This window comes from Bradyrhizobium sp. 154 (assembly GCF_023073875.1).
Classification (GTDB): domain Bacteria; phylum Pseudomonadota; class Alphaproteobacteria; order Rhizobiales; family Xanthobacteraceae; genus Bradyrhizobium.
This window is the reverse complement of the sequence record NZ_JADPKG010000050.1, coordinates 57672-113777: the sequence shown is the minus strand read 5'-3', so window position 1 is coordinate 113777 and position 56106 is coordinate 57672. Positions and strand designations below refer to the sequence as shown.

Here is a 56106-nt window from a genome sequence, read left to right as displayed (position 1 = left end):
CGAGGCCTACGATCGCGGCGGACCCGCGCTCAACGCCGTGCGCGCGCTCAATCCCGACGCGCTCGCGATCGCGGGCAAGCTCGACACCAGCAGACCGTCGGCCAGGCGGCCGCTGGCGGGCATCCCGATCCTGGTGAAGGACAACATCGCGACCGGAGACAAACAGCCGACGACGGCGGGCTCGCTGGCGCTGGAAGGCGCGCGCGCCCGGGACGATGCCACGATCGTCAAGCTGCTGCGGGACGCGGGCGCAGTGATCCTCGGCAAGGCGAACCTGACCGAGTTCTCCAACATGCTCGCGGTCGACATGCCCGGCGGCTACTCGTCGCTGGGTGGTCAAGTGAAGAATCCTTATGGGCCGGCGCTGATGGGCGAGCATGGCATCCCGATCCTGACTCCCGGAGGCTCGAGCGCGGGTTCGGCGGTGGCGGTGGCGGCAGGCCTGTGCGCAGCTTCGATCGGCACCGAGACCTCGGGCTCGCTGCTGTTCCCCGCCAGCCTGAACGGCCTCGTCACCGTCAAGCCGACCGTCGGGCTGATCAGCCGTGCCGGTATCGTGCCGATCGCGCACAGCCAGGACACTGCAGGGCCGATGACGCGCACCGTGCGCGACGCGGCGATGCTGCTGAACGTGCTGGCGGCCAAGGACCCGCTCGACCCGGCCACGCAAAAGCAGCGGCGGCCTGCCGATTATACTGCGGGCCTCGCGCGGGATACGATGAACGGTGCGCGCATTGGCGTGCCGAGCGACCCGGCCGACCCGCTGAACGATTGCTTCTACGGCAAGCTGCTGCCCGACAGGATCAAGGTCATGACCGAGACGATCAAGGTGCTGGAGGATCTTGGCGCCGTCATCGTGCGCGCCAATATGCCGACGCTCGGCTGGATCGGCGGACCGGGCACCACCATGGCCGTGCTCAACCGCAATCCGTTGAGCGAGCAAAAAGGTACTGTCGCAAGGCCGCCGGTCGTCTTCCTCTATGAGCTGAAGCACGACCTCAATCTCTATTTGAACACATGGGCCACAAACACGGACATCAAGAGCATCGCCGACATCGTGGCCTTCAACGAAGCGAACGCGGAGAGGGCGCTGCGTTTCGGCCAAGATCATTTCCTCGCCGCCGACATGACCAGGGGCGATCTCAGCGAGCGCGAGTACAAATCCGCGCGCGCCATGGATCTGCTCTCGGCCAAGACGCGCGGCATGGATGCCTACATGAACGAGCACAAGCTCGATGCGGTGCTGTTCGCAGGCGCCACCGGCGCCGCGATCGCCGCGAGGGCAGGCTATCCCAGCGTCATGGTGCCCGGAGGCTTCATCTCGGGAACGATCGACGGCAAGGACACGCCAGACTATCCGCTCGGCGTCACCTTCGCAGGCCGTGCCTGGAGCGAGCACAAGCTGCTGCGTCTGGCCTACGCCTATGAGCAGGCCTCCAACAAGCGCAAGCCGCCGCCCGGCTTGCTGGCGCCTTGGACCTCACCGGCAGACACCCGATCAGCCTTGCATTGATGAATTGGATCGCTGCTTTCGATCGTAACGCGGACACCCGGGCCCGTCCGCTGGTGCCGCCTTTGTGACCCAACTGAGACATTGGCGCAGAGCTTCTGTCTCGCATCTTGCGTTTAGGAGCACGGCGGCTCTTCGCTCGCCCCGGCTGCCTCATCGTGGATGGCGACACCCTCCAAAATCGTCCGCCTATCGGTGCAGACCGGAAGTGACTAGCGGGCAGCCAGAACAACGCTTTTGACCCGATGCAGACAGGACCGTCTCGCTGCGAGCCTATCCTTCCGGCACACCTGCCAAGCTTAGGCCCTCGTAAATGCGCTCGCGCTGGGCCAGGAAGGTCGGGTTTTCACTGCGCCGCTCGTTGCGAAATCTAGCGACGGTAAAGTTCGGGTCCAACCGAAGCCCGGCATTCCGCGCCTCCCGCGCCTCCGTAGCGCGACCGCTGAGCGCTGAGGCCGCGGCCAGGAAAAAATGCGGCATGGCAACATTAGGATTTATTTCGACTGATCTGCGCAGCCGGTCTAGGGCTGAATCGAGCCGGCCGAGGAAGAGGTCGGCGATCCCAAGCAGGGCAAGCCAGCGATCCAGTCCGGGATCGCGGGGGCTCAGCCGGATTGCGTTCATGAGATCGGCTTCTGCCTCTTCCGCGCGTCCGAGTAGCACCTTCATGAAGCCTGCGTCGGCATGGGCCCAGGCCAGATTGCGATCCAGCGCGATTGCGAACTCAAGCTCGCGCAGCGACCGCTCCGTCGCGCCCGAGACATGCAGGACATTGGCGTGTACGAAATGGGCCAGCGCGTTGCCCGGAGCAAGCGTCAATGCCTGAGTGATCGCGGTATGGGCGATACGTAGCTGTTCCTCGCGATTGGTCGAGGCAAAGGTGCGAAGTTCGTTGCCATGATAGAAGGCGAGACCGACCAACGCCTCGACATTGCGAGGGTCCAACCTGAGCGCCGCGTCGAACAGGTCGCACGCCGCGCGGTCGCGGCGCAGCGACAAGGGTTGGTTGAGGATTGCCCAGCCGCGCATCGCCAAGTCTACGGCATCCATGTTGTTCGGCCGTTCGCGCTCGGCCCGGCGGCCTTCCGCGGCAACGAGCTGGATGCCCACGGTCCGGGCGAGGCGCGTGGTGATCTCATCTTGCATGTCGAAGATATCGGCGCGCGGCTTGTCGAAGCGTTCGGCCCAAAGGTGCGCGCCGGTTTCGGTGTCGATGAGCTGCGCGTTGACGCGTACGCGGTCGCCGCCGCCCTGCACGCTGCCTTCCATCACGTAGCGCACACCAAGCTCGCGGCCGATTACGCGGACGTCGACTGGCTTGCTTTTGAAGGTGAAGGCGGTGTTGCGAGCTATGACGAAGGCTCCAGGAATGCGCGACAGGTCGGTTGTGAGACTTTCAGTGATACCGTCGACGAAGTAGTCCTGCTCGCTGTTGCCATCGAGGTTGACGAAGGGCAGGACCACGATGGAGAGCCGCGGTGCGATGGCCGTGTGCGGCGCCGTTGCTGCGGCGCGCATCGGTGAAAGCGAATAGACCTGCACCGGCTCGGCGATGTTCTTCAGTTGCTGCTGGCCGCGATCTTGTGCGGCGATGTCCATTTTGCCACGTACTTGGTGATAGGCCGCACTAGACAGGCAGATACCACCAGGCTCGGCAATCTGCTCCAATCGCGCCGCCACATTGACCCCATCGCCCATGAGGTCGCCATCGTCCTCCACGACCACGTCGCCAAGGTTGATGCCAATGCGGAACTCGATACGCCTATCCGGTGCTAAGCCGGCGTTGCTCTCGACCATAGCCCGTTGCACATCGACCGCCGAGCGAACTGCATCCACCACCGAGGCGAACTCGGCCAGCAAGCCATCTCCGGTGGTCTTGACGATGCGTCCGCGATGGGCCGCGATAACAGGATCGATCAAGCTCTTGCGGATGACTCGGAGGCGATCGAGCGTACCTTCCTCGTCAGTTGCCACCAGCCGACTATAGCCGACTGCATCGGCCGCGAGGATCGTGGTCAACCGTCGGTTTGGCCGCTCGATCGCCAAGTTTCCCTCCTGGATCGATCGAGGCCAGTCTACGCATTTAGTTGCAGGTGCCAAGGGATTTGACATGAGGGAGCGGTCGAGGTGTCTGATCCTGCTCCATAGCGTCGCCGGGCTGGTTCGCTAGCGTCGGCTCATGAAGACGGACCGGATTCAGCCGGCCAAGCGGCTAAACGGCGCGGATGACTCGAAGCAGACAGGCGGGCCCCTTAGGTGAGTGATTGCCGCGGCCGACGCGATCCTTCGCCTCCGTCAGCCGTCGCGCAATTCCGATGCTCTGCAAGCGCTAAATAGAGGGGCCGCGCCGACGCCGACTCCGCTTTCGGGCAAAGCCTTATGTCCGGTTGTGGCCAGGAAGCGGACGTAAGGTCACCCATCGCTAGGCTGCTGTGGATAGTGGTTGGCGCGTGAGTCGATTCATTTGGAAGAATAACCTTTTTCGCAACTACCAAAGCGTGTGTGGCAAAGTGAGGGAGTAACCGGGAAGCCGAACTGTCCAGAGTGAGGCCCGCGACGAGGGAGCTGCGCCGCAAGGGCATTGAACGTTTGGAACCCTCATGCGTTAGCCGCACGGATGAAGGCCGGATGGACCATCCGGCATGACGACGCGGCCACGGAGTTCGGTTCTTGCTTAAGCTTTACAGGTGGCCGTCGGACGACTGGCACGGCATCGGTGCGGAAATGCCCTCGGAGATCATCTGGGCCGATCTCTTGAACGCGAGTGACGAGGAAAAGCAGTTCGTCGAACGACTGCTCGGGATCCGCATTCCCTCGGAAGAGTCCCTCAGCGAGATCGAGGCGTCGAGCCGCCTGATCCTCGACCACGGGGCGCTCTATCTCAGCTCGCCCGCGCTCCGGCCCAGCGAAAACAAGGAGGCCGAGATCACGCCGGTGGGGTTCGTCATTGGCCCGCATGTTCTGGTGACGGTGCGCTTTGCGGAGCTGCCGATCTTCGACGACGTCGGCAAGCGCATCGGCTCCGACGACAGCCTGGAGAACGGCATGTGCGTGTTCACCAGCCTGCTCGAGGCCATGGTTGACCGTGGCGCCGATGTCCTGGAGCATCTCGGCGCCAAGGTGGACCGGCTCTCGCGGGGCGTCTTTAGGGGCGGGCTGGTTCGCACCCAACGTCCGGTGCGCTCCAGCCGCAGGATGCGCGAGGCGCTGGAGAATATCGGCGAGCTGGCCGACCGGCTGGCCAAGGCGCGCGATGTCCTGCTCGGGGTCGGCCGCGTTGCCTCGTTTGCCGGCGATGTCGGCAGTGAATGGATCAGGGCCGCGTCGAAGAAACGTCTCGAGGCGGTGTCGAAGGACGTCGTTTCACTCAGCGACTACGAGACACGACTGTCCGACAAGATCCAGCTGCTGCTCGATGCGGTGCTCGGCTTCGTCAACATCCAGCAGAACGAGCTGTTCAAGATCCTGACGATCGTCTCCGTTGTCGGCGTGCCGCCGACCATCCTGGTCGGCATCTGGGGCATGAACTTCAAGCACATACCAGAGCTGGACTGGACCTTCGGCTATCCGTTGGCCTGGCTTGCGGTGATTGCCAGCGGCGTGCTTCCGCTGATCTGGTTCAAGCGGCGCGGCTGGTTCGATTGAAGCGGCGGCGCACCGTTCGAAAGCGATGCGCCGCTGCTTTGATCATGCTGCCCTGGCGTCGACATTGCCGATCCAGTCGCGGGCCAGCGTGACGTCGGCTTGCGACAATGGGTGCCCTGCCGGCAGGACCCTGTGGGTGACGCTCGCGCCTGCTTGCGAGAGCAGAGCCGTGAGGTGGGCTGAATTGCCAGCCGGCACGATCGGGTCGCCTTGCCCGGACAACAGCAGGACTGGCTTGCCTGCAAGATCGGTTTTTGGCGGATCCGACAGCGGTACCATGGCGCGCAACAGGATCGCGCCTGCAAGCACGTCCGGCTCCAGCAGCAACAGCGCGGCAGCGATGTTGGCACCGTTAGAGAAGCCGACCGCGACCGGCGCGGCGAGGCCGTAACGTTGTCGCGCCTCCGTGACGAAGTCGGCGAGTTCGTGTGCGCGCCGGCGCAAATCGTCCTCGTCGAACACGCCTTCGGCCAGGCGGCGGAAGAAGCGCGGCTTGCCGTGCTCGAGCACGCGGCCGCGCGGCGAGAGCAGGGCGGCGCCGGGCGATATCATTCGGCCGAGGCCGAGCAGGTCGTTCTCGTCACCGCCGGTGCCGTGCAGCAGCAGGAGTGGGGCCGAGCCCGCGTTGGCCGCGGGCTCGAAACGATGGATGAATGAACTCTCGGTCATGACACACTCTCTTCAAGGTTCGGCAACACTTCCTCGATCTGCTTGCGGTGCGCTTCGAGGAAGCCGGGCAGCTTCAGGTCGCGGCCCAGGGTCGCGACGGGTTCGTCGACGGCGAAGCCGGGGATGTCGGTCGCGATCTCGAACAGCACGCCGCCGGGTTCGCGGAAGTAGATCGAGCGGAAGTAGTTGCGATCCCTCTGCTCGGTCGGGTGCAGGCCGTGATTGCTCACGAGCTTTTGCGCCATCTGGCCCTGCTCGGCGTCGTCGGCCGCGCGGAAGGCAATGTGATGCACCGAGCCGCCGCCCTGATGTCCCCGCAAGAAGCCCTGGGCTTCGTAGATGTCGACGACGCTGCCTTCGGCATCGCCCGCTGCCTTGAAGCGGATCACCGAGCCTTCGCGCGCGGTCTCCTTGAAGCCGAACACGTCGGTGAGGACGGCCGCCGTCTTCACTGCGCTGTCGAGCAGCAGGGTCACGCCGTGCAAGCCGCGGATCGCATGCTCGGCCGGCACGTCGCCATTGCTCCAGCCCGGCTCGTTCTCGGCGCCGGGAATGCCGACCAGCGCGAGCGCCATCCCGTCGGGGTTGCTGAACGGCAGCACGGACTCACCGAAGCGCTTCTCCAGCGCCTCGTGAGCAATGCCCTTCTCGATGAAGCGCTGCGTCCAGTAGGCGAGCGAGCGCTGCGGCACGCGGAAGGCGGTCTGATGGGTTTCGCCGACACCGCGGCGGCCGGCCGAAACGCCCGCCCACGGGAAGAAGGTCAGGATGGTGCCGGGGCGGCCGGTCTCGTCGCCGTAATAAAAGTGATAGGTGGCAGGGTCGTCGAAATTGACCGTCTTCTTGACGAAGCGCAGGCCGAGGTCCCGGGTGTAAAAGCCGAAGTTCCTCATGGGATCGCCCGCGATCGCGGTGACATGGTGCAGTCCAGACATTGTCGTCCTCCAAAATTCGGGGAGCATCGTGCTCTGGTTGGAAATATCGTTCCGCTTTGGATTGGAGACAATCCATGCAAATATGACGGCTATGTCTATGAATTGGAAACAATAGGCGCGCCCGATTGGACAAGGTGGCCAGCCTCCGGGCTTTCGTAAAAGTGGTCGAAAGCGGCAGCTTTGCGGAAGCCGGCCGCCAGCTGCGGCTGTCGCGCTCGGCGATCAGCAAATACATCGCGGACCTCGAGGAGAGTCTCGGCGTCCAACTCCTGAACCGCACCACGCGGCACGCGAGCCCGACCGAGAACGGCCAGCGCTATTTCGAGCGTGCGGTGGTGATCCTCTTGGAGATCGAGGCTGCGGACCAGGCGGTGACGCAGGCCCAGTCGGCGCCGCGGGGCCTGTTGCGCGTCAACGCGCCGATGTCGTTCGGCACGATGCGGCTGGGGCCGGTGCTCGCCGATTTCATGGCACGCTATCCCGAGTTGCAGTTCCAGATCGTGCTCAGCGACGATTTGCTCGATCCGGTCCAGGACGGATTTGACGTGACGTTGCGGATCGCGGAGCTGGAATCCTCCAGCCTGATCGCGCGCAAGATCATGCCGGTGGCGCGCATGATCTGCGCTTCGCCGGATTATCTGGCGCGTCACGGCACCCCAAATCATCCGCAGGATCTGCGCGAGCACGCCGCGCTGACCTACGGCTTCCTACTCACCGGCAATCAGTGGAAGCTGACCGGCACTGATGGCGATCACTGGATCCAGCCGGCCTGGTCGCTCTGCGTCAACAACGCCGAGGTGCTGCGCGACGTCGCGATCAACGGCAGGGGGCTGGCGCTGCTGCCCGAGTTCATCGCCGCGGATGCGTTGAAGAAGGGCGAGCTGCGGACGGTGCTGAACGACTATTTCGCGCCGCCGCTCGCGCTTTATGCGGTGTATCCGCCGACGCGGCATTTGTCGGTCAAGGTGCGTCTGTTCATCGACTTCCTGGTCGAGCGTTTTGGCCGCGAGCGGGACGAAGCCGGCGGACGCAGACGTGCGGAGGCTAGGGATACTATTATACCGTAACGGAGACTGAACTTTCTTCCGATCGCTCAGGACTCATACTTGCGTCCCGACTTCGCGCTTAGGACCAGAGAGCTTCAGCCGCTGCCGGGGCGTCGCCGAGGGCTCTCTTTCGTGCCGCTGCGAAAAGCGGCGGCGTGATGTGTGGCTCGCCGACACTTCTCGACTTGATTCCAACAAGCGCAGGAGGAGCCTATGCGGAAGTCTCTCAGCTTTTTCCTTTCTGGCGTAGCATTGATCGTCGCGGCGTCAACCGCTGTAGCGGGCGAGCGGGTGCTTGAGTTCAAGCTGGTTACAAAGCCGATCGATCTCAAGGTCATCGAGGCCGCAAACGTCGAAGGACAGACGGTTGTGTCAGGCAAATTCTTTGGAGTCGCCGTTTTCAACGACGGCCGTATCGGAGTGAAAGAGTTCGTCAATACTTCGGACTTGCTCAAAGGGTCGGGCCCGTTCTTCGGCTACAGCACTTACACGTTCGAGGAAGGCTCGATTACGGCGCGCTACACCGGTTCGGCCAAAGACGGCAAATCAACGGGCGAATACACGATCCTATCGGGCACAGGTGCCTATGCGAACGCCACGGGTACGGGCACAATCGAAAGCGCGCCGAACCCATTCAAGGGCGTCAACCTGCTAAACATAAAGCTCGTCGTTAAAACGTCCGGTTCATGACAGCGCAATGTTCACAGGTCCCACACCAAGGAAGTTGATCCCTTGTGTGGCGTGTTGGCCGGCCGGCGGCACATTGCCGGCCGGGCGACCTGCTGAAGAACCGGGCGGGCGCGGTCGCCCCACTGGTCTTGATCGTAGGCCTGCAGGATGCGGACAAAATCGGCCATGCTGGATTGATCTCGGTTTTCGGCCATAGCCTCAACCTGAGTATCGGATGCGGGCTGGCTCGCTTGCCAAAACCGCCCGAGGACATCGGCGATGTTTCTCATGACGTACTCTCTGCAGCCAACTGTGACAGTAGACACCAAGTACTGGAGCGGCATCGCACCGTTCGCTAGGAGAAAAGCCGGCGGACGCTACACGGCCGGACTTGTCCTGCAACTGCCGGCTCGCGCGGCCGGTTCCGTTGCTTTTCACTCCGCGTTCATAGTTAGCACTGAGCACTTGGTTGTCGCCATTGTGCGCGGGTATGGCGAGACCATACTGAGGTAGGCTCAGATTGATGAATCGGGAAAAGTTCGATTCGCTCTGCCGCGAATTTCACACGCCGCGAAGAGTCGCGATTTCGGGCCTGGTCTTCACCTTCAGGCATCGAGGGCGTTTCGATACGCTGGTCTCCGCTAGCGCCTCAGCGTGAACTCGTCCGCACTGCGCCGGTGCTCCCATTTCGCCTGCTCCAGTTCGGGCCGGTCGCATTGGACTTCCGGATAGCCGATGCAGAGATAGGCGATGAACTTCCATGATTCCGGCACGTCGAGAATGGCGTGAATGCGCGCAGGATTCAGGATCGAGATCCAGCCGAGCCCGATGCCTTCCGCGCGCGCGGCGAGCCACATCGCGGTGATCGCCGCGACGACCGAATATTCCGTCGTCTCCGGCATGGTGGCACGGCCGAGGCCGTGACCGATGTCGCTGGCCTTGTCGGCAAACACGGCGAGGTGGCCAGGAGCCTGTTCGAGACCCGACAGTTTCAGCGTGGCATAGCGGGTCGCGCGCTCGCCGGTATAGGCGTTCAACGCATCGGCATTGCACGATTTGAAGTCGTCGATCACGGCTTGGCGCCGTGCGGCGTCGTCGACCGTGACGAAGCGCCAGGGCTGGCTGAGACCGACCGATGGCGAGAGACAGGCGGTCTCGATCAGGCGCTCCACCGCGCCGCGTGGTAACGGATCGCCGCGAAAACGCCGCACGTCCCGGCGCCATACGAACAGCTCGCGTAATTGTCGGCGGAAGGCGTCATCGAACTCGACCATGGGTCAGCGTCCGACCTGGAAGGCCGCGGCAACCAGCAGGATCATGATCTCGCCTGTCTGCTCGAACGCGCCGAGGATGTCGCCGGTCTGCCCGCCGATCTGGCGGATGGCGAGCCGCGCCAGCATGAACCCGGCGAGCGACAGCAGGATCAGGGCGACCAGCGCCTTGCCCGGCCCGAGCGCGAGGACGAGAGCGAGCGTCCCAAGTGCGAAGGCGATGGCGACACTGCGGCCCGGCGGCGGCCCCGCGCTCGCCGAAAGCCCATCCGGCCGCGCCAGCGGGACAAGCGACATGAAGGCCGGCACGCCTGCGCGGGCTGCGATGTGCGCCGCGCACAGCGCCAGCGTGACCGTCCATGGATTGGCGATCGCCGCGAGCGCACTCCAGCGCAGGCCGAACGACAGGATCAGCGCGCAGACGCCATAGGTCCCAATCCGGCTGTCGCGCATGATCTCGAGCTTGCGCTCGCGCGTTCGGCCGCCGCCGAGGCCATCGACGGTGTCGGCAAGCCCATCCTCGTGTAGCGCGCCGGTGATGAGGGCGGTAGCGGCCAGCGCGAGCAGGGCGGCAAGGTTCGGCGTCAGTCCGAACCGGCTGCACATCTTATAGACCAGCGCGCCGGCAAGTCCGACCAGCAGTCCCGCGACGGGCAGCGCCCAGGTTGCACGCGCGATGGCGCCGTCGCCTGCGGGCTTCGACGATGCCACCGGCAGAATCGTGACGAACGATGCCGCCATCCTGAGATCGGCGATGACGTCTCGCAGAAATTCGGCGCGCGGCATCATTTCAATTTCATCGGCAGGCCGGCGACGACGAACTCGACCTCGTCGGCAGCCGCCGCGATAGTCTGATTCATGAGGCCGGCGGCGTCGCGAAAGCTGCGTGCCAGGGCGTTGTCAGGAACGATGCCGAGACCGACCTCGTTAGTGACGAGAACAACTGGGCTTTTCAGCCGGGGCAGGGCGCCGGCAAGATCTTTCACCTCGCTCTCCCAGTCGCGTTCCGCATGCATCAGATTCGAGAGCCACAGCGTCAGGCAATCCACCAGCCTTGCGCCGCCGCCATCGGTTGCGACCAGCACCTGCACGAGATCAAGCGGCACCTCGCGCTCGATCCAGTCGGTTTCGCGCCGCGCGCGATGCGTGGCGATGCGCGCCTCCATTTCGGCATCGAGCGCCTCGGCCGTCGCGACATAGACGGGCTGCCCGGGAAAGGCCTTCGCTCGCGCTTCCGCACGCGTGCTCTTGCCCGATCGCGCTCCGCCCGTGATCAAGATGACGGCCATGAAGGTCTCCTATCAGCCCTGACTAATCACCAAACACGGCCAAAGACAAAGCCGAAATCGGGCCTGTAGGGGCTTGCGCTCTGCCTTCGCTTTGCGCAACAGGGGCGGAACAGGAGGCGCGTGTGGGCTTTGCGGCGGGGATGGTGGTGGCGATGGCGGCGGATGCCCTGCTGGGCTGGCCGTCGTGGCTGTTCGCGCGGATCGGCCATCCCGTGACCTGGCTCGGCCGCCTGATCGCGACTATCGACACCGCCTGGAATCGCGCGTCTGACCCGCCGGCGTTTCGCCGCGCCGCCGGCGTTGCCGGAGCGCTCGCGGTGATCGCGGTCTCAATCGCGCTCGGCTGGATGCTTCAGTCCGTGCTTCCCTGGGGCTGGATTCAGATCGCGCTGGTCGGCGTCCTGGCCTGGCCCCTGGTCGCGCTGCGCTCGCTGCATGACCATGTCGCGGCTGTCGCGACGCCCTTGCAGGCCGGCGACATCGCCGCCGCGCGCGACGCGGTCTCGCGGATCGTCGGCCGCGATCCCGCGGCGCTCGATGAGGCCGGTATCGCGCGCGCGGCAATCGAGAGCCTCGCCGAGAACGCCTCCGACGCCGTCGTGGCGCCGGTGTTCTGGGGCGCGCTGTTCGGCCTGCCCGGCATCTTCGGCTACAAGGCGATCAACACACTCGACTCCATGATCGGACATCGCAGCGAGCGGCACGAAGCGTTCGGCTGGGCCGCAGCGCGCATCGACGATGTCGCCAATTTCGTTCCGGCGCGCGTGACCGGCTTCCTCTTCGTGCTGCTGGCGTCGCGGCGATCGGAGGCGCTGTCGTGCATGACCCGCGATGCCCGCCGCCACCGCTCGCCTAACGCTGGCTGGCCGGAAGCGGCCATGGCTGGCGCGCTCGGTGTGCGGCTCAGCGGCCCACGCATCTATCACGGTAGCGTCACGAACGAGCCCTGGCTCAACGAGGGCGCGCGCGATCCGCTCGCTGCGGACATCAATCATGGATTGACGGTCTATCGCAGGTCCATGCTGCTTCTCGCCGCGGTGCTTGCGGTCCTGGCCTTCGCGTGAAAGAACGGGGCATGCGCGAGCACGGTGGAAATCTCGATCTGGCACAGCAGCGTTTTGGCGGACGCGCAGAGGATTGGATCGACCTCTCGACAGGGATCAACCGGCTGCCTTATCCGGTAGGCGAGGTGAGCGCGCGCGCCTGGAGCGCGTTGCCGTCGCGCGCCGAAATCGATGCCTTGCATCAAGCCGCGCAGCACGCCTATCGCACGAGCGCACCTGTTGTTGCGATGGGCGGTGCACAGGCCGCCATTCAACTGCTGCCGCAGCTCGCGGCGCCTGGCCGCGCGCGCATCCTCGCGCCGACCTACAATGAATATGCCGGGGTCCTGTCGGCCGCGGGCTGGGATGTCCTGGAGGTCGGCGAATTTGACGCGTTGGCCGGCGCAGACCTCGCGATCGTCGTCAATCCCAACAATCCCGATGGCCGCCGCCATTCGCCCAAGGACTTGCTGGCACTGCTGCCGCGCGTCGGCCATCTCGTGATCGACGAGAGCTTTGCCGACGCCGTCCCGCAGCTGTCGCTTGCTTCGGAAGTCGATCGGCCGCGGCTGTTGATCCTGCGCTCGTTCGGAAAGTTTTATGGCCTTGCCGGCCTTCGGCTTGGCTTCGCAATTGGCAATGCGGCGGATATCGGCAAGCTTGCGTCGATGTCGGGTCCATGGCCGGTCTCGGGAGCGGCGATCGCGATCGGTTGCCGCGCCTTGCGCGACGATGCCTGGGCTGAGGCTACCTCAGCGCGGCTCGCACGCGACTGTGTTCGGCTCGACGCCATGGCGCAGTCGCAAGGCTGGACGCTTATCGGCGGCACGCCGTTGTTTCGTCTTTACCAGACACCTAACGCGCTGGCCGCGCAGGAAAAGCTCGCGCGCGCCCAGATCTGGTCGCGCGTTTTCGCGCGAGAGCCGGCATGGCTGCGCCTCGGGCTTCCCGGCAGCGAATCCGAATGGACGCGCCTTGCCGAGGTGCTAGCGGGCTAACGCGAGCAGGCCTTCGACGTCGAGATGCCTTTCGATGTGATCGGCGAGGGCATCGAGCGCGCTCTCGATCCTGGCATGATAGGGCTCGTTACCCGCGGGAATATCGAGCTTTGCCAGATATGCCTTGCGGAAATCATCCGACGTGAACAGGCCGTGCAGATAGCTGCCCTGGACGCGGCCATCGCGCGAGATCGCGCCTTCCGGCTTGCCGTTCAGTTTCGCAAATGGCCGCGCGCGATCGGGCCCGTCGGTGTGGCCGATGTGGATCTCGTAGGCCTCGATCGCCTGGTCGGTGGCGGCGTGCAAGGCGGAGACGCGTGTCAGCGTCTTCTGCGGCCTCATCACCGTTGTCACGTCGAGCAGCCCGAGACCCGGCGTGTCGCCCGCAGGTCCCTCGATGCCGTCAGGGTCGGCAACGCTGTGTCCGAGCATCTGATAGCCGCCGCAGAGCCCGAGCACATGGCCGCCCCGGCGGTGATGCGCCACGAGATCAATGTCCCAGCCCTGTGCTCGCAGGAAGGCGAGATCGCCACGAGTGGATTTTGAACCGGGGATGATGACCAGCCTCACATCGCCGGGGATTGCTTCGCCCGGACGCACCATGACGAGATCGACGCCGGGTTCGAGCTTGAGCGGATCGAGATCGTCGAAATTGGCGATCCGCGACAGGGCGAGGCAGGCGATCTTGCATTGGCCCGGCTTGCGCGCGTCGCGCAGGCCCAGCGCGTCCTCGGCCGGCAGCTCGCCGGCGCGCGCGAACCAGGGCAGCACGCCAAAGCCGCGCCATGCGGTTTTCGCTTCGATCAGCCGGTAGCCGTCATCGAACAGCGTGGGGTCGCCGCGGAACTTGTTGATGACGAAGCCCTGGATCATCGCGGCATCGTCAGGGTCGATGACCGTCCTGATGCCGACAAGCTGGGCGATGACGCCGCCGCGGTCGATGTCGCCGACCAGCACGACCGGCACGTTGGCCTTGCGCGCAAAGCCCATATTGGCGATGTCGGCCTTTCGCAAATTCACCTCGGCCGGGCTGCCCGCGCCTTCGACCAGCACCAGATCGGCGCGCGTCTTCAAGCGCGCGAAACTCTCCAGCACGGCGCCCATCAGCGAGGGCTTCATCGCCGCATAATCGCGCGCACGCACCGTTGCGATGCGCTTGCCATGGACGATGACCTGCGCGCCGACATCGGTCTCCGGCTTGAGCAGCACCGGGTTCATGTCGGTGTGCGGCTCGACGCGAGCGGCGAGCGCCTGAAGCGCCTGGGCGCGGCCGATCTCGCCGCCGTCGACGGTGACGGCGGCATTGTTCGACATGTTCTGCGGCTTAAAAGGGAGCACGCGCAGGCCGCGCCGCATGAAGGCGCGCGCAAGGCCCGCGACGATGAGCGACTTGCCCACGTCCGAGCCGGCCCCCTGGATCATCAGCGCGCGCGCCATGGCGAGATCGTATCAGAACTCGACGCCGGCTTGCGCCTTGATGCCGGACCGGAAGGGATGCTTGACCAGCGTCATCTCGGTAACGAGATCGGCGATCTCGATCAATTCGTCCTTTGCGTTGCGCCCGGTGAGCACGACATGCGTCATCGGCGGCTTTTGCGTCGTCAGGAATTCGACCACCTCGGCGATGTCGAGATAGTCATAGCGCAGCGCGATGTTGATCTCGTCGAGCACGACCATGCGCAAGGCAGGATCGCGAATCAGCTCCTTGGCCTTGTCCCAGCCGGCGCGCGCGGCGGCGATGTCGCGGGCGCGGTCCTGCGTCTCCCAGGTGAAACCTTCGCCCATGGCGTGGAATTGGCAGAGGTCGCCGAAATGGCCAGTGAGCAGGCGGCGCTCGCCGGTGTCCCAGGCGCCCTTGATGAACTGCACCACCGCGCAGGGCAAGCCATGGGCGACGCAGCGGACGATCATGCCGAAGGCCGAGGACGACTTGCCTTTGCCGGCGCCGGTGTGGACGATAACGAGGCCTTTTTCGCCGCTCTTGGTCGCCATGATCTCGTCGCGGGCGGCCTTCTTCTTTGCCATTTTCGCGGCGTGGCGGGCGTCGGTTTCCTCGCCCGTTTGGATATCCGGTTCAGGCGTCATCGTATCCGGTCCTTCGGCTTGACAAGTGGCGGCCACCGGCAAATGGTGGGTCTGCGCTGGTTCCTGTCCTATGACAGGCGAAGAGGGAATGCGATAGGGTCCGAATTGGCAAGATTTGGGTCCAAAATGCAGCCGCCCCCGCGACCGTGACCGGAGAGATGCCCGAAGCCACTGACCCCTAACGGGATCGGGAAGGCGGGGATCGAAGGGCAAAAGCCCTGCTCCGCAAGCCGGGAGACCTGCCAGCGCGGACGATTTTGGACCGGCGGACGGGGTGTTCCGCGACGGGGAAACGGGCCTCTCACAATGGTCCGTGCGCCTCTTCGCCTCCCGCTGTTATTCTGGAAGAGGCGATGACGGTCACACTTCACGTCTGCATTACCTGCCGTGCCGGCGAGACGCTTGGCGAAGGCGACGTCACGCCGGGCAAGCGGTTGCATGGCGCGATCCTGGACGCCGGCGTGCCCGACGGCGTCAATGTGGTTCCGGTCGAATGCCTCTCTGCCTGTAGCCAGGGCTGCTCGGTCGCGCTGAGTGCGCCGGGTCGCTGGTCCTATGTCTATGGCCGCCTGTCGGAGACGAATGCGCGCGACGTGGTCGCGGGCGCTGCGGCGTATGCGGCCGCGCCCGACGGCCTCGTGCCCTGGCGCAGCCGTCCCGAAATCTTCCGCAAGCAGTCGCTTGCCCGCATTCCCCCCCTTGCCGTCGTGCCGGAGGCCGCCGAATGAATTCGCTCGCAAAAGTCCCGGTCACTGTGATCACCGGTTTTCTCGGCTCCGGCAAGACGACGCTGATCCAGCATCTGCTCGCCAATGCCGGCGGCAAGAAGCTCGCCGTGCTCGTCAACGAGTTCGGCAGCGAGGGCGTCGACGGCGAGATTTTGAAGTCGTGCGCTGCTGCCAATTGCCCGGAGGAGAACATCATCGAGCTCGCCAATGGCTGCATCTGCTGCACCGTCGCTGACGATTTCATTCCGGCCATGGAGCAATTGCTGGCACGCCCCGTGAAGCCCGATCACATCCTGATCGAGACCTCGGGCCTGGCGTTGCCAAAACCGCTGCTGAAGGCCTTTGACTGGCCGGAGATCCGCTCGCGCATCACTGTCGATGGCGTGATTGCGCTGGCCGATGCAGAGGCTGTCGCTGCTGGCCGCTTCGCGCCGGACCCGATTGCAGTCGAAGCGCAGCGCGCGGCGGACGACAATCTCGACCACGAGACGCCGCTGTCGGAAGTGTTCGAGGACCAGATCGCCTGCGCCGACATCGTGCTGCTGACCAAGGCCGATCTTGCCGGCAGCTCAGGGATAGAAGCCGCCAAGGCGGCGATCACCGCCGAGATGCCGCGCCGCGTGCCGATGCTTCCCATCACCGACGGCGCGATCGATGCGCGCGTCATCCTCGGTCTCGGCGCCGCCGCCGAGAGCGATCTTGCCGCGCGTCCCTCGCATCACGACGGCGAGGAGGAGCATGAGCATGACGATTTTGCCTCCGTCGTGATCGACCTGCCGGAAGTTGCCGATATCGATGCGCTGGTCGCCTCCGTTCAGCGCCTAGCGCGCGAGCAGAACGTGCTGCGCGTCAAAGGCTATATCGCAATCGCGGGCAAGCCGATGCGCCTCTTGCTGCAGGCGGTCGGCGAGCGTGTGCGCCACCAGTTCGACAAGCCCTGGGGCGCAGGTGTCAGGCAATCGAAACTCGTCGTGATTGGCGAGCACGGCGATATTGACGAGGCCGCGATCAGGTCAGGGCTAGCAACCTGATGCACGTCGTTTTCCGCGAGAGCCGCGGTCTTGAGGAGACCGCGACGCCAAGGGACATCGGCCAGGACCCGGCCGATCTCGTGGTGCTCTCATATTCGGATTCCGATCTTGCCGCGTTTGCGGCCGGCTGGCGGCGCGGCCGTACCAGCCTGCCGTCGCTGCGGCTCGCAAATCTTGCGGAACTGCGTCATCCGCTCTCGGTCGACACCTATATCGAGCGCACGCTCTCCCATGCGCGTGGCATTCTGGTACGTCTGATCGGCGGTGAATCCTATTGGCCGTATGGTCTCGCGACGCTCCAGCAACTTGCTAAGGACCGCAACATCGTGCTGGCCGTGCTGCCGGCCGACGGCCGTGACGATACGCGGCTCGACGCGTATTCGACCTTGCCGGTCTCGACCCTGCGCCGGCTCAAGGTGCTCTGTGACACGGGCGGCCCGGTCGCGGCCCAAGCCGCGATCGCGCAGCTCGCGCTGGCCTCGGGCCTCTATGCCGGGCCAGTCGTCGGCGAAATGAATGTGCCCGAGACGGGATTTTATGATCCCGCGCGCGGCGTCATTGCTGCGCCGACGGGCGGCGAGGGGAAGCCGCACGCGCTGGTGACGTTCTATCGCTCCTATCTCACCGCTGCGGACACCGGGCCGGTCGATGCCTTGATCGCCGCGCTGCGCGAGAAGGGTTTTGGTGCCTATGGTGTCTTCGTCACCTCGCTGAAAGCCGCGGCCGTCGCCGATTGGCTGCGCGCGCATCTCGCGCGAGATCCTCCTACGGCGATCGTCAATGCGACGGCGTTCTCGGCCGTAGGCGACGATGGCACGACGCCGTTTGACGTAGCCCCGTGTCCGGTGTTCCAGGTTGCGCTCTCGACGGCACGGCGCGAGGATTGGGCTACCTCGCTGCGCGGCCTCTCGCCGGGCGACCTCGCGATGCATGTGGTGCTGCCCGAGGTCGATGGCCGCTTGTTCGCGGGCGTGGTGAGCTTCAAATCCGCTGCGGAGCGCGATCCCGATCTGCAGTTCTCCCATCTTGCGCATCGCGCTGACGAGGAGCGGGTGAAGGCCGTCGCCGCACGGGTTGCGGCCTGGCGGCGGCTCGCCGAGACGCCGGCCGCCAAGAAGCGTCTGGCGATCGTGCTTTCGAACTACCCGGGCCGTCCACACCAGATCGCGCATGCGGTTGGCCTCGATGCGCTGGCGTCCGTCGAGGTCTTGCTGTCCGACCTCGCGGAGACGGGCTTCGATGCCGCGCCAGTTCATGCGCTCGGCGAAACGCTGCTGAGGCAGCAGCTGACCTGGAGCGTCGCTGAGTACCGCACGGCGCTCTCGCGTCTGCCGCAAGCATTGCAGGATGATCTCGCACAAGCTTGGGGTGCGCCGGAGGATGATCCGAGCTGTCGCGACGGTGCGCTCCACTTCGCCGCGATTCGGTGCGGCCAGTCGATCATCGCGGTTCAGCCCGAGCGTGGCGATGCAACCACGCGCGATGTCGACTATCACGATCTCGCCCGCACGCCGCGCCATGCCTATGTTGCGTTCTATCTGTGGCTTCGAGAGCAGGGCTGTGACGCCGTCGTGCATATGGGCGCGCACGGCACGCTGGAATGGCTGCCCGGCAAATCCTTGGCGCTGTCATCGAGCTGTTGGCCGGAAGCCCTGATCGGCGATCTGCCGGTCATCTATCCCTTCATCGTCAATGATCCTGGCGAGGCCGCGCAGGCCAAGCGGCGCATCGGCGCCGTCACGATCGGCCATCTGCCGCCGCCCCTTGCCGCATCCGTCGTCCCGGAGGGCTTGCGCCGGCTCGAACGGCTTCTGGACGAATATTCCACTGCCGATGGTCTTGACCCCGCCCGCCGCCAGCGGTTGATCGCGGCGATCCGCGACGAAGCCCGTGCCGCGGGCCTCGAAGACGATCTTGGCCTCGATGCATCGGCCGCACCAGCCGAAGCGATTCCACGGATCGATCGTTTCGTCTGCGACATCAAGGAAAGCCAGTTCGGTGACGGCCTGCACGTGTTCGGCCGCGGCGCCTGCGGCGACGCGGAGCGGGACGCCCTGCGCGCCGCGCTTGCGGGGCAGCGCATTGCGCCGGGGCCATCGGGCTCGCCCTATCGCGGGCGCCAGGACGTGCTGCCGACCGGGCGCAATCTCTTCGCCGTCGATCCACGCGCGGTGCCGACGCCGTCGGCGCATGCGCAAGGCATCAAGCTCGCGGAAGAGCTGCTGCGCCGTCACTTGCAGGATCATGGCGACTGGCCGAAGGGGCTCGTGGTCGATCTCTGGGGCTCGGCGACGATGCGCACCGCAGGCGAGGAGTTCGCGATGGCGCTGCATCTGGCCGGTCTTGCGCCGCACTGGGACCACGCCTCCGGGCGCGTCACCGGCTACGACATCATCGCGCCGGCCGAGCTCGGCCGCCCCCGCATCGACGTGACGCTGCGCGTATCGGGCCTGTTCCGCGACGTCTTTTCGGGTCTGGCGCAATTGTTCGAGGCTGCGTCCGAGGCGCTCGCAAACCGCGACGAAGAGGGTGAGGAGAATCCCTATCGCCACCGTGCGCCACGCGTCTTTGCGCCGCGGCCCGGACAATACGGCGTCGGCTTGTCAGCGATCCCTGATACCTTCACGCCCGAGACGCGTGATGCCGCCGGGGAAGCGTGGCTGTCGGCATCGTCCTGGGCGTTCTCGGCGGATGGCGCGATCAAGCCTGATCGCGCCGGCATCGAGGCGCGGCTTGCGTCCGCCGATGCCTTCGTCCATGTCCAGGATCTGCCAGAGACCGATCTTCTGCTCGCCGCGGACTATGCTGCGCATGAAGCGGGGGTCGCCGCAGCTGCGGCACATCTCGGCGCGGCAGGACCATCGCTCTATCACATTGACACGACGCGTCCCGAGCAACCGCACGCGCGCTCGCTGGCCGAGGAAATCTCCCGGGTCGTCCGTGCGCGCGCGGCCAATCCCGCCTGGATCGACGGCATGATGCGCCACGGTTTTCGCGGCGCGGCCGAGATCGCCGCGACGCTCGAGCACATGGCCGCCTTCGCGCATCTTGCCGGCGCCGTGCCGCCGCATCTGTTCGATCTCTATTATGACGCGACGCTTGGCAACGCCGACGTCCGCGCTTTCATGGCGCGCGAAAATCCGGCGGCGGTCGCAGCAATGGAGACGTGCTTCACGCGATTGCATGACGCCTCGCTCTGGCGGACGCGCCGCAATTCGATCGCCGCTGCGTTGAAGGAGGCCTCATGAGCGCTTCCGCGGTCAAGGGCTGGTGTCCCGGCGCGCTGCGGCCGATGCAATCGGGCGACGGGCTCGTGGTCCGCGTGCGCCCGTTCGGCGGTCGCCTTGAAGCGGCACAGGCTTCCGGCCTTGCTGATCTGGCCGAACGCTTCGGCAATGGTCTCCTCGACGTGACGAGCCGCGCCAACCTCCAGATCAGAGGTGTCAGGGACGAAGGCCACGGTCCGCTGCTCGACGGCCTTGCGCGACTGGCGCTGCTCGATCCCGATGCCGATATCGAATCCCGGCGCAACATCCTGGTGACGCCGTTCTGGAACGAGGGCGACGACACGCAGGCGCTCGCCGCCGAGCTCGAAGAGGCGCTTGCCGACAGCGCGCTCAAATTGCCCACAAAATTCGGCTTCGCCATCGATGACGGGACCTCGCGCGTGCTCGCCGGCGACTCCGCCGACGTGCGCATCGAGCGCGATCGTGCGGGCCGGCTTCTCGTGCGCGCCGATGGTGCGAGCTTCGGTCGTTCCGTCGGACGCGGAGACGTCGTGAGCACGGCGCTCGCGCTCGCAGACTGGTTCATTACCTCCGGCGGGGTCCGCAGCGGGCGAGGGCGCATGGCGGCCCACATCGCTTCCGGTGCGGCATTGCCGGGGACCTTGCGCGGCGAGACCGAACCTGCCTCCGTGATGGCTGCGCTGCAGCCCGGACATTATCCGCAGGGCGCCATGGTCGGGGTCGCATTCGGGCAGATGCTGCATACGACGCTGCATGAATTCGCCGGTTGCGGACATGCTCTGCGCATGACGCCATGGCGGATGGTCTTGAGCGAGGGCAAGCGTGCGATGCCGAACGGGGCGGGTCTCATCACCGAACCCTACGATCCCGCGCTGCGCGTCATCGCCTGCAGCGGCGCCCCACGCTGCCGCGAGGCGCATGCCGACACCCGCGCGCTCGCCGCCGCGCTCGCGCCGCGCATTGCACCCGATACGCGGCTTCATGTCTCTGGCTGCGCCAAGGGCTGTGCGCATTCCGGCGCCACCGCGGTGACGCTGGTTGCGACCGGTGCCGGATTCGATCTCGTGCGCGGTGGATCGGCCCGCGATGAGCCCGCTCTGCGCGGCCTGAACCGCGATGACATCGTCAGCGATCCCTCCATTCTGGTGGGAGGGCACTGATGCCGCACAGTTACGAGACCGACGGCGCGGCGATCTACCGGCAGTCCTTTGCGACCATCCGCGCCGAGGCTGATCTTGCGCGCTTCTCGCCGGACGAGGAGCAGGTCGTGGTGCGGATGATCCACGCCGCCGGCATGGTCGGCCTTGAGGCGCATATCCGCTTCACGCCCGGCATGGTGGCCGCTGCGCGCGCGGCCTTGCAGAATGGCGCGTCGATCCTGTGCGACGCGCGCATGGTCTCGGAAGGAATCACGCGCGCAAGACTTCCTGCGGCCAACCCGATCATCTGCACACTCGGTGATGCCACCGTGCCGGCGCTGGCGCAGTCCATGCGCAACACGCGCTCGGCTGCGGCGCTGGAGCTGTGGAGGCCACATCTGGGCGGCGCGATCATCGCGATCGGCAATGCGCCGACTGCGTTGTTTCATCTCCTCAACATGCTGGAGGACCGCGACTGCCCGCGGCCCGCGGCGATCATCGGCTGTCCGGTCGGCTTCGTCGGTGCCGCCGAATCCAAGGCCGCGCTGATGGCCGATCCGCCGGCACCTGCGCTGACGGTCGAAGGCCGCCTCGGCGGTTCCGCGATCACGGTTGCCGCCGTGAACGCGCTGGCGAGCGGGAGCGAATAGTCATGGGACGCATCATCTGCTGCGGTCTCGGCCCCGGCGATCCCGATTTGATGAGCGTGCGCGCCGACCGCATGGTGCGCGGTGCCAGGCACGTCGCCTATTTCCGCAAGAAGGGAAGGCCGGGTCAGGCGCGCCGCATCGTCGAGGGCATGCTTGCTGCCGACATCACCGAATACCCCATGGAATATCCCGTTACGACCGAGATCGCCTTCGACAGCCCCGGCTATGTCCATCTGCTCGCCGGCTTCTATGACGAATGGGCCGAGCGCCTGGCGCGGCTTTCGCGCGCGGTCGACGTCGTCGTGCTCTGCGAGGGTGATCCCTACTTCTACGGCTCTTTCATGCATCTGCATACGCGCCTGCAAGGCCGCGTCGAGATCGAGGTGATCGCGGGCATTCCCGGCATGGTCGGCTGCTGGAACGGCGTGGGACAGCCGATTGCGCTCGGCGACGATGTGACGACGGTGCTGATGGGGACGCTTGGCGAAGACGAACTCGAGCGGCGCATGCGCAATTCCGATGCACTCATCATCATGAAGACCGGCCGCAATCTTGCAAAGGTGCGCCGCGCGCTTGCATCCGCCGGACGGCTGGACGATGCCTGGCTGGTCGAGCGCGGCACCATGCCCGGCGAGCGCATCGCGCGGCTCGCCGAGGTCGATGCCGCCGATTGTCCCTATTTCGCGATCGTGCTGGTGCACGGCAAGGGCCGGCACCTGGACGCCGCCGAATGACGGGCACGCTGACTATCGCAGGGCTCGGCCCTGGCAGCGACGCGCTGGTGACGCCGGAAGTCTCCGCCGCGCTCGCGGCCGCGACCGACATTCTCGGCTATGCGCCTTATGTCGCCCGCGTCCCGCCGCGACCGGGGCTTGCACTGCACCCGTCGGACAATCGCGAAGAGCTGCAGCGCGCAAGCGAAGCCTTGCGGCTTGCCTCGGAAGGCGGCCAGGTGGTCGTCGTCTCCTCCGGTGATCCCGGTGTGTTCGCGATGGCCTCTGCCGTGTTCGAGGCGCTCGAGCAGGCACCGCAATGGCGGGAGCTGCCTATTCGCGTGCTGCCCGGCATCACCGCCATGCTGGCGGCGGCTGCCCGCGCCGGCGCGCCGCTCGGCCATGATTTCTGTGCGATCAATCTCTCCGACAATCTGAAGCCCTGGGCGGTGATCGAGAAGCGCCTGCGGCTTGCGGCGGAGGCCGATTTTGTCATTGCGATGTACAATCCGCGTTCGGCGAGCCGCGCGGAGGGATTTGGCCGCGCGCTTGCGGTGCTGAAGGAGTCCGGTTGCGGCGAGCGCCTGATGATCTTTGCCCGCTCGATCAGCGCGCCCGATGAAAAGATCGAGACCGTCGCTCTGAACGAAGCGACACCCGAGATGGCCGACATGCGCACGCTGGTGATCGTGGGCAATTCGCAGACCCGCCGCGTCGGCCGCTGGGTCTATGCGCCGAGGCAGGTCCGATGACCGAGCCACTGCATGACCTCGGAAACGCTCTCCACCCGCAACCGCTCGGGCAGGTTTGGTCGCGAGATCATGATCACGGGCAGGCCGAGCATGCGGGCCGCATCGATCTTGGCGCGCGCACCGTCTCCGCCGGAATTACGGGCAACGATCCAAGTGATCCCGCGCTCCCGCATCATCTCCAGCTCGCTATGAAGCGTGAACGGCCCGCGCGACACGATCACGTGGGCCGGAAAGGGCAGGGTTGTTTCGGGGGGATCGACGAAACGCAGCGTGTAGCGATGCTGCGGCGTCATCGTAAATGGCGCGATGTGTTGGCGGCCGATGGCGAGGAACACTTTGGCCGGCCTTTCGGGCAGCGTTGCGACGGCGGCGTTGACGTCGACGACCTCGATCCAGTTGTCGCCAGGCGCTTTGGTCCAGGGCGCTCGCTCCAGCGCAATCAATGGCGTGCCCGTCTCCGCGCAGGCTTCGACCGCATTGCGGCTCATCTCCGCCGCGAATGGGTGGGTCGCGTCGACCACATGCGTGATGCCTTCATGACGAAGGTATTCGGCAAGCCTGCCCACGCCGCCGAAGCCGCCGATGCGGGTCGGCAGCGGCTGATCGGCAGGCGCGCGGGTGCGACCGCCATAGGAATAGACGGCCTTGATGCCCGCGCGCGCGATCGCCGCAGCCAGCAGGCTCGCATCGGCTGTTCCGCCCAGAACGAGGGCGCGCATCATGGCTGATCCCTGGCTGACCATCATCGGTATCGGCGAAGATGGCCTTGCCGGGCTGTCCGAAGCAAGCCGAAAGGCGCTTGCCAAGGCAGAAACCGTCTTCGGCGGCGAGCGCCATCTCGCGCTTGCGCAAGTTGGCAGCCGCGGCCGTCCGTGGCCGGTGCCGTTCGATGCAGATATCGTGCTGAGCTGCCGCGGCCGGCCGACGGTGGTGCTCGCCTCAGGCGATCCGTTCTGGCATGGCGCCGGCGCAAGTCTTGCCGACAAGCTGCAGGCTGGCGAGTGGATTGCGCACTCCGCGCCGTCGACGTTCTCGCTCGTCGCTGCGCGGCTCGGCTGGCGTCTGGAATCCGTGATCTGTCTTGGACTTCACGCTGCGCCATTCGAACGTCTCGTGCAGCATCTGGCGCGCGGGGCGCGGATCATCTGTCTCGTGCGTAATGGCAAAGCGGCCGGCGATCTCGCGAACTGGCTGACCGAGCGCGGCTGGGGCCCTTCCGCATTCTGGACTCTCGCCGCGCTTGGCGGGCCGAATGAAAGCGTCAGAGAGTATCGCGCTGAGAGCTTTACGCGCGCTTCGTCCGGAAATCTCACTGCGGTTGCGCTGGAGACGAAGGGAGGGCAGGGGCTGTCTCGCGGTTCGGGCCTGCCGGACGATCTCTTCGCTCACGACGGCCAGATCACCAAGCGGCCGATGCGCGCCTTTGCGCTCTCGGCGCTGGCGCCGTGTCCCGGCAGGACGCTGTGGGACATCGGCGCCGGTTCGGGCTCGATCTCGATCGAGTGGGCGCTGTGCGGCGGAACGGCGGTGGCCATTGAGGCGCGTGATGATCGGGCTGCCAACATCCGCAGCAACGCGGCCGCGTTCGGACTGGAGCATCGGATCAAGGTCATCGCGGGCGAAGCACCCGATGCTGTGACAGCGCTGGACGCGCCGGACGCTGTCTTCGTCGGCGGCGGCCTCGATGGCGCGATGTTTGACGCCATCTGGTCGCGGCTGGCGCCTGGGGCGCGGCTCGTCGCGCATGCGGTGACGCTGGAGACAGAGGCGCTGCTCGGCGAGCTGCATCAGCGCCACGGCGGCGAGCTGATGCGCGTCGAGATCGCGCATGCAAGTCCACTCGGTCGCTACCGCTCCTGGGAAGCGGCGCGGCCGGTGGTGCAATGGAGTGTGGTCCGATGAAAGTTGCCGGGCTCGGATTCAAGAACGACGTGACGCTGGCTTCACTGCGCGAGGCGCTGCTGGCGGCCGGCGGTCCCGAAGGCCTTGCGGCAGTGGCGACCGTCAGCGACAAGGCCGAGGCCGAAGCGCTGAAGCAGCTCGCGCGTGAATGCGGCGTGCCGATCAAGGCGGTTCCGGTGCACATGCTCGCGGGCATCGACACGCCGACGCAATCGGAGTTCATCGCGGAAAAGTTCGGCACGGGATCGGTTGCCGAAGCCGCGGCGCTCGCAGTGGCCGGCCCTCGCGCGCGGCTGATTGCGACACGCGTTGTCTCGCAGGATCGCACCGCGACCGCCGCGATTGCGGAAGGAGACGGCTTATGACCGTGCATTTCATCGGGGCCGGCCCGGGCGCGCCCGATTTGCTGACGTTGCGCGGCCGCGACCTGATCGCCGCCTCTCCGCTGTGTCTCTATGCCGGCTCGCTTGTGCCGGAGGGTGTGCTGGCGCATTGCCCGCCGGGCGCGCGGATCGTCAACACCGCGCCGCTGTCGCTCGACGAGATCATCGCCGAGATCGCCGCCGCGCATGCGGGCGGCAAAGACGTCGCCCGTCTGCATTCCGGCGATCTCTCGATCTGGTCGGCGATGGGCGAGCAGCTCCGCCGCCTGCGCGCGCTCGGCATCCCCTATTCGGTCACGCCGGGCGTGCCGTCCTTCTCGGCTGCTGCCGCTGCGCTGGAGGCCGAGCTGACGCTACCGGGCCTTGCCCAGACCGTGGTGCTGACGCGCACGCCGGGCCGGGCCAGCGCCATGCCCGAGGGCGAGAAGCTTGCCGCATTCGCCGCGACCGGCGCGGTGCTCGCGATCCACCTGTCGATCCACCTGCTCGACAAGCTCATCGCCGAGCTGACGCCGCATTACGGCGCAGACTGCCCGGTCGCGATCGTCTGGCGCGCGAGCTGGCCGGACCAGCGCATCGTGCGCGCCACACTGGCAACGCTCGATGCGGCTGTAGGCAGCGAGATGGAGCGCACCGGGCTGGTCCTGGTCGGCAGGACGCTGAATGCCACGGATTTTGACGAGAGCCGCCTCTATGCCGCCGACTATGATCGCCGCTATCGGCCGGTTGGCGCCGAGCCCCGCTTCCCGGAGGCGCCCTGATGGCGGCAGGTCTCGTCATCTCCGCACCGGCCTCAGGCGTCGGCAAGACCACGCTGACGCTGGCGCTCGCCCGCGCTTGGCGCAATCGCGGCTTGAACGTGCAGTGCTTCAAGAGCGGGCCCGACTATATCGATCCCGCCTTTCACGCTGCGGCGACGGGACGGGCCTCCGTCAATATCGATAGCTGGGCAATGGATCGCGGGGCGATCGCGCATCTCGTCAGCCGCGGCGCGGATGCCGACGTCGTGCTCGCGGAGGGCTCGATGGGCCTGTTCGACGGCGTCGCCGCGCGCGGCGTCTCCGGCACCGGCGCCACCGCAGACATCGCCGAGATGCTGGGCTGGCCCGTGCTGCTGGTGATCGATCCCTCTGGCCAAGCGCAGACCGCGGCAGCGATTGCCGCGGGCCTTCGCGACTACCGCCCTGGCGTGCGCCTTGCCGGCGTCGTGCTCAATCGTGTCGCCAGCCCACGCCACGAAGATCTCGTGCGTCGCGCGCTGAGAGACGCCGGCATCGCCGTGTTCGGCGTATTGCCACGCCATGCCGAGATTAGCCTGCCAAAGCGGCATCTCGGCCTGGTGCAGGCCGAGGAGCAGACCGGGATCGGCAAGCTGATCGACGAGGCCGCGCGCTTCGTTGCCGAGCATGTCGATCTCGATGCGGTGCTGCGGGCGGCCGCCAATTGGTCGCCGCAGGCAGCGAGCAATGATTTGAACGTCACGCCGCCCGGGCAGCGCATTGCGCTCGCCCGCGATGCGGCGTTCTCCTTCGTCTATCCGCACATGCTGGAGGCCTGGCGCGCGGCCGGCGCCGAGATCGTGCCGTTCTCGCCGCTGGCCGACGAATCGCCCGACGCGAGCGCCGATGTCTGCTGGCTGCCCGGCGGCTATCCCGAGCTTCATGCCGGCAAGATCGCGGCCAACGCACGCTTTCGCAGCGGCGTGCGGTCCTTCGCCGAGACACGGCCGGTCCACGGCGAATGCGGAGGCTATATGGTGCTAGGAACTGCTTTGACCGATGCCGATGGCGTGCGCCATGAGATGGCGGGGCTGCTCGGCCTGGAGACCAGCTTTGCCAAGCGCCGCATGCATCTGGGCTATCGTCTCGCCGAACTGGACACGCCGATGCCGGGGCACCGGGCAGGCGCACGCCTGCGCGGCCACGAGTTCCATTATTCGACGATCATCGCCCAGCCCGACACGCCGCTGGCCGTGGTCCACGATGCAACCGGCGCGGTCATTGCCGAGACCGGCTCGCGGCGGGGCCAAGCCACCGGCACGTTCTTCCATCTGATTGCGGAGGACCGGTGAGCGGTTTTGTCAGTTTCGTCTCCGCCGGCCCCGGCGACCCAGAACTCCTCACGGTGAAGGGGACTGCACGGCTGCGCGAGGCCGACGTCGTGCTCTATGATGATCTTGCCTCCGGCGCGATCCTCGATCTCGCCCGTCCCGGCGCCAATCTCGTCGCGGTGGGCAAACGGGCAGGGCGGCCCTCCACCAAGCAGCACCACGTCAACCGCCTTTTGGTTGACTACGCCGCAACTGGCGCGCGCGTGGTGCGGCTGAAGTCTGGCGACGCCGGCATTTTCGGCCGGCTCGAGGAGGAGCTCGAGACGCTGCGCGAGGCCGGCATCGGCTACGAGATCATTCCCGGCGTCACATCCGCCTGCGTCGCCGCCGCGCAAGCCGGCATCCCCCTGACCCGGCGCCACACCTCGCGGCGGGTGCAGTTCGTGACCGGGGCTGACGTCACCGGCGAACTGCCGCAAAACCTGAATTGGGTGGCGCTGGCAGATCCGGAGGCAACCACCGTGGTTTATATGGGCCGGCGCACCTTTCCGGCCCTTGCCGCAAAATTGATCGAGCATGGCCTGGCCGCAAATACGCCGGCGCTGTTTGCGGAATCTCTTGGCCGTTCCGACGAGCGGCTGGTCCGCACCACCATTGTCGAGCTTGCCGAGCAGCTTGCGCGCGGCGGCGCCGCTTCCACCGCCGCCGTCATCCTGTTCGGGGCGCTGGCAGGAGACGATCTGTCATGATGGCCGCGGCCGCCGTTCGCCCCTTGACGCCCGGCTCGCGAAAGGGGCACACAGGAGAGGCATGGTGCTCGACGCGGCGCAAAGCGCCGGAGCATAATCGGGAATGGGGGCGGGCGGACCCAGTTGCGGCGCCCAAATCCCCAGCCGCCCCCGCGACTGTAAGCGGTGAGGGGCTCCGATCAGCCACTGGGCCGCAAGGCTCGGGAAGGCCGGAGAACCCCAGTGAACCGCGAGCCAGGAGACCGGCCCTGCACGTTTTGAGGCCAAGGCCGTCGGGTGTGACGGCAGGAAGGATCTGAGCCATGCATATCGAACCCGGAATCGTGACGGGCGCCAAGCTCGTGTTGAGTTACGCAACCGGCATCGCCGCAGGCGGCGTTGCCTTGAAGCTCGCGGTCGACACCGTGCGCGAGCAGGGCATCGGCTCGTTCGCGACGCGCACGCTCGCCACCACCGGCCTCGTCTTCAGCTTCTTCCAGGTGCTGCCGCACTTCCCCGTCGGCGTCTCCGAGGTGCACTTCATCCTCGGCTCGACGCTGTTCCTGCTGTTCGGTGCTGCGCCCGCCGCCTTCGGCCTTGCGTTCGGCCTGCTGCTCCAGGGCGTCTTCTTCGTGCCGACCGACCTGCCGCAATACGGCATGAACATCACCACGCTCCTGGTGCCGCTGTTCGCGATTCAGGCGTTGGCCACGCGGATCATTCCGCGCAACACGGCTTACGTCGATCTGCAATACCGTCAGGCGCTGGCGCTCTCGACCGCCTATCAGTCCGGCATCGTCGCCTGGGTGGCGTTCTGGGCGCTCTATGGCTCCGGCTTCGGCGCGACCAACCTCGCCAACATCGCGGCGTTTGCGGCATCCTATGCGCTGGTCATCGTGATCGAACCGCTCGCCGATCTCGCGGTGCTGGCGCTGGCGAAGTCGCTGCGCGGTGTCACTGCGCCCGGCCTCGTCACGCCGCGCCTGCATAACGGCGCTTGAGAGACAAGCGAAGGGCGGCCGGTGCGGCCGCCCTTCGCGCTCGCGATGCTCACGCTTTCCCTGATAGGCATCGGTTGCGGCGATCCCGGGCAGCTCACGCGCGCCGCGGCCCGTGCCATCAACGCTGCCGACATCGTCCTGATCCCGCGCAAGGGGCCGGCGAAATCCGATCTGGCGGATCTCAGGCGGACGATCTGCGCGGACGTGCTCACCAGCGCGAGCACGCGCATCGCCGAGTTCGACTTGCCAGTGCGGGACACGACTGAGGCGGACTACCAAAAGGGCGTGGACGATTGGCACGATGCGGTGGCGGCAACCTGGTCGCAAACCATCGCAAATCATCTCGACGGCGAGGGCAAGGTCGCGCTGCTGATCTGGGGCGATCCTTCGCTGTACGATTCCTCGCTCCGCATTGCGCGGCGGCTCGATCCGTTACCGACGATCGAGGTCGTGCCCGGCATTACTTCGATCCAGGCGCTGTGCGCCGCGCATGCGCTGCCGCTCAACGACATCGGTGAGCCATTCCTGGTCACGACGGGGCGGCGCTTGCGCGAAGGCGGCTGGCCACAAGGAGTCGATACCATCGCGGTGATGCTCGACGGCGGCACGGCGTTCGAGTCGCTCGCTCCGGAAAGTCTGCAGATCTGGTGGGGTGCCTATCTCGGCATGCCCAACCAGATCGTCATGTCCGGCGCGTTGGCCGAAGTCGGCCCGCGCATCGTCGCACTTCGGCAGGAAGCGCGCGAGCGGCATGGCTGGATCATGGACAGCTACATTCTCAAGCGCACGCGTTAAGCGAGGCTGCATGCTCCCCGAATGGGTCTACCAAGAGTGTCCCGAAATCTCCGCGATGCACCGCGAGGCAGCGATCGCGCGGCAGACGCAGTTGACAAAACCGACCGGCGCGCTCGGCCGGCTTGAGCAACTGGCGATCGAGCTTGCGGGCCTGCAAGCGACGGAATCTCCTCGCGCCGCGCGCGTGCCGATCATCGTCTTCGCCGGCGATCACGGCATCGTTGCGCAGGGTGTGTCGGCCTATCCTCAAGCTGTGACCATCGCAATGATGGCGAATTTTGCGTCCGGTGGCGCCGCGATCTCAGTGCTGGCGCGTGAGCTTGGCTCCAGCCTGGAGGTGGTCGACGCCGGCACGCTGGCGCAGGAACAGATGGCGGGCGTCGTCACCGACAAGCCGCGGAGCGGCACGCGCGATTTCAGCGAGGAAGCTGCACTTGAGCCGGCGGAACTGGCATTCGCCTTCGCGGCCGGCCAGCGCGCGGTTGCGCGCGCGGAAGTCGGCCGGCCTGATCTGGTGATCTTCGGCGAGATGGGCATTGGCAACACCACGGTCTCGGCGGCCATTGCGGCGAGTCTGCTCGGCATCAGCGCCGAGGAAATCGCGGGCAGCGGCACCGGAATCGACGCGGCCGGCCGCGCGCACAAGGCGCGGGTGATCGATGCCGCGATTGCGCGCCACGGTATTGCGGGGGCTTCGCCCGAACACATCTTGTGTGCCGTCGGCGGTCTCGAGATCGCGGCGATCTGCGGCGCTATCATCGCGGCGGCGCAACGCCGCCTTCCCGTATTGATCGACGGATTCATCGTGTCGGTCGCGGCGCTGGTGGCGGTGCAGATCAACCCATCGTGCCGGCCGTTCCTGCTGCCGTCGCATCAATCGGCGGAGCAGGGGCATCGGCTGGTGCTGCGTGCGCTGAACGTGCAGCCGCTGATCAGCCTCGATCTCCGGCTCGGTGAGGGCTCCGGCGCTGCGATCGCGTTGCCGCTGGTGCGGTCGGCTTGCGCGCTCCACAACGGGATGGCGACTTTTGCGCAAGCCAATGTGCCGGATCGCCCGGCCTGATCGGGCTCAGGCCATCCGCTGATTGACGGAGACGACGCGCCACCCAGTGGCGAGCCGGTCGATCCGGGTGAGCGACAGCGGATCGATCACGAAGCGCAAGGCGGCGTGCGGCGTCAGATCCAGCGCGATGCACAGCGCGGCGCGGATCGTGCCGGAATGCACGACGAGCGTTGCGGAGCCCGCGCCGATCCGCGAGAGCCCAAGCCGGACGCGCGCGACCTGATCCGCAAAGCTCTCGCCGCCCGGCGGACGTCCGCGCGCCGGATCGCTCCAGAATTGCGCATAGGCCTCGTCCCCGGCCGCGCCGATCTCGTCATGCCGACGGCCGGTCCATGCGCCGAAATCCTGTTCCCCGAATTCGGGGATCAGCTCGGGCGCGAGTCCCAGCGCATGCGCGGTCTCGATCGTGCGCCGCGCTGGGCTCGCATGGCTCGCCGCGCCTCTCGGCAGAGACTGCCGCAGTGCCTCTAGCTGCGCGCGATCGCGAAGATCGGCCGGGGCATCGGCGGCATGGATCGTCCCTGTGACGCCATCGACCGGCGCATGCCGTATCAGCCAGAGGAAGGTCTCGCCTTCCATGCTCGTCTCCAAGGAAGTTGGTTGCTGTGGCAATAACGCCGCAGCTTGCACATTGACTCCGTCTTGATCGTAATCCTAGATGCTGGCGACGGTTTCCCCGAGAGGGGATGAAAAGGGAATGCGGTGCGGGGAATTCGTCCCCAATGCCGCGGCTGCCCCCGCAACTGTAAGCGGTGAATCCTTCGTCAGAAGCCACTGGGTCCTCGGTCCCGGGAAGGCGACGAAGCGGTCACGACCCGCGAGCCAGGAGACCTGCCGTCAGCCGTGGTCACACGCGAAGATGTCGGTCGGGGAGTACAGACATTCGGCTTCATCGAAGGGCTGACAGGCCAAAGGTGAGACCTCGTTCGCTGTGACGTGCCACTGACGTCATACCGAGGTTTCGAAAACCGTGTCTTGTCTCCTTTTTGTACGACCGCACCGCTTCCTGCTTGCCTCCGCGGCGCTTACGTCACTGGCCGCCGTCGATGTATCTGCCGCCCGGGCGCAGCAGGTCCGCGAGTCGCTGCCGCCGGTCGAGGTGTCGCCCGCCCAATCCCGCAAGCAGGCCAAGCCGGCGGGCCGGGAGGCGCAGGGCACACGCCGTGCAACGGCGCGCAGGCCAGCGACTGCATCCGCAGCGCCCAAGCCTGTCGTGCCGGCCGCCGCGGCACCAACGCCGCTCAACAGCAATGCTGTGGCTGAAAGCGCCTCGCGGCTCGGCCTCACCGTGCGTGAAACGCCGGCGACCGCCGAAGTCATCTCGGCCGAGACGATGCGCGAGCAGAGCTATCGCACTGTCTCCGAAGTGGCGCAGGGCGCGGTCGGCGTCACCTCCGGCGACAATCCGGCTGAACCTTCAGCCTTCTCCATGCGCGGCTTCACCAACAGCCAGATCAACACGCTCTACAACGGCATCAAGATCGGTCCGCAGAACATGACCTCGCGGATCGTAGACACCGCCAATCTGGAGGCCGTTGAATTCCTGAAAGGTCCGGCCTCGCTGATTTCAGGCGAGGGCGCTGCCGGCGGCGCCATCAACTTCGTCACCAAGCAGCCGCATACAGGACCGGTCCGGAACGAGGCTGATTTCTCTTGGGATTCCCTGAACTCGTTCCGCGTCCACTATGGCTCGGGTGGCAGCACCAACGTGCAGGGCCTGGACTATCGCGTCGACATCAGCCGTTCCACCCTCAACGGCTTTGCCGACGACACCAACGTCAAGACGTTCGGCACGTCCGGCCAGCTCAATTACCGCATCTCGGACAGTCTCAAGATCTGGGGCGCAATCGAATACAGGGAGGACCGCTCCAAAGCCTATTGGGGCGCGCCGCTGGTGCCGATCGCCTTCAGCGGCTCGCACGCGACGACGGGGATCGTCTCCGGCAATTACGTCTCCAACTACAACGGAAGCAATCTCGGCGCCGTCACCATTGACGACCGCACCTTCAACACCAATTACAACGTCCTCGACAATCGCAACGCCGCCCAGGAGGTGTGGCTGCGCGGTGGCTTCGAGCTGAAGCTCGCGCCGGACCTGACGCTGAAGAGCCAGGCATATGGCTACGGTGCAGAACGGACCTGGTTCAACAACGAGATCGAGGCGTTCAATTCCACGACGAACATGGTCGATCGTGAACGCTTCTATGTCGCGCACAGCCAGCGGCTGGTGGGCAACATCACCGACCTGATCTGGGACACGAACATTGCAGGCTTCGACAACCGGCTGGTCACGACGTTGTCGTCAAGCTATCTCGACTTCGTCAGGCCGGGTGCGGCAAACTTCCCAGGCGATTCCGTTTCGCTGGTCAATCCCGACCGCGGCTTTTACGGCCCGCTCACGATCCAGCAGCAAACCGCGCGCATCGACAATGAGGCGCTGTCGTTCGAGGACCGGCTGAAGCTGACACGTACCTTCGCACTGGTCGGCGGCCTGCGCGTCGAGCATATCGGGCTCGACCGCAACTCGACCGATAAGAACGGCCTGGAGAAGGCTGGCTTTCCGTTCACGAAAGACTGGGCGCCGGTCACCGGTCGCATCGGCTACACCTGGGAGGCCGTGCCCGGCCTGACCTTCTTCAGCCAGTACGCCACCGGCGCTGATATCTCCGCCAACAACATCTTTCTGCTCGGGCCGACCCAGCCGCTCGAACTGACGACCGCGCGCACTTATGAGACCGGCGTCAAGCATCTGTTCTGGGACAACAGGGCGGAGTGGTCTTTTTCCGCCTACGACATTGTGCGCAAGAACGTCTACGCCGCGGCCGGCGGCATGCAGTTGAATATCGCCGGACGGCAGGAGTCGAAGGGCGTGGAACTCGCGGCGTCCGTGCGCCCGATCGAGCCCCTGCGTCTCTGGGGCAACATCGCCTTTGTCGATGCGCGCTATGCCGACTACAATTTTGCCGGCGGCTCATTCTCCGGCAACACGCCGCCGAACGTGCCGCGCATCGTGGCCAACGCCGGCGCTTCGTATCGCTTCTTCACGCCCTGGCCGGTGGAGCTCGGCATCACCGGCCGTCACGTCGGCGACCGTTACAACACCGATGCCAACGTGGTGACGATGAAGGCCTACACTGTGGCCGACGTCTATGCCTTCGTCGACATTCCCAAGACGGTGTTCAATGCGGTCGACCAGGCTCGCCTGACCTTCCGTGTGCGCAATATAACCGACAAGCGGTATGCGATCTGGGGCGATCCGTTCTACCCCGACCAAATCCTGCTCGGCGCGCCGCGGACCTACGAAATCTCCGCGGCGTTCAAATGGTGAGGTGTTAGACGGATGATGAGTGCGATCGTCCTGCTGCACCGCTGGCTCGGGATCGCCTTCTGCCTGCTGTTCGCGATGTGGTTCGCGACCGGGATCGTGATGCACTTCGTTCCGTTCCCGTCGTTGACGGAGGCGGAGCGATTTGCCGGACTCGTGCCGCTGGATCGCGAAGAGACGAGAATACCGGTTGCCGGCGCCGCTGCCGCGAGCGGGATCGCGGATGCCACGCGCGTTCGGCTGATCCAGCGAAGCGACGGCGCGGTTTACATCGTCTCGGGTCCATCGCGTCAGCGCGCAATCCGCGCGGCCGACGGGAACGACGCGTCGGTGAAATCCGCCGATCTCGCACTGGCTATTGCGCAGGCTCATGCGCGCCCGCGCGAGATCGATGCCTCGCATGCGAGGATTGTCGGCCGTGCGGATGTCGATCAGTGGAGCGTACCGAACGGATTCGATCGCCATCGACCCTTGTTGCGCGTGGCCCTCGGCGATGCCGCCGGGACGGAAGTCTACGTCTCGTCGCTCACCGGTGAGATCGTCCTGGATACGACGCGGCGCGAGCGAGGCTGGAATCTTGTCGGCAGTGTGCTGCACTGGATCTATCCGACCGTTCTGAGAAGCGACTGGGCGCTATGGGATCGGCTGGTGTGGTCGCTATCGCTGCTGGCTCTGATCGCGGCTGTACTTGGTACGGTGCTCGGGATTGTGCGGATCAGGATTGGCAAGAGGCAGATCTCGTCGCCTTACCGTGGCTGGCACGCCTTGCATCACTTGATCGGCTTGGCAGCGACAGTCTTCGTGCTGACCTGGATCTTCAGCGGCTGGCTCTCGATGGATCACGGCCGACTGTTCTCGCGCGGGCAGTTGACCACCACTGAGGCCGGCCTGGTGAACGCAGCGCCGGATTGGCGGGATGCTTCATCGCTCGATCGGTGGCCAATATCTGCCTTGGCTCGCGAGGTCGAATGGTTCGCCTTCAACGGCAATGTCTATCGGCGCGATCGGGTGGCGCTCGGCCGTCAGACGTTGATCAGGACAGGGGATGCGCCGCGCGATGGACCGCGGGGATTCCTTGACGTGCACGAGATTCAGGGGCTGACCGGGCGCTTTGCAGACGGCTGCGCTCCACCATCCGTCCTTCCTGACAACGACGGCTACCCCGCCCGATCCATGATGCCGGGTGCACCGGTCTACCGCTCGTTGTGCGGCGAGAACTGGTTCGACGTCGATGGCGCCGACGGCGCCGTGCTGCAAAGATTGGATCCGTCGCGGCGCGCCTACCGCTGGCTTTACGGCGCACTGCACACGCTCGACTTCCCGGTCCTGCTCTCGCATCCGCGGCTGCGCGACGTCGTGACCGTCGGGCTCTGTGCCCTCGGGCTGGTGTTCTCCATCACCGGCATTGTCATCGGCTGGCGGCGCTTGCGGTCCTCGCTGGCAGCCTGAATTAAGGCGCAAGGGCGGCTCGATACGGCAGGGATCAGCAGATCAGCGATACGCGGGCGGCGCACGATACGCCGTGCTGATCGCGGCGGCGCCTGCCAGGACGCGCGAAGTCCGATCCAAATCCCGCTGGCGAAGGTGGGGTTAGTGGCATACCATTTGCACGCCAATGGGCTCTGGTTTCACCTGCCCGTGGCCAATGATGGCCGGCATCACGGCAATACTGGGAGGACTTCATGGATCGCAGGACCGTATTGAAGGGACTGGCTGGTGCGGGCGGTCTGGCATTGACGGGCGGCCTTTCGGCCCCCGCCCTGTCGCAAGGTGCGGCGCGCACCCTGCGCTTCGTGCCGCAGGCAAACCTCGCCAATTTCGATCCGATCTGGGGCACTCAATATGTCGTGCGCAACGCTGCAGCGATGGTCTGGGACACGCTCTACGGCATCGATTCCTCGCTTCAGCCGCAGCGGCAAATGGTCGAGTCCGAGGAAGTGACGGACGACGGTACGACCTGGACGTTTCGCTTAAGGCCTGGCCTCAAGTTCCACGACGGCGAGCCGGTGCTGAGCAAGGACGTCGTCGCGAGCCTTTCCCGCTGGGCGGCCCGCGATCCGATGGGCCTCATGATCAAGGCGCTCCAGCAGGAACTCACCGCCGTTGACGACCGCACCTTCAAATGGGTGCTGAAGCAGCCCTATCCGAAGATGCTTTACGCGCTGGCAAAGAACAATTCGCCTTGCTCCTTCATCATGCCGGAGCGCATCGCGCAGACCGATCCGTTCAAGCAGATCACGGATTACGTCGGCTCCGGTCCGATGAAGTTCGCCAAGGGCGAGTGGGTGCCCGGCGCGAAAGCGGTGTTCGAGAAGTTCGCCGACTACGTGCCGCGGCAGGAGAAGGCATCCTGGCTTGCCGGCGGCAAGCAGATCCTGGTCGATCGCGTGGAGTGGGTGGTGATGCCGGATCCGGCCACCGCGGCCGCCGCGTTGCAGAACGGCGAGGTCGACTGGTGGGAGAGCCCGATCGCCGACCTCGTTCCGGTCCTGAAGAAAAACAAGAATATCAGCGTCGACATCGGCGATCCCCTTGGCAATATCGGCTCGTTCCGCATGAATCACCTCTTTGCGCCCTTCAACGATGTGCGGGCGCGCCGTGCCGTGCTGATGGCGCTGAGCCAGGAAGATTATATGCGCGCGATCGTCGGCGACGACACTGCGCTCTGGAAGCCGCTCCCCGGCTTCTTCACGCCGAATACGCCGCTCTACAGCGAAGCAGGTGGCGAGATCCTGAAAGGCAAGCGTGATTTCGATGCGGCCAAGAAGCTGCTCGCCGAGAGCGGCTATTCCGGCCAGCCGGTGACCTGCCTGGTCGCGCAGGATCAGCCGATCACGAAGGCGCAAGGAGACGTCACGGCGGACCTCCTGAAGAAGCTCGGCATGAATGTCGACTTCGTTGCCACCGATTGGGGCACGGTCGGCTCGCGCCGTGCGCAGAAGACGCCGCCCGGCCAGGGCGGCTGGAACATGTTCCACACCTGGCATGCGGGTGCGGATTGCATCAATCCGGCCCCCTACACCGCCATTCGCGCCAATGGCGACAAGGCCTGGTTCGGCTGGCCGAGCAGCCCCGGCACCGAAAAGGAGGTCACGGCCTGGTTCGACGCCAAGAACATCGATGAGGAGAAGGCTGCGGTCGCCCGCCTCAACAAGGCGGCGCTCGAGGACGTCGTCTATGCGCCGACAGGATTCTTCCTGAGCTACACGGCGTGGCGCAAGAACGTCTCCGGCATCACCAAGGGGCCGCTGCCGTTCTTCTGGGGCGTGTCGAAGTCCGCATGATCCTGCGTTGAGGCCAGATGCTCTCGTACATCCTCCGTCGCATCGTCGCAACACTTCCGGTGATGGCGATCGTCGCGCTGTTCGTGTTCAGCCTGCTCTACATCGCGCCCGGTGATCCCGCCGTGGTGATCGCGGGCGATCAGGCGAGCCCGGAGGATGTCGAGCGCATCCGCCAGAGCCTCGGCCTCGATCGGCCCTTCCTGGTCCAGTTCGGAAGCTGGGTCTGGCGTATCCTGCACGGCGATCTCGGCACCTCGATCTTCACCAATCTGCCCGTGTCGGCGCTGATCGGCCAGCGCCTCGGACCGACGCTGTCACTGATGATGGTCACCCTGCTGCTCACAATCGTGGTCGCGGTGCCGCTCGGCGTGGTGGCGGCGTGGAAGGCTGGCAGCCTGATCGACCGCGTGATCATGGGCTTTGCCGTGTTCGGCTTCTCGCTGCCCGTCTTCGTGGTCGGCTACATGCTCGCCTACGTCTTCGCGCTCGAGTTGGAATGGCTGCCGGTGCAGGGGTATACGCCGCTCGCGCAAGGCTTCTGGCCGTGGCTCGAGAACCTGATCCTGCCGGCGATCGCGCTCGGCTGCGTCTACATTGCGCTGATCGCGCGCATCACCCGCGCCACCATGCTCGAAGTCTTGCAGCAGGATTATATTCGCACCGCCCGCGCCAAGGGCCTCGGGCAGGGGGGCATCCTGTTCGTTCACGCGCTGAAGAACGCGGCGGTTCCGATCGTGACCGTGATCGGAATCGGCATCGCACTCCTGATCGGCGGCGCGGTGGTCACGGAGAGTGTGTTCGCGATCCCCGGTCTCGGCCGCCTCACGATCGACGCGATCTTGCGCCGCGACTATCCCGTCATCCAGGGTATCGTGCTGCTGTTCAGCTTCGTCTACGTCCTCGTCAATCTGATGATCGACGTCATCTACACGCTCGTTGACCCGAGGATCCGCTATTGACCGATACCACCGTCAATCCGCAATCGCTTCCCGCTGGCTTCGTCGTCGCGCCACAACTACCCGAGATCCTGCGACCGGTCAGGATCCGGCTCGGTTTCATCGGGTTCTTGCGCGGCCATCCGACAGTCGCGATCGGCGGCGCGCTGCTGCTGACCCTGGTCCTGATCGCGATCTTTGCGCCATATCTCGGAACAGTCGACCCGACCGCGCTCGCGCCGGCCAAGCGCACGCGGGCGCCGTCGGCCGATTTCTGGTTCGGCACCGACGTGCTCGGCCGCGACATCTATTCGCGCGTGCTGTTTGGCGCGCGGGTCTCGCTCACGGTCGGGCTTTCAGTTGCGATCTTCGCATCCGCGGCCGGCCTTGCCATCGGCATGGTTTCCGGCTTCATCCGCTGGGCCGACGGCATCCTAATGCGCTTCATGGACGGCCTGATGTCGATCCCGCCGATCCTGCTCGCGATCGCGCTGATGGCGCTGACCCGCGGCAGCGTCGGCAACGTCATCCTGGCTATCACCATCGCCGAAATCCCGCGTGTTTCGCGCCTCGTCCGCAGCGTGGTGCTGTCGTTGCGCGAGCAGCCTTATGTGGACGCAGCCGTCGCCTGCGGCACGCGCACGCCGATGATCATCTTGCGCCATATGCTGCCCAACACGGTGGCGCCGATGCTGGTGCAGGCGACCTATATCTGCGCCAGCGCCATGATCACGGAGGCGATCCTGTCCTTCATCGGCGCAGGGACGCCGCCGACTATTCCGTCCTGGGGCAACATCATGGCCGAGGGCCGCGCGCTGTGGCAGGTCAAGCCCTACATCGTGTTCTTTCCGGCTGCATTCCTGTCCGTGACCGTGCTCGCCGTGAACCTGCTTGGCGACGGTCTTCGCGACGCGCTCGATCCGCGCATGGCCAAGAGCCTTTGAAGAGGGGCTGATCGCGATGCCACTGCTCGAAGTCGAGAACCTCCAGACCCATTTCCGTACCCCCAGCGGCATCAACCGCGCGGTGGACGGCGTGTCCTTCCACGTCAACGAGGGCGAGACGCTTGCCATCGTCGGCGAGTCCGGCTGCGGCAAGTCGGTGACGTCGATGTCGGTGATGCGGCTGATCCCGGAACCGCCGGGCCGGATCGCAGGCGCCATCCGCTTTGCGGGGAGGGACCTGCTGCAACTGTCCGATCGCGAGATGCGCGCCATCCGCGGCAACGACATCTCGATGATCTTCCAGGAGCCGATGACAAGCCTGAACCCGGTCCTCACGGTCGGCCGCCAGATCCGGGAGACCTTGATGATCCATCAGGGCCTGGACAAGCAGGCCGCCGAGACGCACGCCATCGAGATGCTGACGCTGGTCGGCATTCCCGAGCCGAAGCGCCGCGTGCGCGAATATCCGCACCAGCTCTCCGGCGGCATGCGCCAGCGCGTCATGATCGCCATCGCGCTCGCCTGCAATCCGAAGCTTCTCATCGCGGATGAGCCCACGACCGCCCTAGACGTGACCATCCAGGCACAGATCCTGAAACTGATGCTGGATCTGAAGCGCCGGGTCGGCGCAGCCATCATCCTGATCACGCACGATCTCGGCGTCGTCGCCGAAATCGCCGAACGCGTCATGGTTATGTATGCCGGCTGCAAGGTCGAGGAGGCACCGGTAGCCGAACTGTTCCGTTCGCCGCGCCATCCCTATACGCAAGGCCTGCTCGGCGCGGTGCCGCGCCTCGGCTCCTCGCTGACCGGCACTGCGAGACGACTGGCCGAGATTCCCGGCCAGGTGCCTGATCTGCGCAAGCGGATCACCGGCTGCGTCTTTGCCGGACGCTGTGCGCTTGCGACCGACCTCTGCCGGCAATATGCGCCGGGGCTCGAAGAGAAGGATCCCCGTCATATCGCCGCCTGCCACTATGCGGCCAAGGGAGCCGTCGCGGCATGAGTGCTCCGCTGCTCCAGGTCAACGACCTCAAGAAGCATTTTCCGGTCAAGACCGGCTTGTTCGGCCGCAAGTCCGAACGGGTCTATGCGGTGGACGGCGTGTCGTTCGAGATCGCGCGCGGCGAGACGCTGTCGCTGGTCGGCGAGTCCGGCTGCGGCAAGTCGACGGTCGGTCGCGCCATCCTGCGGCTGTTCGACATCACCGCGGGGCAGGTGATCCTCGACGGCCAGAGGATCGACGATGCCGCGCCGAGCACGATGCGTCAGATGCGCCGCCGCGTGCAGGTGGTATTCCAGGATCCGTTCTCGAGTCTCAATCCGCGCATGCGCGTGCGCGACATCCTGGCCGAACCGATCCGCAATTTCGGCCTCGCCAAATCCGCGGAAGACCTCGAACTGCGCGTCACCGCGCTGATGGACACGGTCCGCCTGCCGCGCGAGGCGCTGAATCGCAGGCCCCACGAGTTCTCCGGCGGCCAGCGCCAGCGCATCGGTATCGCGCGGGCGCTCGCGGCCGAGCCCGAGTTGATCGTCTGCGACGAGGCAGTCTCGGCGCTCGACGTCTCGGTCAAGGCGCAGATCGTCAATCTGCTTCAGGATCTCCAGCACGAGTTCGGCCTTGCGCTCTTGTTCATCAGCCACGATCTCGCGATCGTCGAGCACATGACCCACCGCGTTGCAGTGATGTATCTCGGCAAGATCATCGAGGTGGCGCCGCGCCGCGAGATATTTGCCGCGCCAAAGCACCCCTATACCAAGGCGCTGCTTTCGGCGGTGCCGTTGCCCGAGCCGGGCGCCCGGCGCAATCCCATCATCCTCAAGGGCGACGTGCCGAGCCCGATCAATCCGCCGCGTGGATGCCGTTTCCACACCCGCTGTCCCTTCGTCTTCGACCGCTGCCGGACCGAGGAGCCGACGCTGCGCGCGACGGGCGCCGAGCAGTGGGTGGCCTGTCACCTCGAAGACGCGCCTTAACGCCTCAACCCTGGCGGCGCAGGAAGCCCGTAATCGTCACCTTCTCCCAGATGCCGGCGGCGGCAAAAGGATCGGCGCGGTTGAAGGCCTCGACCTCGGTGCGACCTGCCGCCTCGATCAGGAACAGGCTGCCGATCATGGTCGCGCCGTCGTCGGAGACGAGCGGTCCCGACATCACGATCTTGACGCCGAAGCGCGAGGTGTCGCTGAGGAAAGCCTTGTGGGCGTCGTAATTGGCGAGCCGGGTCGGCAGCGCGCCGGCGCGGTCGAGGGCGTGAATGGCGAACAGCATGGGGAGATCCGTTTCTTGGGACGGCCGCGAGGACGCGGCCGTCCGGGCCTGTCGTGAGCGGTTGGTCTACTTCGCGCTGAGCTTGCCCGCCTCCTCGAAGGTCGGGCAGGTCCGCTGCTCCAGCGGCACGTCGAACGGCTGGTAATTGTCCTTGGTGATCACCGTAGGCTTTAGCACGATCTCGCTGATGACCGGCTGATTGCGCAACGACCGGATCGCCATCATGGTGCCGAGGCAGCCTTGGGCAAATCCGTTGTAATCCCCACTTGCCAGGAGCTTGCCGGATTTGATCGCATCGATCGCCTCCTTGGTGCCGTTGATGCCGATCACCTGAGCCTTGCGGTTGGCGCCGTCCAGCGCCTCGATCGCGCCGACCGCCATGGCATCGTTGGCGGCGAGCACGCCGTCGATCTGTGAATTCGACTGCATCAGATTCTCCATCACCTGGAGCGCCTGGAGCCGCTGGTAATTGCCCGGCTGCGAGGCCAGCAGCTTGGCCCCCGGGCTTTCCTTCAGCGCGTCGTTGAAGCCGCGGACCCGGTCGACATTGGTCAGTGAGCCCTTGACGCCTTCGATGATGACGATATTGCCCTTGCCGCCGAGCGTCTTGAGCAGGAAGCGCGCAGTCTCGAGCCCGAGGCTGTAATCGTCGGCGCCGACGAAGGAGAGGAACTTGCCGCCCGCGGAACGATCGGTGATGTTGACGACGGGGATCTTTGCCTCGTTGATCTTCTCGACACCGGGCACCATCGCCTTGTAATCGACCGGCGTGAAGACGATCGCGCTCGGCTTCTTCACCACGACGTCCTCGATCTGGCTGAGCTGCTCGGGGATCGAATCCGGCTTGGTCGGGATGTACTGAAGCGTCTTCGCGTTCAGCGTCTTCGCCATATTGTCGGCACCGACCCGAACCGTCTGGAAGAACGGATTGGTCTGGTTCTTGGTGAAGATGGCGATGGTCTCGCCGTCGGCGCGTGCTTGCGTGCTGAACGCGGCCGCCATCAGCAGCGGTAGCGCCAGATAGCCCAGTTTCTGTTTCATATTGCCTCCATCCCTCATTTTGCTTGTTTGAACCTCAAAAGCTCATTGCGTGCGGCGGCGGGTCTTCATGTCGAGCCAGACCGCGAGAATGACGATGATGCCGGTCACGAGCGGCTGCCAGTTGGCGCTGACCGAGAGCAGGTTCATGCCGTTCAGCACCAGCGTCAGGATCAGTGCGCCGATGAACGTGCCGAACACCGTGCCGACGCCGCCGAACAGCGAGGTGCCGCCGATCAGCACGGCCGCGATCGCGGGCAAGGTCAGGCTCTCGCCAATGTCGGCCTCGGCCGAGTTCAGCCGCGACAGGAAGATAATCGAGGCAAGTCCCGCCATGGTGCCGGAGACGGTGTAGACCAGCAGCAGGCGGCGCGCGACCGGGATGCCGGAGAGGCGGGCGGCGACCGGATTGGCGCCGATCGCATAGATCTCCTGGCCCCAGATCGTGCGCTGCGCGAACAGCGTTCCGATCCCGAGGAACACCAGCAGCAGATAGACCGGGATCGGCAGGCCGAACAGGTAGCCGCTGCCGATCTGGCGGAAGCCTGCGGGGAAGCCGTGAAGGGTCTCGCCCGCCATGTACCAATAGGTGAGGCCGTTCAGCACCCAGAGCATGCCGTAGGTGGCGATGAAGGAGGGGATGCGCAGCGCGGTGACCATGATGCCGTTGAGGAGGCCAACGATGCCGCCGCAGGCAAGCCCGGTGAGGATGCCAAGCGCCGGCGAGCCGGTCTTGTGGATCACGGTCCCGGCGATGCAGGCAGACAGTGCGACATTGGCGCCGACGGAGAGATCAAGGCCGGCGGTCAGCACCACCAGAGTCAGGCCGGAGGCGATAAAGAAGGTCAGGCTCGCCTGCCTCAGCACGTTGAGGATGTTGCCGAGGCTCAGGAAGGAATCGCTCAGCACGGCGAGCACGGCGCAGATCAGCAGCGCCGCGAGCAGGCGATAGAACAGCTGGATCGCATCCTGCGACAGGAACGAGCGGGGCGGCGCGATGGCGTCCTTGGTGATGTCGGTCATGCGCGGCTCCTGAGGCCATCGAGGAACAGGGCGACGATGACGAGCACGCCGACGCTTGCCACCTGCACCGAGGACGGCAACGAGATCAGGTTCAGCCCGTTGCGCAACACGCCGACGGAAAGAACGCCGAGCAAGGTGCCGAGCAGCCAGCCATTGCCGCGCTCAAACGAGGTGCCCCCGACGGCAACGGCCGCGATGGCATCGAATTCAAGCCCGAGGCCGGCGGTGGGGTGGCCGGAATTCATCCGCGCGGTCATCAAGAGGCCGGCGATGCCAGCCATGGCGCCGCCGATCGCATAGACCGCGATCAAGAGCCGGTTCGGCGAGAGACCCGCATAGCGCAGCGCCTCGCGGTTGCCACCGAGGGCGAAGATGTAGGTGCCGAAGCGGGTATGATAGAGCAGGCCGTGAAACGCCGCGTAGGTCACGAGCGCCATCACGATTGGCACGGGGATGCCCAAAAGCGTCGCCGAGTAGATGTCGCGCACGCTGTGGGGAATGCCGACCACGCTCTGGCCGTCACTGACGATCAGCGACAGGCCCTGCGCCATGCCGAGCGTGCCGAGCGTCGCGACGAAGGGCGGAATGCCGAGGATGGCGACCAGCCAGCCGTTGGCGATACCGAAGGCGGTGCCGACCAGCAGGCCGGCACCTAAGCCCAGCAACATCGATTTCGTGGCGAGCGATACGATCGCGACGCAGAGCGAGGTCAGCGTCAGCACCGCGCCCATCGACAGGTCCAGCCCCTCGGTCATGATGATCAGCGTCATCGGCAGCGCGAGCATGGTGAGAATGGTCGATTGCACCAGCACGTTGGAGAGGTTGGCGACCGACAGGAAGCCGGGCGCGATCACGCTGAACAGCGCGATCAGCAGCACCAGCACCATGGCGACGCCGGGAATGCGTTGCAGCGGATTGGGCTCTGAGACGATCGCGGCTTCACGCATGATGCATCCCCAGTCGCACGATGTTCTCCTCGGTCAGTTCGTTGCGTGTCAGATGACCGGCGATACGCCCCTCGCGCATCACATAGGCGCGGTCGCAGACATGGCAGATCTCGACCTGTTCGGACGAGATCATCAGGGCGGCCGCGCCCTCCGCCACGAGGCGGTCGATCAGGGCAAATATCTCCGACTTGGCGCCGATATCGATGCCGCGCGTCGGCTCGTCAAAGATGAATAGCTTCGAGCCGGCCGCTAGCCATTTGCCGATCACGACCTTCTGCTGGTTGCCGCCCGAGAGCAGGCCAACGGTCTGCCGCGCACTCGGTGTCGCGATCCTCAATTGCCGGATCAGGCCGTCGGAGGTGCGCTGCGCACGCCGCTGGTCGAACAGGCCGCTGGGAAACAATTTTCGCAGCGCCGACACCACCAGATTGTCGCTCACTGATCGCAGCAAGGCCAAGCCTTCGCTCTTGCGGCTCTCCGGGATCAGCGCGATGCCGCGACGGGTCGCGAGGTCGGGCTCGCCGGAAATGGTCTTGCCGTCGAAGACGATCTCGCCCGACGTTACGGGATCGGCGCCGAAGATGGCGCGCGCAACCTCGCTGCGGCCCGAGCCGACCAGGCCGCAAAGGCCGACGATCTCGCCCCGGCGCACCTCGATGTTGATGTCGGAGATGCCGGTCGGCGCGGTCAGGCCCTTGACCTCCAGCAGCACCTCGCCGGGCTTGGCGGCAAAATGGCGCGGATAGGTCATGTCGACATTGCGGCCGACCATCATCCGGACGAGCTGGTCCGGCGTGACGTCGGCGGGACGGACACCGTCGATGCGGCGGCCGTCGCGCAGCACGGTGATGCGATCGCCGAGTGCGAACACTTCGGCCATGCGGTGGGAGATGTAGACGATCGAGACCCCGTCGGCCTTCAGCCGCGCAATCAGCGCGAACAGCAGCTCGGTCTCGCGGTCCGACAGCGCCGCGGTCGGCTCGTCCATCACAAGGATGCGGGCGTTCTGGCTGATTGCTTTCGCGATCTCGACCATCTGCTGCTGCGCTACGCCGAGCTTGTCGACGGTGGTGGAGGGATCGATGTCGAAACCGATGGTGCCGAGCACGCGCCTGGCGTCAACCAGGATCTGGCGGCGGTCGATGGTACCGGGAATGCGGCCCTTCGGCTCGCGGCCGAGGAAGATGTTCTGAGCGATGTCGAGATAGGGGACCAGGGAGAATTCCTGGAAGATCACGGCAATGCCGAGCTTTTGCGCATCGGCAGTCGAGTTGACTGCAACCTTCTCGCCTTTGTGGTAAAACTCGCCGGAGTCTGCGCGGTAGGCGCCGCACAGCACCTTCATCAGGCTCGACTTGCCGGCGCCGTTCTCGCCCAGCAGCATATGCACCTCGCCGGGGTAGATGGCGAAGGAAACGTCATCGAGCGCCTTGACGCCGGGAAATTCCTTGCTGATGCCGCGCAGCTCGAGCAGCGGCGTGGGCGAGGTGACCTCGATCGGAAGCGCGTCGCTCATACCATGGCTCCGCTCGCAAAGATCTTGCCGGGGTTCATCAGTCCATCAGGGTCGAGCGCGGACTTGATCGACCGCATCACGTCGACGGCCTCGCCGAGCTCGTCGGTGAGATAGTCGATCTTGCCGAGCCCGATGCCGTGCTCGCCAGTGCAGGTGCCGTCCATGGCGATGGCCCGGGCGACCATGCGCGCCTGAAGCGCCTTGGCGCCTTCGGCTTCGTCGGGCTTTGCCGGGTCGATCAGGATCAGCATGTGGAAATTGCCGTCTCCGACATGGCCGACAATCGGTGCCGTGAAGCCGTGCGCGTCCGCATCCCGCCGCGTCTCGGTCAAGCATTCCGCCAGCCGCGAGATCGGCACGCAGACATCGGTGATCACCGCCCGCGCACCGGGCCGCAAGCCGAGGCCGGCATAGAGCGTGTTGTCCCGAGCGTGCCAGAGCCGGCTGCGGTCTTCCGGCGCCTTGGCCCAGGCAAAGCCATGGCCGCCATGGTCGGCGGCGATCGCCTGCGCGGCCTCGGCCTGCTCGGCGACGGAAGCCGCGGAGCCATGGAATTCGAAGAACAAGGTCGGGGCCTCGCGATAGCCGAGCTTTGCATAGGCATTGATGCCGTGCATCATGACGTCGTCGAGCAACTCGATGCGCGCAACGGGGATCGCCGACTGGATCACGGAGATCGCGGTATCGACGGCATTGTGCAGGCTATCGAAGCTGCACACTGCGGCCGAGATCGCCTGCGGCACGGGATGGACCTTCAGCGTGATCTCCGTGATGACACCAAGCGTGCCCTCCGCGCCGACGAACATGCGCGTCAAATCATAACCGGCCGCCGATTTGCGCGCGCGCCTAGCCGTCCGAATCACCCGCCCGTCCGCGAGCACCACCTCCAGCGCCATGACGTTGTCTTTCATGGTGCCGTAGCGCACCGCCATGGTGCCTGAGGCGCGCGTCGACGTCATGCCGCCGATCGAGGCGTCCGCGCCGGGATCGATCGGGAAGAACAGGCCGGTCGTCCGTAGCTCCGCATTGAGCTGCTTTCGCGTGATGCCGGGCTGCACCACGACATCCATGTCGCTGTCGTGGACGGCAAGCACCTTGTTCATGCGCGCGAAGTCGAAGCAGACGCCGCCGGCGACCGCGGCCGCATTGCCTTCGAGCGAAGTGCCGGCGCCGAACGGGACGATCGGCATGCCCGCGCTCGCGCAGAGTTTCACGATCTCGGCGACCTCCTGCGTGCTTTCAGGGAAGACGACGATGTCGGGCGGCAAGTTGCGGTAATGCGACTCGCTCTGCCCGTGCTGGTCGAGCACGCCGCGCGCAACGCTCGCGCGCGGGCCGATCATGCCGGTAAGGCGATCGGCCAATATGCTCGTGCTGACCCGCGGTCCCATCCTCAGCTCTCCGTCCGCCCCCTGTTGCCGGACTCTTGTTGGTCCGCTGCCGCTTCAGCTTAAGCGGCCTTTGCGTTGCTCGCGACCTGCTTCAGGCCGAAATCGTAATTGAGGTGAAAATACTCGCGCTGCACCATGCGACCATCCGGCGCACGGCCGGCGGGATGCCGGACGAATTCGCGGATCAGGCTGTCCTTGACGCCGAACACCACATCACTGTCGAGATACTGGTCGCCCGCGACGAATACGTGCGTCACGAGCTGCTCGAAACCCGGCGCTGAGATCATGAAATGCACATGGGCGGGGCGCCAGGGGTGGCGGCCCTGGGCTTCCAGCATCTCGCCGACCGGGCCGTCATGCGGGATCGGATAGGCCGCCGGCTTGATCGACCAAAAATGGAAGCGGCCATTGGCATCGGTGTGAAAGCGCGCGCGCATCGCGAGATCGCCGATGGCGTCGAGCTGCTGCACGTCGTAATAACCGTCGTCGTCGGAATGCCAGACGTCGACCACGGCGCCCGCAAGCGGCTTTCCGTCGACGCTCGAGACCGAGCCGGTGACCAGCATCGGATCGCCTTCCATCGGACCCGAGATATCGGCGCCACTATCCTTCTCCGGCGCAGCCTGGACGAAAAACGGGCCGAGCACCGTGGTCTCGGTCGCGCCTTCGGGCACCGGGTGATTGATGGCATCGACCAGCATGGAGACGCCGAGCGTGTCCGATAGCAGAATGAATTCCTGGCGCTTGTCGTCGCACATGTGCCCGGTGCGGGTCAGGAAGTCGATGCCGTATTCCCATTCCTTCTGGGTCGGCCGCACCTCGCGGACGAAGGCATGAAGATGACGGACCAGCGCTTCGCTGATTTGCTTGATGCGCGGATCAGTCGCGCGCGCGATCCGCTCCAGCACCGCGTCTGTGATCGTGTTCTCGTTGAAGTTACGCATGTGTGCCTCCGTTGATCACAGCTTCGGCTCGCCGAGGCCGGCCAGCCGTTCGAGATGCTTGACGGTCGCAATGAAGTCGGCCTCGCCCTCGCCCTGCGCGACCAGCGAACCATAGGTCTCGCGCACTTGCGCCGCTAGCTGTAGCGGAACGCCGACGGCGTGGCCGGCGCCGAGGATGAGGTCGAGGTCCTTGGCCATCTGCTTGCAGGAGAAAGTGGACTCGAAATCGCGGTTGCGCAGCGGCGCTGTCTTGTACTTCACCATCGGCGAAGCCACGGCACTGTCGTCGAGCACCTTCAAGATGTCCTGCCAGGCAATGCCGCCCTTGCGTGCCAGCGCCAGGCTCTCCGCCATCATCGCGGCCGAAACCGCGATCATCAGATTGACCGAGAGTTTTGCATAGCGCGCTTCCTCGGCGGGCCCGAGATAGGTCTGGGCACGGGTGAAGGCGGCGAACAGCGGCTTTGCGCTTTCGAAGGCGTCCTTTGGACCCGAGACGAAGCAGGTCAGTGCGCCGGTGTGGACGATGCTGGCATTGCCGGAGACCGGCGAGCGAAGATAGGCAATGCCGTGCGCCTGCGCGGCGGCTGCAATCTCAGTAGAGGCCTCCACACTCACAGTGCTGGTCTCGATGAGAACAGCTCCGGGCGTCATCGCGGCCATGAGGCCGGCAGGATCGAGCAGCGCGCCGCGCAAGGCGGCGTCGTCGGGCAGGGACGTGACCACTGCCGTCTTGCCGCTCACGGCCTCGGCCGACGTAGCGGCAATCGCAATGCCTTGCGCGCGTGCCTCGGTGATTCGCGCCGCGCTCTGATCGAACGCGCTGACCGCGTAACCGGCCTTGGTGACGAGCACCGACATCGGCAGGCCCATCTTGCCGATCCCGATGAAAGCGACATTCCTTGAAGCGTCAGTCATTGTTCTTGTCCACTGGCGCCTTCAGGCGGCGCGTCCCTGTTGTTCGATGTCCTGCACCAGCCGCCGGCCGGATTGCGCCAGCAGCTCTTTTTTGCTCTCTAGCCCTTCGATCAGTAGCCGGCCATTTCGCTTCTTCCAGGCGCCGCCGATCATGACCGCCTCGATGTTGACGAGGCTCGTCTGCATCACGACGGTTGCGACCGCATCGTGCACCGGGAAGAGGTTGAGATCGGAGGCGTTGATGATGACGAGGTCGGCGAGCTTTCCCGGCGCCAGCGAACCGACCTGGTTCTCGCGGCCGAGCATGCGGGCGCCTTCCGTGGTGATCCAGCGCAGCGCCTCGCGCACGGGGATCGTGGTCGTCGCCGGGATGGTGCCGCTGGCCTTGCGCGTCTCCGCATTGTCAAGCGCCCGCTGCATCGAGAGCGCGACGCGAGCGGCGGAGAAGAGATCGCCGGCCAGCACGGATTCGAGATCAATGCCGATCGTCGGCCGCACGCCGCGCTTCAGCAACCGTCCGGTAACCGGAAAGCCGTGACCCTGGATCATCTCGTTCTCCGGCGTTACCGAGAACGACACGCCAAGATCGACCATCCGGTCCAGGAGATCGTCGGGCAAATCGTTGCCATGGACGACGTTGATGCCGGCGCCGACGAGGCCGGCCTCGATCAGCTTCTCCCAGCCACCGGGCGTTTTGGCGGGACCGCCGCCCTGATGCATGGAGGCGATCAGCTTGAGCTCCCGCGCCAAGCGGAAGTCGTGCATGGCAACGTCGAGCGTTGAGTAATGCGGGCCGAGAATGGCGAGCCCGAGCGTGACGAGCCCGTCGCGGTCGGCGAGGGGACCTGCCAACAGCCGCTCGACTTCGCGGCGCGGATGCGCGATCTCAGAGAAATGCGGCTCGCCGGGCTTCGGCTCAGGCTTTGGCGAGCCATGGAAGAAGGCCGCGCGAATGCCACTCTCGATCAGGCCGCTGACCGCGGCGTCGGTATGGTCAGGCGTCGGATTGTTGTGGCACCAGTCGACGAGTGTCGTCGTGCCGCAATTGATCTGGTTCAGCGCGCCAACCAAGGTGGCGATGTAGATGTCGTCCGGCCGGAATACGGTGGCGAGCCCGGCATGCATGCGGCGGAAATATTCGAGCAGCGTCCAGTTCGCTGCATAACCGCGGAGCGCCGTCTGCCAAGTGTGCATATGCGCGTTGATCAGACCGGGAATGATGATCCGCCCGGTGCCGTCAATGATCTCTGCCTCGCCGCTGCCGATATCGATCGACGGACGCACGCTGGCGATGCGGCTGCCCTCGACCAGCACGTCGCCGGTATTGAGATCGCCGATCGCGTCATCCATGCTGATGACGATGGCGGATTGGATCAGCGTGCGCCGCATCGCGTCACGTCACCGCTTTGATGGCGGCCGGCCGCTCGCCGGCCCAGGCGCGCGCGATCAGGTCGCGGATGGCGGCCCGTTCGAGGGGCCGCGGATTCCAGTAGGGATTGGTGACAGCGAGATCGGCCGCCTTGCCGATGCCGCTCTCGGGCATGCCGATGTCGCGCAGCGCGAGCTTTGCACCCAGTCGCTTCGCAAGGTCGTACAGCCCCTGCGACGCATCGGCCGCGCCGATCGCGCGCGAGATGCGCGCCATCGCATCCGGCACCGCCGGTGCGTTGTAGGCCAGCGCATGCGGCAGCACGATCGTGTGCGTTTCGGCATGCGGCAGATCGAAGGTGCCGCCGAGCGTGTGGCAAAGTTTGTGATGCAGCGCCATGCCGACGGTGCCGAGGCAGACGCCGCACAGCCAGGCGCCATAGAGCGCTTCGGTCCGGGCCTCGCGGTCGTCGCTCCTCGCGGCGATGGCGGGGAGGGCGCGGGCCAGCGCGCGGATGCCTTCTTCCGCCATCAGCGATGTCACGGGATTGGCGTCGCGCGCATAGAGCGCTTCCGCCGCATGTGCGATCGCATTGATGCCTGAGGTCGCAGCCAGGCTCGCCGGCAGCGTCAGGGTCAGCTCGACGTCGTAGATCACCGTCTCCGGCAGCACGGCGGCGTCACGGACCGTGGTCTTCAGGCCGTTCTCGGTCTGGCCGACGATCGGCGTCATCTCCGAGCCGGCATAGGTGGTGGGAATGCAGAGCTGGTTGACGCCGGTGCGCAAGGCCAGCGCCTTGCCAAGGCCGGTGGTTGATCCGCCGCCGAGCGAGACGACGCAGTCGGCCTCGCACGCCTTCATCGCCGCCAGTGCCCGCTCGGTGACCTCGACTGGCGTGTGCATAGTGGCGCCGGAAAACAGGCCGGCATAGACTGATCCGAGCGCTGCACCGAGACTCTTGCTTTGCGCCTCCTGCTGCGGCGTCGTCAGCACCAGTGCGCGCTTGCCGCCGAGCCGTTCGACCTCGGCTTTGGCTGAAGCAAGCGTTCCGCTGCCAAACACGACGCGGCAGGGCAGGTTTTCAAAGGTGAACGACCCGATCATGCGCCGGTCTCTTTAATGGGATAATCGACCTGGAAGCGCCCGATCCGCAAGTCGCCCAGCGCCTCGCGGACGCGCAAATGTTCGGGGTGGCTGGCATAGGCGGCAAGCGCAGCCTGGTCGGTGAATTCGGAGAACAGAACGACGTCGCAGGCGTAGTCGACATCGCTGACGTCGAGACCGACCTCGATGTGAGTGAGGCCGTCGATCCGGCCGCGCAGGCCCTCGAACAGGGACTTGACCTTGATCCGGGCGGCGGAGCGCTCCGCAGGCGTCTCCCCGCGCAGCCGCCACATCACGATGTGCCTGATCGGGCCCGACATTTCCTGATTTCCTCGCCTGCGATTGTGCTTTGTTGGCGCCATTTTGCCTTGCAGGAATCGGAAATAAAGGTCAAAATTTGTAAGTCTCTTTTCCTCTTTCTGCAAAAATGGACCGGCTGCTCCAACTCGAGGTCTTCTCCAAAACCGCTGAACTCGGCAGTCTTTCCAAAGCTGCCGAAAACCTGCGGATGTCGAACGCGGCCGCGAGCCGTCATCTCAGTGCGCTGGAGGAGCGGCTTGCGGTCCGGCTGATCGAGCGCAACACGCGCCGGCAATGGCTGACCGAAGCGGGGCAGGAACTCTTGCAGCGTTGCAGCACGCTGTTGAACGAGCTCGCCGAGGCCGAGGACGCGGTCTCGGACCGCGCGCTGTCGCCGAAGGGCATGCTGCGCGTGACGAGCTCGCTGTCCTTCGCGATGATCTACCTCGCTCCGATGCTGCCTGCCTTCCGCGCGCTCTATCCCAATCTCAGCGTGCAGATCATCAGCGCAAACCGCTACCCCGACTTCATCGAAGCCGGCATTGACGTCGCGATACGCACGCGGGAGCATGAGCCGGATTCCAACATCATCGTCCGCCGCATCGGCCAGATGCATCGTGTGCTCGCGGCCGCTCCATCCTACCTGGAGAAGCAGGGCCGGCCCGAGCATCCAACCGATCTCACCCGTCACAACATGCTGATCTACAATCTCGCCAATGATCCCTATTCGCTCCGGTTGAGCCAGGGCAGCACGACGCAGACGGTCCGAATCGCGCCGACGCTCGACAGCAATGACGGCCAGATCATCTGTGGCGCAGCGCGTGCGGGACTCGGAATCCTGATCCAGCCGCTTTACATCGTGCAGGGCGATATCGCGGCCGGCCGGCTGGTGCCCGTCTTGACGGGCTGGGAGCTGCCACTGCTCACCATGAACATCGCCTATCAAAACCGCGTCAGGCTGCCGGCCAAGATCCGGGTGTTTTCCGACTTCCTCGTCAGCTACATCCGCGAGCATTCGGAGCCGGGAATCTGGATCGACGCGGCGAAGTGAGCGGGACGCATTCATGTATCTCGGCATCGATCTCGGCACCTCGGCGGTCAAGACGGTTCTCGTCGACGCTGCGCAGCACGTGATTGCAAGCGAGAGCCGGCCGCTCGCGACCGTCTCGCCGCAATCCGGCTATTACGAGCAAGATCCCGCGCAGTGGATCGATGCGACCTTTGCCACGCTGGATGCTCTGAAGGCATCGCATGCCGACGCGCTGGCGGCGGTCGAAGGCATTGGGCTGTCCGGCCAGATGCATGGTGCCACGCTGCTCGATGCGAGCTTGAGGCCCTTGCGGCCCTGCATCCTCTGGAACGACGGGCGCTCGGGCGCTCAGTGCCGTATCCTGGAGCAGCGCTGGCCCGCCTTGCGTGCGACGACGGGCAACAAGGCGATGCCGGGATTCACCGCGCCGAAGCTGCTCTGGGTCGCGGCGCACGAGCCTGACATCTTTGCGGCGACCAGGCTCGTTCTGCTTCCGAAGGCCTATTTGCGCCTGGTGCTGAGCGGCGAGGCCATCGAAGACGTTTCGGATGCGTCGGGATCGCTGTGGCTCGACGCCGCGCGCCGGGACTGGTCGGACGCAGCACTGTCAGCGACCGGCCTGACGCGCGATCACATGCCACGCCTGGTCGAGGGATGCGCGCCCGCAACGCGCCTGCGCGGCGAGCTCGCGCGGCGCTGGGGCATGAGCCGGCAGCCGGTGATCGCGGGCGGAGCCGGCGACAATCCGGCCGGCGCCGTCGGCATCGGCGCGATCCGGCCGGGAAGCGCGTTCATATCGCTGGGAACCTCCGGTGCTCTCATGGCTCCGACCAGCAGCATCGCCGCCAATCCGGACCGCGCGGTGCATACATTCTGCCACGCCATTCCCGGCATGTGGATTCAGGCCGGCGCGATCCTCTCGGCCGCCTCTTGCCTCGCCTGGACCGCGCGCCTGTTCGGCGTCAGCGAGGCAGAGTTGCTGGCGCCGCTCGGAGTGCGCCCCCAGGCGCCATCGCCGGTGAGCTTCCTGCCTTATCTCGCAGGCGAGCGGACGCCGCACGACGATCCCGCCGTGCGCGGCATGCTGGATGGTCTGAGCCACGGCACCGAGCGCGGGACGATCGTGCAGGCGGTGCTCGAAGGCGTTGCCTTCGCGCTTGCCGATTGTCGCGACGCGCTCGCGGATGCCGGCATTGCGATTGCGGAAGCCGATGCCATTGGCGGTGGTTCACGGTCCCGGTTCTGGCTCTCGGTGCTGGCAAACGTGCTGAATGTTCCGCTCCATCGCTTTGCCGGAGGTGAGACCGGCGCCGCGTTCGGTGCGGCGAGATTGGGGCGACTTGCTGTCACCGGTGAGGCAATCGCCGCCGTCTGCACGCGGCCAGAGCGCATCGAGACGTTCGAGCCCGACGCTGAACTGGTCGCTGCTTATGCAGAGCGGCCTCCCGCATGGCGCGAACTGTATCGGCCGCGCCACTAGCATCGCTTCGATGTTGCATTCACGTCTGTTCGGTATTGCCCTGTGCTGCGACGTTTTGTTTAATGCGCGAACCGCGCTGACAAACCGATAGACACGCGGGTGGGAAACGCATTGTGCGCCGGGAGGCACGATGAACGATCCGATCCTCGAGATGCGCGGGGTCTCGAAATCCTTCTTTGGCATCAAGGCGCTGCGGGCCGTCGATCTCACCGTCTATGCCGGCGAAATTCACGCCCTGATGGGAGAGAACGGCGCCGGAAAGTCGACGCTGATGAAGATCCTGTCCGGCGCCTACAGGCCCGATCCCGGCGGCGAGATCCGCATCGAGGGCAGCCCGGTGCGGATCGAAGGCCCGCTCGGCGGCCGCGCGGCGGGCATCTCGATCATCTATCAGGAGCTGTCGCTCGCTCCCAATCTCAGTGTTGCCGAGAATATCTATTTGGGACGGGAGCTATCGCGATCAGGATTGCTGGCGCGCGGCGCCATGCGCGAGGGCGTCGGCCCGATCCTGAAACGACTGGGCGCGGACTTCCTGCCCTCGACGCTGGTGGCGCATCTCTCCATGGGCCAGCGGCAACTGGTCGAGGTCGCGCGTGCGCTGCATGCCAGATCGAAGATCCTGATCATGGACGAGCCGACCACCGCGTTGTCAGCCGGCGAGAGCGCGCGGCTGTTCGCGCTGATCCGCCAGCTTCGCGCCGAGGGGCTTGCCATCATCTACATCTCGCATCGCATGGACGAGGTTTACGCACTCGGCGATCGCGTCACCGTGCTCCGCGACGGCCGGCTGGTCGGCTCGCTCGACAAGCCTGAGATCCGCGCCGACACCATCGTCCGGTTGATGGTCGGGCGTGACGTCTCCTCGTTCTACAAGAAGGATCACGATCCGGAGGCGGGGCGGGGACATCCGGTACTCCGAGCGATCGACATGGCGGACGGCCAG

53 protein-coding genes and 3 riboswitches (2 of these 56 running past the window's edge) are annotated in these 56106 nt (G+C 65.7%); of the genes, 31 read left to right on the top strand and 22 right to left on the bottom strand.

All coding sequences use genetic code 11. The features are described 5' to 3' along the window. Positions 1–1513 carry the 3' portion of an amidase family protein gene (locus IVA92_RS12665; RefSeq protein ID WP_249797138.1) on the top strand. Its footprint begins 137 nt before the window's first position, so 1513 of the gene's 1650 nt are visible here — the last part of the coding sequence; its start codon lies off the left edge, out of view; it ends in the stop codon at positions 1511–1513. Positions 1514–1783: 270 nt separating this feature from the next. Here IVA92_RS12665 and IVA92_RS12660 read toward each other — a convergent pair whose 3' ends face one another. Beyond that, complete coding sequence (locus tag IVA92_RS12660) at positions 1784–3556, bottom strand: adenylate/guanylate cyclase domain-containing protein (RefSeq protein WP_247278207.1); 1773 nt, start codon at positions 3554–3556, stop codon at positions 1784–1786. Positions 3557–4180: 624 nt separating this feature from the next. On the opposite strand from IVA92_RS12660, the gene IVA92_RS12655 reads away from it, so the two are divergent. Beyond that, positions 4181–5155: a magnesium transporter CorA family protein gene (locus IVA92_RS12655; RefSeq protein WP_247278206.1), complete on the top strand. Its 975-nt coding sequence runs from the start codon at positions 4181–4183 to the stop codon at positions 5153–5155. Positions 5156–5197: 42 nt separating this feature from the next. Here IVA92_RS12655 and IVA92_RS12650 read toward each other — a convergent pair whose 3' ends face one another. Next, positions 5198–5824, bottom strand: a complete 627-nt coding sequence (locus IVA92_RS12650; protein WP_247278205.1) for an alpha/beta hydrolase — start codon at positions 5822–5824, stop codon at positions 5198–5200. Continuing rightward, entirely contained in the window at positions 5821–6759 is a 939-nt protein-coding gene (locus tag IVA92_RS12645) for a ring-cleaving dioxygenase (protein WP_247278204.1), read from the bottom strand. The genes IVA92_RS12650 and IVA92_RS12645 overlap by 4 nt, the downstream gene beginning before the upstream one ends. A 125-nt stretch (positions 6760–6884) precedes the next feature. Between IVA92_RS12645 and IVA92_RS12640 the strand changes: the two genes are divergently transcribed. Beyond that, complete coding sequence (locus IVA92_RS12640) at positions 6885–7826, top strand: LysR family transcriptional regulator (RefSeq protein ID WP_247278203.1); 942 nt, start codon at positions 6885–6887, stop codon at positions 7824–7826. Between the two features lie 192 nt (positions 7827–8018). Further along, a complete protein-coding gene (locus tag IVA92_RS12635; RefSeq protein WP_247278202.1) occupies positions 8019–8495 on the top strand; it encodes a hypothetical protein in 477 nt (158 codons plus the stop codon). An 11-nt stretch (positions 8496–8506) separates the two neighbouring features. Here IVA92_RS12635 and IVA92_RS12630 read toward each other — a convergent pair whose 3' ends face one another. From IVA92_RS12630 to cobU, 4 genes are all read right to left on the bottom strand, one after another. Further along, complete coding sequence (locus IVA92_RS12630; RefSeq protein WP_247278201.1) at positions 8507–8764, bottom strand: hypothetical protein; 258 nt, start codon at positions 8762–8764, stop codon at positions 8507–8509. A 351-nt stretch (positions 8765–9115) separates the two neighbouring features. Then, positions 9116–9748 (bottom strand): 5,6-dimethylbenzimidazole synthase, encoded by a 633-nt coding sequence (gene bluB, locus IVA92_RS12625; protein WP_247278200.1) that lies wholly within the window; start codon positions 9746–9748, stop codon positions 9116–9118. Between the two features lie 3 nt (positions 9749–9751). Continuing rightward, positions 9752–10534: an adenosylcobinamide-GDP ribazoletransferase gene (cobS, locus tag IVA92_RS12620; protein WP_247278199.1), complete on the bottom strand. Its 783-nt coding sequence runs from the start codon at positions 10532–10534 to the stop codon at positions 9752–9754. Next, complete coding sequence (gene cobU / locus IVA92_RS12615) at positions 10531–11034, bottom strand: bifunctional adenosylcobinamide kinase/adenosylcobinamide-phosphate guanylyltransferase (protein WP_247278198.1); 504 nt, start codon at positions 11032–11034, stop codon at positions 10531–10533. Before cobU ends, cobS begins: the two co-directional genes overlap by 4 nt. 122 nt (positions 11035–11156) lie before the next feature. Here cobU and cbiB point away from each other — a divergent pair, with 122 nt between their 5' ends. Continuing rightward, positions 11157–12098, top strand: a complete 942-nt coding sequence (gene cbiB / locus IVA92_RS12610) for an adenosylcobinamide-phosphate synthase CbiB (protein WP_247278197.1) — start codon at positions 11157–11159, stop codon at positions 12096–12098. An 11-nt stretch (positions 12099–12109) separates the two neighbouring features. After that, positions 12110–13075, top strand: coding sequence for a threonine-phosphate decarboxylase CobD (gene cobD, locus IVA92_RS12605; protein WP_247278196.1), 966 nt, complete (start codon positions 12110–12112; stop codon positions 13073–13075). Here cobD and IVA92_RS12600 read toward each other — a convergent pair. Together IVA92_RS12600 and cobO are read right to left on the bottom strand one after the other, a co-directional pair. Beyond that, positions 13064–14512, bottom strand: coding sequence for a cobyric acid synthase (locus IVA92_RS12600; protein ID WP_247278195.1), 1449 nt, complete (start codon positions 14510–14512; stop codon positions 13064–13066). The two genes, cobD and IVA92_RS12600, sit on opposite strands and share 12 nt — an antisense overlap. A 12-nt stretch (positions 14513–14524) precedes the next feature. Beyond that, entirely contained in the window at positions 14525–15160 is a 636-nt protein-coding gene (gene cobO / locus IVA92_RS12595; protein WP_247278194.1) for a cob(I)yrinic acid a,c-diamide adenosyltransferase, read from the bottom strand. A 40-nt stretch (positions 15161–15200) separates the two neighbouring features. Beyond that, a riboswitch (cobalamin riboswitch) is annotated at positions 15201–15422 on the top strand. A gap of 91 nt (positions 15423–15513) precedes the next feature. Between cobO and IVA92_RS12590 the strand changes: the two genes are divergently transcribed. From IVA92_RS12590 to cobJ, 7 genes are read left to right on the top strand one after another with little or no spacing between them, the layout of a single operon-like run. After that, entirely contained in the window at positions 15514–15888 is a 375-nt protein-coding gene (locus tag IVA92_RS12590; protein ID WP_247278193.1) for a DUF1636 domain-containing protein, read from the top strand. Then, positions 15885–16919: a cobalamin biosynthesis protein CobW gene (cobW, locus tag IVA92_RS12585; protein WP_247278192.1), complete on the top strand. Its 1035-nt coding sequence runs from the start codon at positions 15885–15887 to the stop codon at positions 16917–16919. Before IVA92_RS12590 ends, cobW begins: the two co-directional genes overlap by 4 nt. Beyond that, on the top strand, positions 16919–20167 hold the full coding sequence (cobN, locus tag IVA92_RS12580) for a cobaltochelatase subunit CobN (protein WP_247278191.1): 3249 nt from the start codon (positions 16919–16921) through the stop codon (positions 20165–20167). Before cobW ends, cobN begins: the two co-directional genes overlap by 1 nt. After that, positions 20164–21327 carry a precorrin-3B synthase gene (gene cobG, locus IVA92_RS12575; RefSeq protein WP_247278190.1) on the top strand — a complete coding sequence of 388 codons (1164 nt, stop codon included), beginning with the start codon at positions 20164–20166 and terminating at the stop codon, positions 21325–21327. Before cobN ends, cobG begins: the two co-directional genes overlap by 4 nt. After that, positions 21327–21956, top strand: coding sequence for a precorrin-8X methylmutase (locus tag IVA92_RS12570; RefSeq protein WP_247278189.1), 630 nt, complete (start codon positions 21327–21329; stop codon positions 21954–21956). Before cobG ends, IVA92_RS12570 begins: the two co-directional genes overlap by 1 nt. A gap of 2 nt (positions 21957–21958) precedes the next feature. Further along, the gene (locus IVA92_RS12565; protein ID WP_247278188.1) at positions 21959–22690 is read left to right on the top strand and encodes a precorrin-2 C(20)-methyltransferase; all 732 of its coding nucleotides are present in this window, start codon (positions 21959–21961) and stop codon (positions 22688–22690) included. Further along, on the top strand, positions 22687–23421 hold the full coding sequence (gene cobJ / locus IVA92_RS12560) for a precorrin-3B C(17)-methyltransferase (protein ID WP_247278187.1): 735 nt from the start codon (positions 22687–22689) through the stop codon (positions 23419–23421). Before IVA92_RS12565 ends, cobJ begins: the two co-directional genes overlap by 4 nt. Here cobJ and IVA92_RS12555 read toward each other — a convergent pair. Continuing rightward, complete coding sequence (locus IVA92_RS12555) at positions 23397–24143, bottom strand: cobalt-precorrin-6A reductase (protein ID WP_247278186.1); 747 nt, start codon at positions 24141–24143, stop codon at positions 23397–23399. The genes cobJ and IVA92_RS12555 overlap by 25 nt on opposite strands. Between IVA92_RS12555 and cbiE the strand changes: the two genes are divergently transcribed. The 8 genes from cbiE to cobT all read left to right on the top strand — a co-directional run bounded on the left by cbiE (position 24142) and on the right by cobT (position 31343). Beyond that, the gene (gene cbiE, locus IVA92_RS12550) at positions 24142–25323 is read left to right on the top strand and encodes a precorrin-6y C5,15-methyltransferase (decarboxylating) subunit CbiE (protein WP_247278185.1); all 1182 of its coding nucleotides are present in this window, start codon (positions 24142–24144) and stop codon (positions 25321–25323) included. The two genes, IVA92_RS12555 and cbiE, sit on opposite strands and share 2 nt — an antisense overlap. Beyond that, on the top strand, positions 25320–25688 hold the full coding sequence (locus tag IVA92_RS12545; RefSeq protein ID WP_247278184.1) for a cobalamin biosynthesis protein: 369 nt from the start codon (positions 25320–25322) through the stop codon (positions 25686–25688). Before cbiE ends, IVA92_RS12545 begins: the two co-directional genes overlap by 4 nt. After that, on the top strand, positions 25685–26467 hold the full coding sequence (gene cobM / locus IVA92_RS12540) for a precorrin-4 C(11)-methyltransferase (RefSeq protein WP_247278183.1): 783 nt from the start codon (positions 25685–25687) through the stop codon (positions 26465–26467). The genes IVA92_RS12545 and cobM overlap by 4 nt, the downstream gene beginning before the upstream one ends. Next, complete coding sequence (locus IVA92_RS12535) at positions 26467–27777, top strand: cobyrinate a,c-diamide synthase (protein ID WP_247278182.1); 1311 nt, start codon at positions 26467–26469, stop codon at positions 27775–27777. Before cobM ends, IVA92_RS12535 begins: the two co-directional genes overlap by 1 nt. Continuing rightward, positions 27774–28505 (top strand): uroporphyrinogen-III C-methyltransferase, encoded by a 732-nt coding sequence (gene cobA / locus IVA92_RS12530; RefSeq protein ID WP_247278181.1) that lies wholly within the window; start codon positions 27774–27776, stop codon positions 28503–28505. The genes IVA92_RS12535 and cobA overlap by 4 nt, the downstream gene beginning before the upstream one ends. Before the next feature lie 45 nt (positions 28506–28550). Continuing rightward, positions 28551–28771, top strand: a riboswitch (cobalamin riboswitch). Between the two features lie 36 nt (positions 28772–28807). Continuing rightward, positions 28808–29485, top strand: coding sequence for an energy-coupling factor ABC transporter permease (locus tag IVA92_RS12525; RefSeq protein ID WP_247278180.1), 678 nt, complete (start codon positions 28808–28810; stop codon positions 29483–29485). A gap of 45 nt (positions 29486–29530) precedes the next feature. Continuing rightward, entirely contained in the window at positions 29531–30280 is a 750-nt protein-coding gene (gene cobF / locus IVA92_RS12520) for a precorrin-6A synthase (deacetylating) (protein WP_247278179.1), read from the top strand. Positions 30281–30290: 10 nt separating this feature from the next. Continuing rightward, a complete protein-coding gene (cobT, locus tag IVA92_RS12515; RefSeq protein ID WP_247278178.1) occupies positions 30291–31343 on the top strand; it encodes a nicotinate-nucleotide--dimethylbenzimidazole phosphoribosyltransferase in 1053 nt (350 codons plus the stop codon). A gap of 6 nt (positions 31344–31349) precedes the next feature. Here the strand turns inward: cobT and IVA92_RS12510 are convergent, their stop codons facing one another. Next, positions 31350–31922: a histidine phosphatase family protein gene (locus IVA92_RS12510; RefSeq protein ID WP_247278177.1), complete on the bottom strand. Its 573-nt coding sequence runs from the start codon at positions 31920–31922 to the stop codon at positions 31350–31352. 72 nt (positions 31923–31994) lie between these two features. Then, positions 31995–32197, top strand: a riboswitch (cobalamin riboswitch). 116 nt (positions 32198–32313) lie between these two features. Here IVA92_RS12510 and IVA92_RS12505 point away from each other — a divergent pair. From IVA92_RS12505 to IVA92_RS12475, 7 genes are all read left to right on the top strand, one after another. Beyond that, a complete protein-coding gene (locus tag IVA92_RS12505) occupies positions 32314–34671 on the top strand; it encodes a TonB-dependent receptor (RefSeq protein WP_247278176.1) in 2358 nt (785 codons plus the stop codon). A gap of 12 nt (positions 34672–34683) precedes the next feature. Next, on the top strand, positions 34684–36117 hold the full coding sequence (locus IVA92_RS12500) for a PepSY domain-containing protein (protein ID WP_247278175.1): 1434 nt from the start codon (positions 34684–34686) through the stop codon (positions 36115–36117). A gap of 233 nt (positions 36118–36350) precedes the next feature. Then, complete coding sequence (locus tag IVA92_RS12495; protein ID WP_247278174.1) at positions 36351–37952, top strand: ABC transporter substrate-binding protein; 1602 nt, start codon at positions 36351–36353, stop codon at positions 37950–37952. A gap of 17 nt (positions 37953–37969) precedes the next feature. Beyond that, positions 37970–38911, top strand: a complete 942-nt coding sequence (locus IVA92_RS12490; RefSeq protein WP_247278173.1) for an ABC transporter permease — start codon at positions 37970–37972, stop codon at positions 38909–38911. After that, positions 38908–39831, top strand: coding sequence for an ABC transporter permease (locus IVA92_RS12485; RefSeq protein ID WP_247278172.1), 924 nt, complete (start codon positions 38908–38910; stop codon positions 39829–39831). Before IVA92_RS12490 ends, IVA92_RS12485 begins: the two co-directional genes overlap by 4 nt. Before the next feature lie 16 nt (positions 39832–39847). Continuing rightward, complete coding sequence (locus tag IVA92_RS12480; protein ID WP_247278171.1) at positions 39848–40837, top strand: ABC transporter ATP-binding protein; 990 nt, start codon at positions 39848–39850, stop codon at positions 40835–40837. Then, positions 40834–41811, top strand: a complete 978-nt coding sequence (locus tag IVA92_RS12475; protein ID WP_247278170.1) for an oligopeptide/dipeptide ABC transporter ATP-binding protein — start codon at positions 40834–40836, stop codon at positions 41809–41811. Before IVA92_RS12480 ends, IVA92_RS12475 begins: the two co-directional genes overlap by 4 nt. Positions 41812–41815: 4 nt before the next feature. Here IVA92_RS12475 and IVA92_RS12470 read toward each other — a convergent pair whose 3' ends face one another. From IVA92_RS12470 to IVA92_RS12420, 11 genes are all read right to left on the bottom strand, one after another. Beyond that, positions 41816–42103 (bottom strand): YciI family protein, encoded by a 288-nt coding sequence (locus IVA92_RS12470; RefSeq protein ID WP_247278169.1) that lies wholly within the window; start codon positions 42101–42103, stop codon positions 41816–41818. Positions 42104–42169: 66 nt separating this feature from the next. Next, positions 42170–43144 (bottom strand): sugar ABC transporter substrate-binding protein, encoded by a 975-nt coding sequence (locus IVA92_RS12465; RefSeq protein WP_247278168.1) that lies wholly within the window; start codon positions 43142–43144, stop codon positions 42170–42172. 42 nt (positions 43145–43186) lie between these two features. Then, complete coding sequence (locus IVA92_RS12460) at positions 43187–44164, bottom strand: ABC transporter permease (RefSeq protein ID WP_247278167.1); 978 nt, start codon at positions 44162–44164, stop codon at positions 43187–43189. Then, positions 44161–45111, bottom strand: coding sequence for an ABC transporter permease (locus IVA92_RS12455; protein ID WP_247278166.1), 951 nt, complete (start codon positions 45109–45111; stop codon positions 44161–44163). The genes IVA92_RS12460 and IVA92_RS12455 overlap by 4 nt, the downstream gene beginning before the upstream one ends. Next, the gene (locus IVA92_RS12450) at positions 45104–46627 is read right to left on the bottom strand and encodes a sugar ABC transporter ATP-binding protein (protein WP_247278165.1); all 1524 of its coding nucleotides are present in this window, start codon (positions 46625–46627) and stop codon (positions 45104–45106) included. Before IVA92_RS12450 ends, IVA92_RS12455 begins: the two co-directional genes overlap by 8 nt. Continuing rightward, complete coding sequence (locus IVA92_RS12445) at positions 46624–48018, bottom strand: FAD-linked oxidase C-terminal domain-containing protein (protein ID WP_247278164.1); 1395 nt, start codon at positions 48016–48018, stop codon at positions 46624–46626. The genes IVA92_RS12450 and IVA92_RS12445 overlap by 4 nt, the downstream gene beginning before the upstream one ends. A gap of 59 nt (positions 48019–48077) precedes the next feature. Beyond that, positions 48078–48962 (bottom strand): intradiol ring-cleavage dioxygenase, encoded by an 885-nt coding sequence (locus tag IVA92_RS12440; RefSeq protein WP_247278163.1) that lies wholly within the window; start codon positions 48960–48962, stop codon positions 48078–48080. A 15-nt stretch (positions 48963–48977) separates the two neighbouring features. Then, the gene (locus tag IVA92_RS12435) at positions 48978–49880 is read right to left on the bottom strand and encodes an NAD(P)-dependent oxidoreductase (RefSeq protein WP_247278162.1); all 903 of its coding nucleotides are present in this window, start codon (positions 49878–49880) and stop codon (positions 48978–48980) included. A gap of 21 nt (positions 49881–49901) precedes the next feature. After that, entirely contained in the window at positions 49902–51269 is a 1368-nt protein-coding gene (locus IVA92_RS12430; RefSeq protein WP_247278161.1) for an amidohydrolase family protein, read from the bottom strand. A gap of 4 nt (positions 51270–51273) precedes the next feature. After that, entirely contained in the window at positions 51274–52353 is a 1080-nt protein-coding gene (locus IVA92_RS12425) for a maleylacetate reductase (RefSeq protein WP_247278160.1), read from the bottom strand. Beyond that, the gene (locus tag IVA92_RS12420; protein WP_247278159.1) at positions 52350–52673 is read right to left on the bottom strand and encodes a Dabb family protein; all 324 of its coding nucleotides are present in this window, start codon (positions 52671–52673) and stop codon (positions 52350–52352) included. Before IVA92_RS12420 ends, IVA92_RS12425 begins: the two co-directional genes overlap by 4 nt. A 107-nt stretch (positions 52674–52780) precedes the next feature. On the opposite strand from IVA92_RS12420, the gene IVA92_RS12415 reads away from it, so the two are divergent. The 3 genes from IVA92_RS12415 to IVA92_RS12405 form a co-directional block, all read left to right on the top strand. Next, positions 52781–53704, top strand: a complete 924-nt coding sequence (locus tag IVA92_RS12415) for a LysR family transcriptional regulator (RefSeq protein ID WP_247278158.1) — start codon at positions 52781–52783, stop codon at positions 53702–53704. A 13-nt stretch (positions 53705–53717) separates the two neighbouring features. After that, positions 53718–55163 carry a xylulokinase gene (gene xylB, locus IVA92_RS12410; protein WP_247278157.1) on the top strand — a complete coding sequence of 482 codons (1446 nt, stop codon included), beginning with the start codon at positions 53718–53720 and terminating at the stop codon, positions 55161–55163. Between the two features lie 130 nt (positions 55164–55293). After that, a protein-coding gene (locus IVA92_RS12405; protein WP_247278156.1) for a sugar ABC transporter ATP-binding protein crosses the window boundary here: on the top strand, positions 55294–56106 show its 5' portion. It continues 711 nt past the right edge of the window; only the first 813 of its 1524 coding nucleotides appear in the window; the start codon lies at positions 55294–55296; its stop codon lies off the right edge, out of view.

What these genes read in the sequence shown, in the direction of transcription:
- IVA92_RS12650 (WP_247278205.1), bottom strand. Translation starts at nt 5,824, where the DNA reads ATGACCGAGAGTTCATTCATCCATCGTTTCGAGCCCGCGGCCAACGCG.
- IVA92_RS12645 (WP_247278204.1), bottom strand. Translation starts at nt 6,759, where the DNA reads ATGTCTGGACTGCACCATGTCACCGCGATCGCGGGCGATCCCATGAGG.
- IVA92_RS12635 (WP_247278202.1), top strand. Translation starts at nt 8,019, where the DNA reads ATGCGGAAGTCTCTCAGCTTTTTCCTTTCTGGCGTAGCATTGATCGTC.
- IVA92_RS12630 (WP_247278201.1), bottom strand. Translation starts at nt 8,764, where the DNA reads ATGAGAAACATCGCCGATGTCCTCGGGCGGTTTTGGCAAGCGAGCCAG.
- bluB (WP_247278200.1), bottom strand. Translation starts at nt 9,748, where the DNA reads ATGGTCGAGTTCGATGACGCCTTCCGCCGACAATTACGCGAGCTGTTC.
- cobS (WP_247278199.1), bottom strand. Translation starts at nt 10,534, where the DNA reads ATGATGCCGCGCGCCGAATTTCTGCGAGACGTCATCGCCGATCTCAGG.
- cobU (WP_247278198.1), bottom strand. Translation starts at nt 11,034, where the DNA reads ATGGCCGTCATCTTGATCACGGGCGGAGCGCGATCGGGCAAGAGCACG.
- cobD (WP_247278196.1), top strand. Translation starts at nt 12,110, where the DNA reads ATGCGCGAGCACGGTGGAAATCTCGATCTGGCACAGCAGCGTTTTGGC.
- IVA92_RS12600 (WP_247278195.1), bottom strand. Translation starts at nt 14,512, where the DNA reads ATGGCGCGCGCGCTGATGATCCAGGGGGCCGGCTCGGACGTGGGCAAG.
- cobO (WP_247278194.1), bottom strand. Translation starts at nt 15,160, where the DNA reads ATGACGCCTGAACCGGATATCCAAACGGGCGAGGAAACCGACGCCCGC.
- IVA92_RS12590 (WP_247278193.1), top strand. Translation starts at nt 15,514, where the DNA reads ATGACGGTCACACTTCACGTCTGCATTACCTGCCGTGCCGGCGAGACG.
- cobW (WP_247278192.1), top strand. Translation starts at nt 15,885, where the DNA reads ATGAATTCGCTCGCAAAAGTCCCGGTCACTGTGATCACCGGTTTTCTC.
- cobN (WP_247278191.1), top strand. Translation starts at nt 16,919, where the DNA reads ATGCACGTCGTTTTCCGCGAGAGCCGCGGTCTTGAGGAGACCGCGACG.
- cobG (WP_247278190.1), top strand. Translation starts at nt 20,164, where the DNA reads ATGAGCGCTTCCGCGGTCAAGGGCTGGTGTCCCGGCGCGCTGCGGCCG.
- IVA92_RS12570 (WP_247278189.1), top strand. Translation starts at nt 21,327, where the DNA reads ATGCCGCACAGTTACGAGACCGACGGCGCGGCGATCTACCGGCAGTCC.
- IVA92_RS12565 (WP_247278188.1), top strand. Translation starts at nt 21,959, where the DNA reads ATGGGACGCATCATCTGCTGCGGTCTCGGCCCCGGCGATCCCGATTTG.
- cobJ (WP_247278187.1), top strand. Translation starts at nt 22,687, where the DNA reads ATGACGGGCACGCTGACTATCGCAGGGCTCGGCCCTGGCAGCGACGCG.
- cbiE (WP_247278185.1), top strand. Translation starts at nt 24,142, where the DNA reads ATGGCTGATCCCTGGCTGACCATCATCGGTATCGGCGAAGATGGCCTT.
- IVA92_RS12555 (WP_247278186.1), bottom strand. Translation starts at nt 24,143, where the DNA reads ATGATGCGCGCCCTCGTTCTGGGCGGAACAGCCGATGCGAGCCTGCTG.
- IVA92_RS12545 (WP_247278184.1), top strand. Translation starts at nt 25,320, where the DNA reads ATGAAAGTTGCCGGGCTCGGATTCAAGAACGACGTGACGCTGGCTTCA.
- cobM (WP_247278183.1), top strand. Translation starts at nt 25,685, where the DNA reads ATGACCGTGCATTTCATCGGGGCCGGCCCGGGCGCGCCCGATTTGCTG.
- IVA92_RS12535 (WP_247278182.1), top strand. Translation starts at nt 26,467, where the DNA reads ATGGCGGCAGGTCTCGTCATCTCCGCACCGGCCTCAGGCGTCGGCAAG.
- IVA92_RS12525 (WP_247278180.1), top strand. Translation starts at nt 28,808, where the DNA reads ATGCATATCGAACCCGGAATCGTGACGGGCGCCAAGCTCGTGTTGAGT.
- cobF (WP_247278179.1), top strand. Translation starts at nt 29,531, where the DNA reads ATGCTCACGCTTTCCCTGATAGGCATCGGTTGCGGCGATCCCGGGCAG.
- cobT (WP_247278178.1), top strand. Translation starts at nt 30,291, where the DNA reads ATGCTCCCCGAATGGGTCTACCAAGAGTGTCCCGAAATCTCCGCGATG.
- IVA92_RS12510 (WP_247278177.1), bottom strand. Translation starts at nt 31,922, where the DNA reads ATGGAAGGCGAGACCTTCCTCTGGCTGATACGGCATGCGCCGGTCGAT.
- IVA92_RS12500 (WP_247278175.1), top strand. Translation starts at nt 34,684, where the DNA reads ATGATGAGTGCGATCGTCCTGCTGCACCGCTGGCTCGGGATCGCCTTC.
- IVA92_RS12495 (WP_247278174.1), top strand. Translation starts at nt 36,351, where the DNA reads ATGGATCGCAGGACCGTATTGAAGGGACTGGCTGGTGCGGGCGGTCTG.
- IVA92_RS12490 (WP_247278173.1), top strand. Translation starts at nt 37,970, where the DNA reads ATGCTCTCGTACATCCTCCGTCGCATCGTCGCAACACTTCCGGTGATG.
- IVA92_RS12480 (WP_247278171.1), top strand. Translation starts at nt 39,848, where the DNA reads ATGCCACTGCTCGAAGTCGAGAACCTCCAGACCCATTTCCGTACCCCC.
- IVA92_RS12475 (WP_247278170.1), top strand. Translation starts at nt 40,834, where the DNA reads ATGAGTGCTCCGCTGCTCCAGGTCAACGACCTCAAGAAGCATTTTCCG.
- IVA92_RS12470 (WP_247278169.1), bottom strand. Translation starts at nt 42,103, where the DNA reads ATGCTGTTCGCCATTCACGCCCTCGACCGCGCCGGCGCGCTGCCGACC.
- IVA92_RS12465 (WP_247278168.1), bottom strand. Translation starts at nt 43,144, where the DNA reads ATGAAACAGAAACTGGGCTATCTGGCGCTACCGCTGCTGATGGCGGCC.
- IVA92_RS12460 (WP_247278167.1), bottom strand. Translation starts at nt 44,164, where the DNA reads ATGACCGACATCACCAAGGACGCCATCGCGCCGCCCCGCTCGTTCCTG.
- IVA92_RS12455 (WP_247278166.1), bottom strand. Translation starts at nt 45,111, where the DNA reads ATGCGTGAAGCCGCGATCGTCTCAGAGCCCAATCCGCTGCAACGCATT.
- IVA92_RS12450 (WP_247278165.1), bottom strand. Translation starts at nt 46,627, where the DNA reads ATGAGCGACGCGCTTCCGATCGAGGTCACCTCGCCCACGCCGCTGCTC.
- IVA92_RS12445 (WP_247278164.1), bottom strand. Translation starts at nt 48,018, where the DNA reads ATGGGACCGCGGGTCAGCACGAGCATATTGGCCGATCGCCTTACCGGC.
- IVA92_RS12440 (WP_247278163.1), bottom strand. Translation starts at nt 48,962, where the DNA reads ATGCGTAACTTCAACGAGAACACGATCACAGACGCGGTGCTGGAGCGG.
- IVA92_RS12435 (WP_247278162.1), bottom strand. Translation starts at nt 49,880, where the DNA reads ATGACTGACGCTTCAAGGAATGTCGCTTTCATCGGGATCGGCAAGATG.
- IVA92_RS12430 (WP_247278161.1), bottom strand. Translation starts at nt 51,269, where the DNA reads ATGCGGCGCACGCTGATCCAATCCGCCATCGTCATCAGCATGGATGAC.
- IVA92_RS12425 (WP_247278160.1), bottom strand. Translation starts at nt 52,353, where the DNA reads ATGATCGGGTCGTTCACCTTTGAAAACCTGCCCTGCCGCGTCGTGTTT.
- IVA92_RS12420 (WP_247278159.1), bottom strand. Translation starts at nt 52,673, where the DNA reads ATGTCGGGCCCGATCAGGCACATCGTGATGTGGCGGCTGCGCGGGGAG.
- IVA92_RS12415 (WP_247278158.1), top strand. Translation starts at nt 52,781, where the DNA reads ATGGACCGGCTGCTCCAACTCGAGGTCTTCTCCAAAACCGCTGAACTC.
- xylB (WP_247278157.1), top strand. Translation starts at nt 53,718, where the DNA reads ATGTATCTCGGCATCGATCTCGGCACCTCGGCGGTCAAGACGGTTCTC.